Below are 57,671 nucleotides of genomic sequence, written 5' to 3'. Positions count from 1 at the left end.
ATTGAAATTAAGCTTGCTGATGTGAAATGGATGTTGCTAATTGAAGTACCCGCTGAACTTGCTTTTGAGGGGCCTATTCAATTAACTGCGGGCATGTCTGAGGCAGCAAAAGAACTCGGCGTGATTATTTTGATCACGGGTGCAGTGATTGCTGTATTAGCATTTGTAGTAATGAAGCTTGTTGTAGGCAGTGTTGTTGCGCCGCTTAAACAAATTCAGGAGCGGGTTGACAATTTAGCAAGCTCGGAAGGTGATTTAACTCAAACTCTGCATGTTGATACTCACGCTGAGCTTATAGCACTGGCTGGAGGATTTAATAAGTTTTTATCAAAACTTCGTGAATTGATCAGTGAGCTGAAAGCGGTCTCAGATCAAACTAAGCACCAAGGTGAAGTTACCTCTAATATTGCGGTAGAAACCAAGCATAATGTGCAAGCACAGTTTAAAGAAATTGAAAGTGTGGTTACTGCAATGAATGAAATGAGCGCGACAGCACTTGAAGTGGCAAAAGCTTCAGAGCAGTCAGCGCAACAAGCAGATGAAATTAACACCTTAGTGGTTAGTAGCGAATCGAGCTTATCATCGGCTATGACGCAAGTTAAAACCATGTCTGAAGAAATTAAAGAAGCTAATCAGGCGGTTGAAAAAGTAGCATCGCGTAGTAATGATATTACCCAAATACTTGATGTGATCCGAACAATCTCTGAACAAACTAACTTGCTGGCTTTAAATGCAGCTATTGAGGCTGCACGAGCAGGAGATCACGGACGTGGTTTTGCCGTTGTTGCTGATGAGGTTAGAGCTTTAGCATCTAAAACGCGCTCATCTACCGATGACATTAGTAGTTTAATCGATAGCTTACTTTCAGAAGTGGGTAATGCATCAACTGTTATTGAAAAAGGCGTAGTACGCGCCGAAACTGCAGTAGATGAAACCTCAACAGCGTTTGATGCACTGCACAGTGTGGTTGTGAAAGTAGATGAAATAACCAATCAAATTACCCATATTGCAACGGCTGCTGAAGAGCAAAGCTTAGTCACCGAAGAAATAAATCGCAACTTGACGATAATTTCTGATGCTGCTTCACAGCTTTCTGATTTATCAGCGCAAGCAGGTGATAGCAGCGAAGAGTTGAACAAACTGGTTGCACAGCAAGATTCTGAGCTTAATAAATTAAAAACTTAGACGTTGAACTTTGGTTTTAGATAAAAAAGGCAGCTAACTTCGATTAGCTGCCTTTTTATTTGTCATTAGTTTTCAGCTAAAGACTTTTCATCAGTGAAAACATATTTTCGATCATTGGTTTGGCTAATTTATCTACATTTGGTCGATTAAAATAGCTACGTAATCCAGTAAATTGTACTTGGAAAAAGCGAGCATACTCTACGGGTGAAATATTTCCACTTAACTCTTTATCAGCTACAGCGAGTGTAAATAGTTCAGTAAGGTAATGTTCAAAGTTTATCATCAGCTCTGCACTGATTTGGTAAAGGTAACTGTCTTTCTCAATAAATTCATTATTGGCCTTTACTAACATGCAGATAGCACTTGGAGTATGGCCTTTTGAGGAAATAACAACATATTCTACAAAGTCTTGAAGTGCCCCAAGAATACTGGTGCACGATGCTAAACGTTCCTCTATTAGGCTTTGCATCTGCTTGGCATAATTTTTTATCGCTTCACAATATAAACCTTCCTTTGAGCCAAATGCCGCATAAATGCTGCCTGGGCGCATATTAATAGCATCTTGCAAATCGCGAGTGGATGTAGCATGAAAGCCCTTCTCCCAGAATAATTGACTAGCGGCATAAACAACTTGCTCGCGTTCAAATTTTACTTTATTGGCCATAATCGTTTCTATTAAATTGAGCGACTGTTCAATTTTATCTTGAGCAGTCGCTCAAAATCAAATAGTATGTGTTTCGAAGTTAGTTAACTACATTAATTTATTGGAGCAGAACATGGCAGAATTTACGTTATACACTCAAGACAACGCACCTGAAGAATCAAAATCGCTTATGGCTGATTCAGTAGCGGCATTTGGTATGGTGCCAAACCTTCATGCAGTAATGGCAGAAGCACCTACGCTACTTAAAGGCTACCAAGTACTGCATGACTTATTCCAAAAAACATCGTTTAACGCAGAAGAGCTAACAGTGGTATGGCAGTCAATTAATGTTGAGCACGAATGCCATTACTGTGTACCAGCACACAGCGCAATTGCTGCTTCAATGAAAGTTGATCAAGGTATTGTTGATGCACTTGTTAATGAAACACCACTTGCAGATGCAAAACTTGAAACGCTGCGTGAAACTACGCTTGCAATGACACGCAATCGCGGCGTAATTAGCAATGAGCAAATTGAGAAATTTTTTGCAGTAGGTTACGGTAAACAGCAACTGCTAGAAATAATTGTTGGTTTATCGCAAAAAGTAATGAGCAATTACACCAATCACCTAGCTGATACACCAGTTGACGAACCATTTAAAAAATTCGCAAAATAATAGCGGTTTATAAATAACAAAGGCAGCCTAGGCTGCCTTTTGAGTTTTAAGTCCAAAGTTATTTAAATTTAACGGTTTTTGTACTGCGAGTGTAAATACGCTGTTCCGGTTTAGTCCATTCCCCTTTTTTTAAATAAGAGGTAGAAACAACAAACTGTTGATCTTTAAATTCACTGGTTGATTTAACTTTAGTGATCCCTTCTTTGCTACCAGTAACATCTTCATAGGCAACAAACTGAGTCGGGCTGAGTACCTTTATTGTTCCTTTGGTGTAAAAGCCTGCGGTAGTAAAGTAATAAAACACCAAAGACTGCTTTTTAATATCGTAAAAAATCATTGATTCCCCTCCATACTCACCCTCATTGATAGAGTGTGTAGTACGAATGGCTTTACCATTGAGTACGCGCTGCCATTTACTCACATCTTGAATGCTTGGCTTACCTTTTTCGGTATTAAAATCAGCTTGCCACGTACCTAAGTAAGGCGCGAATATCTCAAGTTCTGGCGCTAGTGAGTCTGTTTTGTTGTTTGCTTGAATACTAAATATAGATAGTGATAACAGCAGCATCACAGCCTTTAAATATGTCATAATTTAACCCGAGTGTTTATTTTTATTATTCTTATTATAGGCGATTATTTTTTGATAAAAAGTACCTTAATTATATTTTCGAGCGTGTTTATAGTCGCATTATGGCTTGCTTACTTAAATCATAAAATTGAGATGTTTATACCAATATATATTTCATTTCTCAGTGGTATCACATTTTTATACTACGCGTGGGATAAACGAAAAGCAGTGCAGTCAAACCGTAAACAAGTACATCGTATACCCGAACGGCATTTACATCTATTGGCTCTATTTGGAGGATGGCCTGGAGCACTTATCGCTCAGCAAACCTTACGACATAAGTCACAAAAACGTGTATTTATATTGGTATTGTGGCTGTGTATTGCTATTAATGTATCTGTATTAGGCAGCATTAATAGGCTATAGGAGAACTACTATGAAAAGACATAGCCATTAACTGAGGTCTCTTTCAAAGCTCTCTTGATATTTTTTGCTAATGTATTTAAATTTTTGCTACACAGCTTCGAATATCTTATGAATAATAACTGTATTTTAGGGCTTAAACCAAGGAGGGACCTTGATGTCAGTAGTCAAAGCTATTTTATTAGTAATTTTATTTATTATTACTACAACACAGGCTTATGCGATTATGTTTGGTTTTTTAAATAAACAGAATTTTGTTTTATCGCCTCAGGTAAAGGGACAATTACTAGATAAAGGGCAGCCGGTTGCAAATACTAAGGTTATACGTGCACTTACTTATGATGATGAATATAAAGATGAAACAATAACTGATGGCAATGGCTTTTTTAATTTCAAAGCAAAAACCATTAGAACAAGTAAACCGTCTAACATGTTTGATAACGAATCATTGCATCAGCATATCTATTTAGAAAATGGCACGCCTGAGGGGGTCGTTTTATGGTATTTAATTGTGTCGATTCATGGCGATAGTGAAACGCTAAAAAGGCTACTTTCAGATCTACAATGTGATATTGGCAAAGAGCTAAAAACATATGACATACCTATACAAGAAGCGCCAGAGCATTTTTTTACGATATATGGTGCATGTGAAATTTAACTAATCTCGCTCTAACAAAATGGCACCACTTTGGGTTTCACCTAAGTGGTCGTCTTTGTTACAGGTAGGACACTTGTTCATTGATAAACACCCACAGCTAATACACCCATCAATCCGTTCACGCAAATGTTGCATATAAGCAATGTGCTCATCAAGCTGTGCTTGCCATTGCTTGCCATTGCTTGAAAGTGCAGACCGGTCTTTTTGGGTAGGCGTGCGCTGCTCTGGTAAAGTTGCCAGAGTTTGTTTAATTTTTTCCAGCGTGCTCCCCCATCGCTTGTGCTGCTTTTATAACCGCGACTCGCCTTAGTACTGGTATAACACCACGCCACGAATGAAAGCATTTATGGATAGGATTACAGATTATATGGACGATGAGGCGTTAAAACCGAAGCTTAGAACTTTACGTCAAAAACAGTTTTCACTGTTGTCTAATGCCCCATCTCCCTCTGCGCCAGACGCATTTATCGATATGTTTAAACATACCTTTAATTATTTAGGAATGACTTTTAAAGCACATTCACATGTTCAGGCTAGTTAATAACGTTAAATAGCGTTAGGCTAAACAAAAAGTAAAAAGGAGGATGTATGAAAACGTTACTTATCGGCTCAAGCTTACTTTTAGCTAGCTTTAGCACTCTTGCTGCAGATCCTGCGCCTGTTATTAAAGACTATGGTTATTTTTATAATGTGCCTGAGCATGTGTCTGATTTAAGCCAAGCGCAATTTAAAATTGCCTTTGATGTAGGTGAAGGCGCTGAAAAAGGCGCGCAAAATAATCATATTAATTCGTTAGCGCGCTTTATCAATATGCATGTGGCTCACGGCGTAAAACCAGAAAACATTCAGCTTGCGCTAGTGGTACACGGTGGAGCCAGTGTTGATGTACTGCAAAACAGCGCTTATAAAGCTCGGTTTGAAAAAGATAACAAAACTGAATCTTTAATTAAACAGTTGCTTGCTAATCGCACACAGGTATATGTATGTGGCCAGTCAGCAATGCATATGAAGGTAGCAGCTGATCAGCTTATTCCTGGAGTGAAAATGGCGCTTTCAGCGATGACCGCTCACGCCCAGTTACAGCAACAAGGCTATACATTGAATCCGTTTTAATGAATATTCTGTGTTTTGGTGATTCTAATACCTTTGGGATTTCTCCTGTTGATGGGAAAAGGCTTGCTGAGTGTGAGCGATGGCCAGGTATGCTGGCAGAGCTATTGGGTTCAGATCAACTTGTGATTGAAGCGGGGCAACCGAATAGAACACTAGTCAACGATCCGCCTTTTGATGGTGATAAGTCAGGGATTAAATATTTAAAACCTTATCTTGAAGTGCACACCGTTGACGTTGTTATTATTCAGCTTGGCACCAATGATTTAAAAGCGCGCTTTGATTTAACACCAGAGCAAATTTCGCAGGGCTTAACTCAGTTACTAATTGATATTAAGGATTTTTATCAATCAGTGAATCCTGCTCCCAAAATTATTATTTTAAGTCCCGCTAGAGTCTATGAAGTTGGTAATTACAAAAACATATATTCAGGTGCCGCTAAAAAGTTAAAATACTTAGGCGCACTATTTTCTGACGTTGTAAGCAAATTTGATTGCAAACTAGTCGATTGCTACCCAAGAATAAGTCCGTGTGTTAAGGAAGGAATTCACTTTGATGCAATTGCCCATAAACGGCTCACAAATCAGATCTTCAATATAATAAAACAGCTAAAATAAATATTGTTTTCAGAAATTACAGCAGCTTGTTAGCGCTAATTATTAAGCCGTTTACATCAGCATATACCCAATCACCGGTATTAATTGTGGTGTTTAACATATTAACCGGGTGATCTTTAGCACCTAAACCGCGCTTAGTGGTGCAGCGTGGTGTTGCGCCTAGCGCCATTACAGGTAAATCAAGTGTGGCAAGAATTTCAATATCGCGACAGCAACCATTAATAACTATGCCGTGCCAGCCATTTTTTAGTGCGCGCTCTGCAATCATATCGCCAATAAAGGCAAAACGTTTACTGGCAAAACCATCAACAATCAATACTTTTCCCTCACCGTTTTCATGCAGTATGTTACCAGCAAACGAGTTATCGTCAGGGCAGGTGACGGTCACTACTTGACCATAAAAGTGAGTTTTATTACCAAAGTGTTGCAAGCCACTATCAGCAACTTGCACATTATCGCGATGTTCATCGTATAAATCGGGCGTAGTAAACGGTGTCATTGAGGGCATCCTTGTTTTTTGGCAAAGCCATGTACGGCAAAAGCTGTAAATTTAAAGTAGTAATAATGTTTATCGTAGGCTAATTAACAACTCAGGTGTAGCTAATGTTGTAGATTAGCGTATAGATTTTAGTCGCAATATAAGCATTTTTAGTGTTTTTTAATCCTGTTTTTATGAGTAACGAATGCTGTTACCTAGTTTTACCTTTTCGAATGAATTTGATTTGGCGAGCGCATTAGCCAAACGTCTCATTGTTGGCTACTTTTTCATATGCTACGTTCAATTGTTATTTTAAAAAGTGGGGCGGCAAAATAGCGCTCTATAAACACATACAAAAAGAGAAGCGTGCTTTATGATCATCTTTTTTATCTGCCTGACTATTTTAATATTAGGCTATAAGTTTTATAGCCCGTTTGTTGCAAAACAAGCGGGTTTAGATTCAACCGTAGACACACCGCAAAAGCGCTTTAGCGAAGGTGTTGACTACGTTGCTATTCACCCTGTTCGTGCATTTTTAATTCAGTTTTTGAATATTGCAGGAGTAGGCCCCATATTTGGCCCTATTTTGGGCGCATTGTATGGCCCCGTAGCATTAGTGTGGATTGTACTGGGTAACGTTTTAGGCGGTGCAGTACATGACTTCTTTTCTGGCGTTATGAGCATTAAAGAAGATGGTAAAAGTTTACCTGAAATTGCAGGCCATTATTACAACGTTGTATTTAAAGGCTTTATGCTTATATTTACCGCTATGTTGTTATTTTTTGTTGGCGTCGTATTTATTATGAGCCCTGCGGGCTTATTGAGTAACTTAGATGCATTTGAAGGCACCATTTTTGCTAGCAATACATTTTGGGTTCTGGCTATTTTAGCGTATTACTTTTTAGCCACGTTATTACCAATCGATAAAATCATCACTAAGTTTTACCCTATTTTTGGCTTGTTAATGATTGTAATGACAGTAGCTATTGCGATATCACTGTTAATTAATGCACCCCATTTACCTGTGGCTGGCGACTTTTTAGCATACTTTGAGGCCGATCATGCTCACGACTTTTTAGCACCAAATCCTGATGGACTGCCCACTTGGCCGTTGCTATTTATAACCATTACCTGTGGTGCTATTAGTGGTTTTCACTCTACGCAGGCACCTATTATTGCCCGTTGTTTAACTAATGAAAAATATGTACGCCCAGTTTATTACGGCGCGATGATGTGTGAAGGTATTGTAGGTTGTGTTTGGGCACTTGCTGGTATTGCAGCCTTCCCAGAAGGGTACGCGGGTTTAAAATCGATGCTTGATTTAGGCGGTCCTGGCTTAGTGGTTAACCATATCGCAAATAGCTACTTGGGTGTATTTGGCGGTATCATGGCTATTATTGCTGTTGCTGTTTTCCCTATCACGTCAGGTGATACGGCGTTCCGCTCTCTGCGCTTAACGGTGGTTGATGCGTTTAGTATTCCGCAAAGTTTACGCAATCGTTTGTTGTTAGCACTGCCAATTTTAACCATTGCTTACTTTATGACTAAGCTCGACTTCTCTGTTATTTGGCGTTATTTTGCGTTTTCAAATATGTTGCTTTCTACCAGTGTGTTGTGGCTTGCAACCAAGTACCTATTTGACCGTGGTACATTCCACTGGATCACGAGTATACCCGCCGTGATCGCAACCGCAGTGACCTTATCTTACATTATGACTGCGGCAATTGGGTTAAACTTATCAAGTGATTTAGGTAAGCCAATTGGAGTAGTAGTGGCGGTTATAGGCTTTATTGTATTAGCCTTTGTGCATTCAAAACATAAAGTGCGTCCAGCTTAAAACCACATAGCTACTAATGTAAAAAGCGAGCTTTATTTAAGCTCGCTTTTTTTATATAAGCATTTAAAAAGTGGCTTGTTCGAAGTAGCTAATATCATCTAGGGTTTTACTAATAATCATCGCACCCTCTAATAAGCTCACTGTTTGTATTGCCGCGCGAGCAGGGTTTTCTTCACCATTCGCAGCGTGTGCTTGGGTTAACCACGCTAGATTTTTATTAAAAAACCGCTGAACTTCAACCCGCACTTTATCAGGGAGACTGTCGCTTTCTGCGCCGAGCAAGCCACATAAGCACATTTTTTTGTCTATCACGAGTGCATTTCTAAATAACTGAGTATAAATATCAATAGGATTTTTACCATTGGCTTTTAGGGCGTCAGGATCGCCAAGTACCAACATAAAAGCGTTGGTGTATTGATGCGCAAGCTCTGCACCTAAATCAGCTTTGGTTGGAAAGTGATAATGTACACTGGCACTTTTTATACCTATTTCAGTAGCAAGTTCTCTAAAGCTAAAGTTGCTATATCCACCCAGTCGCACTTTATTTTCTGCGGCTTGTAGCAGGGCTGCTTTTTTACTCATTTTGATATTTCCTTGCTGTTATCTGAAAAAATTATCAACCAGTAGGTAGTTATTTTCAAGCTCTTTTATTTTTAGTTTGCAAACACTAAGCGCTTGCTATAAATTACCTACCAGTAGGTAGGTTTGGTTTGCTAATATTAATTAGGGTCTGTTGACCTTTCAAGGTTAAATTTGCAGCAGTCTGTTTGGCATTTAGGCAAGGCAGCGCCTATGTGGTGTGGTTGTTCCCCATAAATAGGCGATAACGCAGCATCAATACCAAACAGGCGCTGCCCTTCGGGTTCTGCCTAAGGGCGATTTACTCTTTGTTGCTCGGTTTTTACTTAGCCCACTAGGTTACAAATCTCGCGCCGCGATTAAACCGCCCTTAGTTTGAACAAATTATAATCCGCAAAGGTCAACAGACCCTAGGTTGTTGTTAAAAATATAAGAGATAATTATGAAAATTTATGACGTAGAAAATTTCCCTAACCCATTACGGGTTCGTATTGCACTTGCTGAAAAAAATGCGACTGATAAAGTAGAGTTTGTTGCTGTTGATTTATTAAATGGGGAGCACCGCAGTGAGGCTTTCTTGGCAAAGAATCCGTTGGCAGGTGTACCTGTACTAGAGCTTGATGATGGTACTTTTATTGCCGAGTGCACTGCAATTACACAATACATTGATACCGCTTTTGCAGGCCCTTCATTAACTGGTGTTGAGGCAAAAGAACGCGCGGTAATTAATATGATGCAAAAACGTGCTGAGTCGATGGTACTTGATGCAATTGCCACTTACTTTCATCATGCTACTGATGGATTAGGACCTGAACTTGAAACCTATCAAAATGTTGCATGGGGTGAAAAGCAAGCTGAAAAAGCACAGCAAGGCTTGGTTTATTTTAATAGCGTATTAGCAAATTCAACTTATGTGGCAGGTGAACAATTTAGTGTTGCAGATATTACCTTATACGCAGGACTTGTGTTTGCAGGCTTTGCACAAATTGCTATTCCTACTGAACTCACGCACTTAATTGCATGGCAACAAAAGGTCGCTCAGCGTCCAAGTATTGCTGCTAAAAATTAATAATTTGGAGCCAACTATGAAAATTGCTGCCGACTTTAGTCAACGTGTCGTAGTACATAGCGAGTCACTTGAATGGATAGCTTCGCCCATGCCAGGTGTTGATAGACGTCCACTTGACAGAGTGGGCGACGAAGTTGCTCGTGCCACTAGTATTGTACGCTATGCGCCAAACAGCCACTTTAGCCCACATACACATACCGGCGGTGAAGAGTTTTTAGTACTTGATGGGATATTTCAAGATGAGCATGGTGACTTTCCAAAAGGTACCTATATTCGTAATCCTCCACAATCAAAGCATACTCCTGGCTCAAAAGACGGTTGTATTATTTTTGTAAAACTATGGCAGTTTCAGCCAGAAGATCGCCAGCACGTGTGTATTCACACACAGCAGATGCAAGGGCAGAAAACCCCCGAGTTTAATGACCTAAATGTCATTTTGTTATATCAAGATACGTATGAAACAGTGAGTATTGTACAGTTTAATGCTAATCAATCTTTAACGCTCACGGTGAGTGGTGGCGCTGAGTTGTTGGTTTTGGATGGCACTTTACAAGAGCATAACGACACACTTGAAAAACACAGCTGGCTTAGAGTGCCTGTTAATAGCCAAATAAACGCCACCGCGGGTAACAATGGCGCAAGAGTATGGATAAAAACCGGCTATTTAAACGATGTAAAAAACCAAGTTAATCGGTTACAAAAACATAATTAGCTCAAAAAATAAATCTGCATTAAGTGACTTTTTTGATCTGCTTCAAGTAAAAGCTTTTAACTATTGCCTATAATTTAAGCTCTTTTCATTCAAGGGTTGAGTTATGGTTAATTTAACACATGGTTTGTCGATTGGTATTGAGCGCTCAGGCAATGAGTTTTTCTTAACACTTAAGGCAATTGGTACCTTAACTCACAAAGACTATGAAGTGATCACCCCGATGATCGATTCAGCGTTAGGCGAAGTTAAACATCCTATTGTTAATGTATTAATAGATGGCACCGAGTTAGATGGTTGGGAGCTTCGTGCTGCTTGGGACGATTTAAAACTTGGCTTAAAGCACAACAAAGAGTTTAAAAAAATAGCGATTTACGGCAATAAAGAGTGGCAATCAACCATAGCTAAGTTAGGCAGTTGGTTTATGTCGGGTGAAATACAATACTTTGAAAATGCCACTACCGCTCTAGAGTGGTTAAAAACCAATAATGTATGACGCTTAATAAAAAAGGCCAACAGTGGCCTTTTTTGTAAGTATCTTGGTTTATTGCGAAAGTGTTTGCTGCGTGGGAAGCGCAGGAAAAGCGCCTTTAGCTAAGCATGCTTTTGAGCCACAGCGAAGACCAAAGTGAAGCGCTTTTTTTACTATTGACTCATCATTTAGCTTATCAGTAAGTGGCACTGCATTATCGCTGTGGTTTAAGTAGTACAGTACGCCAGCAATAAAAGCATCACCGGCGCTGGTGGTATCTACAGCGGTAATTGTTGGGGCTGCTTCACTGAGGGTAAAAGCGTTATGGTAAACAGTCGCTGGTGCTGGACCATCGGTTAAAAACACCAGCGTGACGCCTAATTCAAGCAGTGATTGTAAGTAGGCATCAGCTGATTGTTGGCGTTGCGTTGCTAAAAAATTTAACTCATCACGTGAGAGCTTAACAATATCGCAATACGCGTAGCATGCCTGCACGTTTTGCTCAATGTCATTGCTATTTCGCCATAAACTGTAGCGTAAATTTACATCAAAGCTAACGATTTTTTGGTTGTTTTTAGCCTGCTTTAAAGCACACACAGTAGTTTTTGCTATAGCTGTATTGGTTAAGGTGTTTGAACAAAAGTGTAGGGTACTCAATTTATCCCAATTAATACGCTTTAAATGCTCATTCGTTAACAGTAAATCGGCTGTTTGATGACGATAAAAGTTAAAGCTGCGTTCGCCGCTTTCATCTAGGCTGACAATAACCATAGCTGTTTGCGCGCCTTCTATGGTAAATAAATACTCAGTATCTACGTTATATTGCTCAAGCGCATTAGTTAATTGTTTAGCAAAATAGTCATCTCCCATACCGCCACAAAACGCAGCTTTGCCGCCGAGCTTTGCGTAACCTACTGCCACATTAGCTGGAGCACCTCCTGGAATGGGCAAATAAGCACTGTTTTGAGAGTCTTGAGGCAGCATATCAATAAGCAGTTCACCAAGGCTAAGTAATTTGGTCATAGTGTAAATCCTAAAAAACCTAGCATGGCTAGGTCAAAATTCAAGGGAGAATTATTAAAACTAGTGTAACAATCGCTGAACAAACATAGCTTCAGCGATTGTTACACTAAAATTGGTTAGTTAAACGCGTATTTAAACGTCAATGACGTTGTACGGCCATTAATAGCACGTGCGCGTATAATGTTGTTATCAGGTATTGAGCCTTCTTCTGCTTCAGTAATACCTACCGTATCGAATAGGTTATTTACGTTTAACGCAATATTAAGGTTTTCTGATAAATCGTAGCTTACAAAGCCATTTACTTGAGTGTAACCATCAAACTTAAGATCGTTATTATCTTGAGCATAGGCATCGGTAGTACCAATAAAGCTTAGGCCTGCAGAGCCTTTTTCATAAGTGTAACGTGCCATTAATGAGTAAATTAAATCAGCTTGGCGACGAGGCGTATTACCAACCACTTCAGGGGTAAGTGCATCTTTTGAAATTTCAGCGTCTGTCCACGTTAAATTACCACGAAAATCCCATGCATCAATAAAGTAGGTTGATTCAACCTCAATCCCTTTTGCTTCATATTCGCGGTCGAAAAAGGTTTGTGATGTCGCTTCAAAGTTTTGCTCTTCAGTTTGTGCATAAAATGCCGTGGCAAAAACTGACAGTGAATCAAAGCGCTTTTTAATACCAAACTCATACTGGTTTACTTCATCAACGGCATCTTCATCGGCTACTGAGCCATCGGCGCGAACTTTACCAAATAAAAGTCGGTCAGCATTGGCGCGACCGCCTTTACTCAATCGTGCAAACGTTGCAAGGCTTGAGTCAATTTGGTAATTGGCACCAATTGAATATGATGCGTAATCCCAGTCGTAATTAACAGGGCTGGCATTTGCAAGGTCAATACCTGCAACATTTTGTTCAGGAACAGAAATCACACCGTCGCGATTCATATCAACGGTTGAGGTAACCGCGCCTGCATAGTTACCACGTGCTTCACCGCTGTCATAACGGGCACTAGCATCAATACTTACGTCACCCACCTTAGTTGAAAATGCAACATAGGGTGCACGAGTGTCGTATTCTGTGTCGTAATCACGTTGGCAACAGTTACCCCAAAAAGGCGTGCCATAAGCGTATAAGCCATTTTCAGAGAATTCAGTCCCATCGGCGGCTGTTACATTTAACAGCGCAGCGTTATCACCTTTGAGCTCCATTAGGTAGGAATTCCATAACCACGACATGGCAATATTTTGGGTTGACGCATAATAGCCAAAAGTAACGCTAGTATCATCGCTTAGCGATTTAGTCAGTTTGAAGTCGTTAACAATTGAGTCAAAGTCGTTCATGGTTACGTCAAACGTATGAATACGCATGGCTAAATCATCGTTAAATGCAGCACCTGTGGTCGCATTACGAAGCGTTGCACCCACACCACCAATACTTTGCGCTATAGCTGATGCATCACCAACTTCAGCTGGGATCAATGAATTAAAATTACCGCTTACAGATGATTTACGAAAACGATTTTCAATACGCCAATCGTTGTCTAAATCAAATACAGCCTCAAAACCAATTGAGTCAACTTGCGGATTCATACCATCGCGAATATCGCCGTTGCTTATTTGATTTTCGCCGTTTAAGCGCACTGTTTTAGTAAATAATGCCGAATGCGGGGTATCTGATTGTGCGTCAAACCCAGGAATTGAGTCACCATTTGCATACATTGGCATAGGTAAGTAGCCAACACTTTTATCATCTAAATGTTTGTAATAAAGACGCACGTATCCATTTTCAAAATCTTTGGTCAGGTTGGCTTTAATTTGCCCACCTTTATTTGATGTGTAACCTGTTTCACGTGGGCCTTCACCTTGACGTACAAAACCACCAACATGAAAGCGTACAGTGTCATTTAAATAGGTGCCATATTCAAAGTCAGTTCGAATAGTATCGTAATCTAGGCCAAGTGTAGTTGATACGCTGCCCGATTCGTTTTCGCCATTTTTAGAAATGAAATTAATTATGCCACCCGGTGCATTACTTGCTGCGGTAGAGGCGGAACCACCGCGAATAGATTCAATAGTTTGCACTGTGTTATCTAAGCGCATAAAAATGTCAGCGTTACCAAATGCAATATCGCCATATTGTAAAACAGGTAAGCCATCTTCTTGAAGCTGTAAAAATTTAGCACCACCAGAGGCAACCGGTAAACCACGTACTGCAATGTTGGCGTTACCTTCACCGCCGGTTGATTCTGAGCGAACCCCAGGAATAATTCTAAATGCCTCAGCAGTAGAGCGAGGCGTAGACACCTCAACTTGCTCAAGCGACACACTGCTTACAGAAGAACTTGACGCCATTATCGTTGTACGGCGGGGAACACCGGTAACAACAATTGTTTCTAGCCCTTTGTTAGCTTGCGCTTGTGTATTTTGCTCTTGTTGTTGTGCATTAACGCCTTGGCTAACGGCGAGCGCTAAAGCACTGATCAGATATAAAGGTGTGTTGTGTGTTGTCATGTGAACGCCTCGTTTTAAACCCAAAGGGAAGTTGTTATTTTTACTTAATCGATTAAGTAAAAATAACAAAGTTTTTACAATAAGCAAATTATTTTGTTAATTATTTGCTGTTTTTTTACTCAAACATTGATTTTTTATAATGTTTTTATAGCATTAAAAGTTGTTTGTTTACTCAGCGACTAAGTTACTTTGCTCTAATGCTGTTGCTGATGGGTCACGAATATAATTAAATAGCATAGCTAAAAATAATATGACTGCAAAACCCGTAGCTAAATAAAAACCGTAGCGCACGTGTCCAAAGTAATCGCTGATCATACCCATAAATAAAGGTGCCAAGGCGGCTGACAGTGCGGTAAAAAATAATATAACGCCGGCTACTGCGCCGTGTTGATGCACAGGAAAACACGATATTCCCTTAGAATTTAAAGTAGGGTAGACCATCGACATAAATAAACCTGAGAGAGGTAATAAAGCCACAGCCCAATCAACGCCGCCATAAAGAGTGCCAACGTAACACAACGCAATGCCAAAGCTTAAGTAAGCCATAACTCCTTGCCAACTAAACCTATTCAGTAACCATACCGCAATAAAACGCCCTGCAGCACGTAACACAAAAAAGATTGTAAGTGCGTAAGTGGCCAGCAGCGGCCATGAGCCAGTGTAATCTTTTAGTAGAGTAGGCATCCACACGTATATGGCGACTTCGGTGGCAACATATAAAGCAATTGCAAGTGAAAAACCCAGTGCATAAGGATTTTTAACCATTTTCATAGTCGTTTTTAGTGAGGCTGGCTTATCTGTACTTTTTACCACCGCAGGGTAATCGGCACGCCAAGCAAGCAATGCCAAAATCAAACACATAATGCCAGCAATAATGTAAAGGTAAGTCCAACTTACATTTTGAACCAGCAGCACGCCAACTAAAGCAGGGCCAACAATGGCACCAATGCCAAAAAAACCTTCTACTTTATTCATGGTTTTGGTGTGCTCTTCGTTGCTATTAGAAATATCACCTAAAAGCGCCAATGCACCGGTTTTAAATAAACCAATGGCGAGGCCAATACAGCACAGTAAAAAAACAAAAAATATAAAGCTGCTACTAATTGCAAACAAAAAACAACTTGCAGAGAATATTAATAATCCAAGCATAATCGTTTTTTTACGGCCAAGGCTATCGGCTAAAAAGCCTAGAAATAATCCACTTATTGCAATCATGGCCATAGGCGCATAATGAAACGCACTGGCTTGGGTCATACTTAATCCAAAATCACTTATGAGTTCGGGAATGATCATGCCAACGGCGTCAGAGGTCATGGCAAACATAAAAAACATCATGTATGTGAGCCAACGAATTTGTTGCAACGGATCGCTGCTTACGTGTGTGTGTGATTTTGTCATTTGCTTTTCCTCGTTAAATGCTTGGTAACACACATTAAGTTGTCAGTAACTTATTGTAGTATTAATCGAGCCACGATATTTGTATGTAAAATATTTAAAAATTACTTGTAAATTCTCACTTGCTAGTTAAAGATATATCTTAATCGATTAAGTTTCAACTTGGTAATCACACATGATGAAGAATAAAGTTCAATTGATCACATATGCTGATCGAATCACCGGTAAAGATATAAACGCATTAACAGCACTTCTAAAGGGTCCACTTAAAGACGTTTTTGCAGGGGTACACTTATTACCATTTTATAACCCAATAGATGGTAGCGATGCAGGTTTTGACCCAATTGATCACAGTGAAGTTGATGCCCGAATAGGAACTTGGTCAGATATTCAAGTACTTGGAAAAGACCATGATTTAATGGCCGACTTAATAGTGAACCATGTATCGGCGCAATCGTTTCAATTTCAGGATGTGCTGGCCAAAGGCAAAGCCTCTGAATTTTGGGATTTATTTTTAACTAAAGAAGACGTATTCCCTAATGGCATGAGCAACCAAGAACAACAAGCCATTTACCGTCCACGGCCTGGAAGCTGTTTTACACCAATGAAATGCGGTGATGGTCAAACGTATGATTTTTGGACCACCTTTACTGACAACCAAATTGATATAAATGTAAAAGTAGAAGCAGGCATTGCCTATTTAAATAACGTACTTACTAAATTTTCTGCTAACAACGTAAACATTATTCGTTTAGATGCAGCGGGTTATGCCATTAAGCAAGCAGGTACTAACTGTTTTATGCTGGATGAAACATTTGCCTATTTAGATAAACTCTCAAAGCAGGCAAATGATTTAGGCATGGAAACCATTGCTGAAATTCATAGCCATTATCAAACTCAAGTTGACGTGGCTAAGCGCGTAAACATGGTGTACGACTTTGCCCTACCACCGCTTATTTTACATAGCTTATTTAATAATGACGTAGACGCACTGCTTAAGTGGTTACAAATTTCACCGCGTAACTGTTTAACTGTACTAGACACCCATGATGGCATTGGCATTATTGACGCGGGTCCAATGGGCGATAAACCTGGGCTGTTGAACGCATCTCAAATAGATAATCTAGTAGAAACCATGCATGCCAACAGCAATAACCAGAGCCGTAAAGCAACAGGTGCAGCTGCAAGTAACGTCGACCTATATCAAGTTAACTGTACGTATTACGATGCATTGGGCGCAAATGATTTTGATTACTTATTATCTCGCGCCATTCAATTTTTTGCACCGGGTGTACCACAAGTATATTACGGTGGTTTATTTGCTTGCAAAAATGATATGGAGCTTCTGGCGAGCACGAACGTTGGTCGTGATATTAATCGCCCTTATTTAGATGCCGCTAAAATAGATGAAGCGCTAAATAAGCCGGTAGTAAAAGGATTAATAGCGTTAATTAAAATACGTAATGAACACCCTGCATTTGCTGGTGAATTTACTGCTCAAGGTGGCGCAAGTGTATGTTGTTTAATGTGGAAGCTTGAACAACAGTCAATTTCTTTGAGTATTGATTTTACAAGTCGTACCGCACTTATTACGCAGGTTAATGGTGCTCAAGAAAACACTTTAAACTTACAAAGTTTATTAGTTTAAATAGCTTTATTTGTTGAAAACCAAAAAGCCAAGCAACTTAAGCTTGGCTTTTTTATCTGAGCTACTAACAGCGCTCAGCTACTTGCACCAATATCGAGTGCGTAACCTACTTCGTGTTGTTTTTCTTCTTTAGAAATAAATAAGTTAGCAGCTATTACACCTTTTTCTTGGCTATTTTGATGAATAGTCGTAAGGCGAGGCACAAAACGGGCTGCTTCTTCTATGCCATCAAATCCAACAATACGTAGCTCATTCCCTATTTTTATCCCTTGTTTTATTGCTTCTCGCATGGTGGCGAGGGCGATTAAATCACTCATACATATAATCACATCAGGGCGTGGTGAGGCGTTTAATACTTCTTTTGCAGCTATGCTGGCAAAACGCTCGCTACTTTCAGGAATATTCCAAATGCGGTCGTCGGCTACCGTTACATTCGCTTCATTTAACGCACGCTGATAACCTCGTAAGCGTTGGTGAGAAATAGATTGACCCGTTTCAAACTCATGATGTTCGTAAACTCGGCACAATACATTTTCATCGAGTAATCTCAAGCCCAATATTGCCACGTTATCAGTTGCCCTGTGCAAAACATGTTTGGCTATTTCGTAACTGGCTTGTTCGTTGTTTATGTTAATTGATGCGTTGCGGGCAATATCAAAATCCACAGTAACCACATGTTTTTGTACTGTTTTTAGTTGCTCTACCAGTGCTTTATTTCGCGGGCGACCATAACAAATAAAGCCATCAACAAAATCAACAACGTTATTGAGATTGTCGCTATTGCCTGAAAACAATAAAACATTAATGCCGTTTTTTTCAAGCACTGAGGTTACACCACGCATAAAGCTACTGGCGACAGGGTCTGACACCATATATTCCACGCTATCTGGCAGCACTAAAGCAACAATATTAAACGTGCCACTTCGCAGAGATTGCGCCGCTTTGTTAGGGCCATAATAACCGAGCTCTTTGCAAGCTTTAAGTATGGCTTCGCGTCGTTTAGCCGAGAGTTGATCTGGGCGATTAAACGCATTTGATACCGTAGCATTAGACACACCTAACTCTTTGGCGATACTTTTTAATGTCCAGCGGGTGGGTTTACTCATCGGCGACTCTTAACTACTTAGCAGGGAATTAGTAAATTAACATATTAGGCTGTTTAATATAACAAAAACTGTTGTGTTGCGTTAATGTCGACACGCTTTAGGGGCAATACCAAAGGTTTGCTTAAACAAGCGGCTAAAATGGCTGGCGCTATTAAAACCAAGGTCATAGCACACTTTACTTATAGCTTGGCCTTCTAATAAAAGCGTACGGGCTTTTTTAAGCCTAAGTTGTTGCTGCCAAAGCGCAGGGCTTGTACCAAAAGCAAGTTTAAATTGCTGGTAAAACTTACTACGGCTCATACAGGTTATTTTGCACAAGGTGTCTATGTCGAGTGAGTCATTTAAATGCTCTTCGATATAATGCAGTGCATCACTCACGTTACTTTTTAGGCGCAGTTTATTGCAGTTTGCCAGTAATAAATCACGGCTTTGTTGTTGCAGTAAACGGGTGACCAACTCGTTTAACGATAAATCAATTAAGTAGTGCCGCTCAGCGCCTTGCTCACTAAATAAATGCACCATGCGCTCTAATAACTGCTGTGTTTGCGTATTATGTTGGGTGTGCACTAAATTAGGGCTGTATTCAAACAAGGTATCACTAGCAAAGCTTTGCTGCATATTAAGCGCACTAGCCACATTACTTATTTTATCGGTGCTAATTTCAATCGCTAAACAGGTGGTAGGTGAGTTGATAGTTGCCTGTGGAAAATCAATCAGCACCCCTTGCTCAGGCGCTAACACAAACGATTCGTGGGGCAAAAACGCTTTATGATACTGACTACTCTCAACATGCATAATTTTCTTGCCACTTAGCATGGCACAAAACAGTAATTCGTTTGAATGCAGCGCCACTTTTTGCGCACTTTTATAAGTATCGTAAATACTCAGTTCGCTGTTATCGGCAGCAAAGCTCACTTTGTTTTCAATAAGCACATCAAGTTGTTGGCGTTTTTTATTTAACTGCGACGAATACATAATCAGCCTTTTTAATGATTAAATCGTTTGGACTCACAGGCAATTTTTTTGGACTGCTAATCAAGTTTTTAAGCGCTTAATAGTCTAATGTCAATCAATACCGATTAAATATAAAGCAACTTGCTACATTACTCTAACAAGTTGCTGATATTTCGGCTTAGACTTTTAGCTAACAACAACAAGAGAACACACATATGATTTACGCAAATCCAGGCTCAGCAGATGCACTCATCACATTTAAACAGCAGTATGGTAACTATATTGGCGGCGAATGGGTTGAACCCGTTAATGGCCAATACTTTGAGAATATTAGCCCTGTAAATGGCAAAGTGTTTTGTAAAATTCCTCGCTCTGATAAAGACGATATTAATTTAGCACTTGATAAAGCGCATGCCGTAAAAACGCAGTGGGGCACCACCTCAGTTACCGAGCGCAGCAATATTTTATTAAAAATTGCCGATCGCATTGAACAAAACCTAGAGCTACTCGCAGTGGCCGAAACATGGGATAACGGTAAAGCAATTCGCGAAACCCTCGCGGCGGATATTCCACTTGCTGCGGATCACTTTCGTTACTTTGCCGGTTGCTTGCGTGCTCAAGAGGGCAGCATTGGTGAGATAGACGAAACCACGGTGGCGTATCATTTTCATGAGCCATTAGGGGTTGTAGGGCAAATCATTCCGTGGAACTTTCCAATTTTAATGGCTGCATGGAAACTAGCGCCTGCACTTGCAGCAGGTAACTGTGTGGTACTTAAACCTGCTGAGCAAACTCCCGCATCAATATTAGTGTTAATGGAAATTATTGGTGATTTACTGCCCGGCGGCGTGCTAAACGTAGTAAATGGCTTTGGTAAAGAAGCTGGTGAAGCACTGGCAACCAATACGCGTATAGCTAAAATTGCCTTTACAGGCTCAACCCCTGTGGGCTCACATATTTTAAAATGTGCAGCCGATAACATTATTCCTTCAACGGTAGAGCTTGGGGGGAAATCACCTAATATCTTCTTTAGCGATGTTATGGAAAAAGACGACTCGTACCTAGATAAAGCAATTGAGGGCGCTATTCTTGCCTACTTTAACCAAGGTGAAGTATGTACTTGTCCATCACGCTTGTTCATTCAAGAAGACATTTATGAGCAATTTATAGAACGTATTTTACAACGTACTAAGCAAATTAAACGCGGTAACCCGCTAGACAGCGAAACTATGGTAGGCGCGCAAGCCTCTAAAGCACAGTTTGATAAGATTTTAAGTTACATTGATATTGGCAAACAAGAGGGGGCTGAAGTACTTAGTGGTGGCCATGTTGAGCAACTTAGCGATGAGCTAAATGGTGGCTATTACATTCAACCTACTTTATTAAAAGGCACTAACGATATGCGCGTGTTCCAAGAAGAAATTTTTGGCCCCGTTATTTCAATGTCGACCTTTAAAGATGAAGCCGAAGCACTCGAATTGGCTAACAGCTCTGAATTTGGTTTAGGCGCAGGGGTATGGAGCCGTAATATGAACCGCGCTTATCACTTTGGTCGCAAAATAGAAGCCGGCCGTGTATGGACCAACTGTTACCATATGTACCCAGCACACGCTGCGTTTGGCGGTTATAAAAAGTCTGGTATAGGTCGCGAAACGCACAAACTCGCGCTCGATCATTACCAACAAACTAAAAACTTATTAGTAAGTTACAGTGAAGATCCGCTTGGCTTCTTTTAATAACGCGTTTTAGTTTAAACAAACAACCTATAAGTAATGAAAGCGCTGCGTTATTGCAGCGCTTTGTTTTTTAAAACCCTAAGCTACTCACAAAATAGCCGGGTGTGGTGGAGAGCGTCAAAAGACAATACCAACTATGTTAAATCGTTAATTGACGTGATAAAAGATCAACCTGAAGTCCATGAACTGATTAAAGAAATAGCAGCAGGTATGGGGCAGTCACTTGAAAATAATAAGCCATTTTACATTGAAGAGCTGCAAAATAAATCAAACCTAAGCGAAAGTACGCTACCAGTGAGTGACTTTAAAACACAGGTTTATGTTATTGTAACGCCACAGTGTGCAAGTGCCTGTCTTGACGCCATTGATGTATTTAAGCAGTTTTCAAACACTCAGTTATTTGGCGCGCCAAGTAGTGCTGATTCACTGTATATGGATGTTCGATTAGCCGATTTACCCTCAGGGTTAGGTAAAGTGATAGTTCCTAATAAAGTGTATGTTAATAGAGCAAGAGGAAAGGGCGATTACTACAAACCTGATATTGCCTATAACGATATTGATTGGACAACCGATAAGCTATTAGAAAAAATTAAACTGTTATAAAAAAAGCCGCTTGTTGTAACAGGCGGCTTAACTTTCTAACTAGGGGTTAGTTTAAAACGTATAACGGGCGCCAATTGCGTAGCGTGGACCATACTGGCGAGCAAATAAGAACTGCTCTTCGTAACGGCCATACCCTTGCTCGGTTTCATTATTAAGGTTAATACCTTCAAAGAATACCGTCACATTTTCATTAACGTCATAATTTACGCTCATATCCCATTGACCATATGATTTGGCGTATTGTGGTGGTGCATCAGCAGAGCCTTGCGCTTGGCCTACACCAATTAAATATGCATCACGCCAAGCGTAAGTTACTTTTACAGATAAACCTTCTTTTTCGTAAAACGCTTGGAAGTTAGCTGAATCACTTAATCCTGTTAATGGAGCTTGTTGGTCTAGGCTGTCTGTATCAAATTCAACATCGCCGTCAACAAACGTTGCATTTACACCGACCCCAAAGCCTGTCTCACCAATTAAGTGTTGTACTGCTACTTCAAAACCATCGACTGATTTACTATCGGTATTTTGTGGTTGGCTAATATTCCAAGTAATAAGTGGATCATTACTATTTGGTTCAATTTGGCCGTTTGCATTGCCATCACCATTAGCAAGCATTTGTGCAAAGATAGCATCGCTTGTTGCTTGATCACCACGAGCTTCAATATCACTAACCGCTTGTAAATAGCGTGGGCCATTTAAAATATCATGTAAGCCTTCAATGGTGGTTGGAGTAATGGTGGTTTGAATAAAGTTATCAACGTCCTTTTTAAAGTAACCTACTGATGCATAGCTGCCTTCTGAATAGTAATACTCTAATGATAGGTCAAGGTTTGTTGATTCAAATGGCAATAATCCTGTATTACCTTGGCTACCTACTCGTGACCCTGGTTTTGGGCTGCCTGTTAGGTTACGACCACCGGCTAAATCACCCAGTGGCGCGCGCGACATAGTTTTACCCCATGATACGCGAGCAACTAAGTCATCGGTTACGTCAACACTTAGGTCGATTGATGGTAGTAAAATATCGTAACTTCCTTCTTGAGCTAAGAAGTTGTCATCGCCGCCAGCTTCATATTGAGTGATCCACTCTGAAGCACTGATCCAATTTACTTGTTGCTCAACGCGTTGACGAACAGAGCTAGTTACATCGGTTTCTTCATAACGAAGACCAGCATTTACTTTTATGTAGTAATTGCTAACTTCAAATTCCCAACGTGATTGAACATAAATACTGTTGGTAATTTCTTCAACAGCGCTTTGACTGTCAATACCATCAAGATAGGCATTAGGCGCATAGGCATCGCCACCGGTTACATCAGCGGTAAGGTATGCCATTTGTCTTGCTACAGCTTCATCAAAATCAAAGCTGTAATAATAGTTAGGTTGTAAATCGCTACCACCACCGGCAAATTGGTCTAATAGTCCAGAAGTGTTGTTAAGGGTAAACATACCATCAGGGAATATCTCGGTGTAAGAAGGGTTAAAACCCGGGCCGCCAACTAAGCCACTCCATGCTTCATAACCACCAGTATTTTGCTCTGTACGCGAACCACCAAACTTCACTTCAATTAAACCAATGTCAAAGCTATCGTTTATCCATGTTGTATGTAATTGCAGCTGCTCAATACTCGATTCACCAGGTGAATGAATAAACTGGCTAAAGTTTGAATCAATTTCACCAGGACTTAATACGCTAGTACCGTTTTTCCAGTTAACTTGCGCATGTGGAATTTCGCCAGTGCGGTAATCATAAATTTTATTTACAAGTTGATCAGAGCCTAAAATAACTTGGCCATCACTACCCAGGCCTTTGTCTGCGCCGTTATCTGTTTCGTTTTTAGAGTCGTGGTAGTCAAGCTCAACTTGCCATGTTTCATTAATTTGCCAATCTAAATTTAAGCCAATAGAACGAGCTTTAACTTCTGTGGTGTTTTTACTCGAGGTAAATGATGCATCGTTACCACTTATATCTGCATAAATAGCTGTGCCATTTTCATCTAACTCGTAGCCGTTGATGTTACTACCAAAGTCGTTCCAAATACCCCAGCCGAGTGTTTCTGAGCCTGTTGTAGCCTCACTTGCTGTATAATCAAGGGTTGCTACAAAATTATCTGTGGGTGCAAATTGCAGTGTGACTTGCCCATTAGTGCGCTCGCGTTGTAAATCTTCAATTGAGTAGTTCATGTCTTTTGCAAAAAAGTGATTACCTACACGATTTCCTTGCGCATCTACTGCGCGTGGATCAATAAAATCACCTTCAGCAAGAGTTGGTAGGTCTACATTAGCTTGCCAACCTTGAATATTGGCGCTTTGCTTCTGAAAGTCACGTTCTTGATGCGAAAAAGAAAAACCAATCCCAAACATTTCATCGCTAAAGGTATTGCTATAAATAGCCGATACTTCTGGTGTTACATCGCTACCCGCTTCATTTGATGAATCATGAATAGCTTTAGCTGTTGCCGAAAAGTGCTGTCCAGGTCTTTGCAAAGGTCGAGTTGTTGAAATGTTAACCGTCGCACCTAAGCCACCACTGGGCACATCAGCACGGGCTGTTTTAAATACTTCTAAGGCACTAACACCTTCTGAGGCAATGTTTTCCAGATTATACGAACGTGAGTTACCCGTTCCAGGCATTTGGCGACCATTAAGTGTTACCAAATTAAATGAGGGGCCAAAACCACGTACGGTAATTTGGCTACCTTCGCCGTTTGCACGACTCACCGACACACCCGTAATACGTTGCAGTGACTCTGCTAAGTTAGTATCAGGAAATTTCCCCATTTCTTCAGCAGAAATAGCATCGACTACCCCTGATGCATCGCGTTTCATATCCATAGAGCGGATAAGTGAACCTCGAATACCTTTAACTTGTATTACTTCGATTTCAGGTTCAACAGTATTCTGTTCTGCTGCATGAGCGATATTAAGCGTACTTGCAGTGATGATAAGTGACACAGAAGCCGCTAATTGGCTTTTTTTAAAATTAAATGTGTTCATAATTGCTCTGCTTTTTAACTAAATTTTACGGTAAGTAGGTGCACATATACACCTACAATTAAGTGACTTTTAATTATGGAACGCCAATGAAAGCGTTATCTACACGATAAACAGCGCCTTCACCTGTGTCCCAAGCTGGGAAAATCATCACTACATCTAACGCACTAACATCTAAACCAGCACCTGCTAAATCAGCTAGGTTAAAGGTATATGTTTGCCATTCACCAACCGTAGGTTCTATACCTTCGTTGCTGTTAGTTAATGGAATTTCGACAGCTGAGCTGCCGTTATCAGACTCCACTTTGAAAGTCCAAACTGAATCAAGATTATTTGGTTTTGAAATCACCTTTAACTCAAACGCTATTACACCGTTTTCTAATATAGAGGTGGCATCGAATGCTTCACCGCTTCCGCCTGCAGATGTCCTATTATTAAAGCCCATTACTGTTGCTGTTGCACCAATAGAAAATTCAGCCGTTAAACCGTGCTCTTCATCATCTACTACTTCAACCGGCGTTGAACCACCACAGCAATCCCACATTGGCCAATTTAAGTTTTGTTCATCACTGAAAAGATCAACTTTTGGTAAGTCGCCTTCAATAACCACATTGGTAATTAAGTATTCTGCGCCTTCACCTGTTTGCCATGCCGGGAACACCATTAATACATCAATAGCACTTAAATCTAAGCCTCTTTCTTGTAGTAGAGAAAGCGGGAATGTATAGGTTTGCCATTGGCCTGTAACCGGTGTTACGCCTTCAACACTATCGCTAAGGGCTACGTCGCCTGTATTAGGGCCACCATCACCCGCTTCAGCTTTTAATAGCCAGGTTGTCGAAGATGTTGGCGGGGTTACCACTTTCATATCAAATGATACACGGCCATTTAAATCAAGAAGGAGTGAAGCGTCAAATGGAGATGAGGTGCCTGTAAAATCACCTGGGAAGTGACCACCACGAGTTGAAAAACCTAAAACAGTACCGTTATTATCGTTAATGTTAAACTTAATAGCGTTGCCTTTATCAGCATCGGTTATAGTTTCTGGTGTGGTTCCACCACAACAATCCCATGCGATCCAGTTGGCGTTTAATGTGCCATTGAATATATCAAGGTTTCTTGCAACGCCATCACTTGGTGGAGTAGGTACAGGGGCTTTACCTTCTACAAGTGCATCGTCTAGGCTATCGTAACCAGGACGAACTGTTTCACAACCTTTACCTGTGGCCGGATCTGAGGCACATTCGTACACGCGAACATAATCAATCTCAAAGCTTTGACCTTGTGCAAATGCAGCAGCATCAATACCTAAATTATTTACGTTCTCAGGCCAATCGCCACCAACAGCATGGTTTAAAATAAGATAAAAATCTTTATCAAATGGGGCATTATCCCAGTGAGTAGTAAGTTCGCCGTTACCTTGTTCAAAGTATTCAGCAAACCAGCCTTTATGTTTAAGGCCAACAGGCTCGTCTTTAGAGTTGTAACGAACTTCAGAGCGACGCTGTGTAGCGTATAAATAGCCGTCTACGTACCAGCGAATTTCGCCTTCTTGCCATTCGATTGCATAAGTATGAAAGTCATCTGCGGGGTTCATACCTTCAGGTAAGGCATAAGCTTTACCTGAACTTGAGTTATTTGGCCACTCACGACCATAGTGAAGTGTGCCATGAATATTTGCTTCAACGGTGCCATCTTCAGCAACTGTTTTTAAATTAACAGCTTCTAAAATATCAATTTCGCCAGAGCGCGGCCAAGTGCCATATACTTCATCGGTTGGCATCATCCAAAATGCGGGCCAGCTACCTTGACCAGAAGGCAACTTTGCACGCATTTCAAAACGGCCATAAGTAAAGTCGGCGTTGTAACGGGTGTTTAAACGGGCTGACGTGTATGGTTTTTCTGCACCTTCTTCTGCAGGTAAGGCGACTATATTTAGTACACCGTCTTTAATGAAGGCATTTTCTTCGCTGTCGGTGTAACATTGTTTTTCGTTGTTGCCACCGCCAGCGCAGTTTAATTCAAAGTTCCACTTGTTAGCATCAATGCTTGTGCCATCAAATTCATCACTCCAAACCATTTGCCAATCTGAAACTGGCTGGGCAGGATCTACTTTTTCAAAATTGGATGTTGTTGCAGCATCGCCGCCACAGCCCGCCAAAGATGCTAATGAAATAGCAGCCAAAAGACGAGTAATGCGTGTTGTTTCAATGTTCATAACTGAACCCCGTTCAACTGATTATTGTCAGAATATAGTGTATTTGTTGATTTTTACATTTTGTAAGCGCTTACATTTTCATGTGTGATAAATGTAAGCGCTTACAAATAATATGGGGGATTCTCAACTGGGTCAAGAATTTGTTTAAATAATTTACAATTGGTTTACTTTTAACGGTTTTTTTTTGTTAACAGGAACGGTTAAACGCCTAAGTAATGTTATAAATAAAGGGTTAAAAGGTATGCATGGGCGTTTTTACTCAGCCGTATTGCTATTTTTTAAATGGCATTATTAACAATTGCCACAAGGATGAATTTTGTTTTGGGTTTGGATATTGGCTCAAACCAAGTGCAATATTTTTATCAGGTTGACTTGCCTGTGATTTATAGCTGCCAAAAAGTCTATCCCACCAGGTTACACTAAAGCCAAAGTTACTGTTTGTTTCTTCGGGGTTTTGGCTGTGATGTATGCGGTGCAGCACTTGGGTGATGAGGATTAGGCGCAGTGGTTTTTCTATTGCGTTTGGCAAGCGAATATTTGCGTGGTTAAATAATGCTAACCCATTGAGTGCAATTTCAAATATGAGTACTGCAATAGCAGGTACACCCAAAGCAGTAACGGCAATCAATTTTATAAGTATGCTGAGTACAATTTCAATAGGGTGAAATCGCAGACCCGTACTGGTATCAATATGCGCATCAGCATGATGCACACGATGTAGTCGCCACAATAACGCAGTGGTATGAAACAGCCGATGCTGCCAGTAAATAATTAAATCAAGCAAAAGTAAGCTGAGTATCACTGCGATGAGTGATGAAACGTTAAGTTGATTAAATAGCCCAACTCCATGCTGCTGGTAATAAATAGCAACTGCGGTTAATCCAACCGGTACGGTTAGGCGTGAGAGCAGGGTAGAGGTAAGGGTTAATCCAAAATTAGCCAACCAACGTGACCTATTTTTAATTATTGATTGGCGTGCAGGTTTTCGCCATTCAAGCAGCATCATTATTGCCAGTACGCTGAAAAAAAAGCCGAGTCGCCAATACATTTCATGACTCATGGTTTACCTCGTGGAATGCGGTTTCTTGCTGTTTTAAGGTGTAGTAACCTCCATATATACGAGTAAAAATAGTTATCGCGCAGGCAATGGCAAATAAAACAGCAAGAATTGAAAAATACTGCGGCCAAATACAAAAGGCAATAAACAAGGCAATGGTTTCAGTGCCTTCAGTTAGGCCATTTAAGTAGTAAAAACTTTTGTATTTAAATTGCGGTTTATCGAGTTTAAATTTTTCGGCGGCAATCGCAAACGCTAAAAAACTCGACCCTGTGCCTATAAAAGTCACAAGTAATAATGACCCCGCCAATGCATTTTGCTCAGGGCTACTTAAAATAAACGCAAAAGGAATAAGCGCATAAAACAAAAAGTCGAGGGTAATGTCTAAATATCCCCCTGCGCTTGAACTGCTCTGAGCGTAACGCGCGAGTGCGCCATCAAGACCATCAAAAATGCGATTAATACAAATTACGATTAATGCGCCGTACCAATATTCAAAAATAATCAGTGGAACGGCTAGCAAACCAATTAAAAAACCTATTAAGGTTAATTGATCGGCACTCACTCCTTTTTTGTGCAGCTGTTTTACGCACGGAGTAAGCACCGGTTTTATAAGTGGGGTAATAAATTTATCTAACATTCATATCACTTTGTACGTTTAGATTGATGATTTTGCCATTTGTGGCTATTGCGTCACTTTCATCATGGGTGACCATAATGGCGGGTAACTGATATTCCCTAATTTGTGAAAACACCAGCTGACGGGTTTCAATACGTAATTGCTGATCAAGCTTACTAAAGGGTTCATCGAGTAAAATCGCTTTGGGTTTACTCAGCAATAACCGTAATAAAGCAACACGGGCTTGCTGTCCACCTGAGAGGGTATCTGGATGGCGTTTGGCCATACCTTTTAGCCCTATGTGTGTAAGTGCTTGATCTATTTGCTGCTGGCGTTGTGTTTTATCCATTTTTGGCATGGCAAAGCTAATATTACCGCCAACCGATAAATGCGAAAATAGTAATGGGTCTTGGTATAGCACAGCAACATGGCGTAAATGGCTGGGCAAGCAACTAATATTAGTATCATTTAGCCACACCTCGCCAGTCGCATTAAGACCCGTAGGTAATGTGCCAGTAAGCCAATTTAATAAGCTAGATTTACCGCTCCCTGATGGCCCCATAATGGTAAGAATTTCACCACCTTTTACCTGTTCATTTAAACTCAGTAATAATTCGTTTTGACGATAAAGCTGACAATTTTTAATTTGTAATGATGGCTGCATTAAACGCCCTTTAGTATATTGAAATTATAGCTGCTTGTTATTAAAAACATACCGAGGTAATCCCCACGCTAGTATAAAGCCGAGTAGGGGTAAGCCCATTTGTAGTATTGCATACACAGCACTGGTGCGCCTACTCGCACCATTTGCCAGCGTTACGGCTTCGGTGGTTATGGTGGCTATTCGGCCACCACCGGCTAACAGGGTTGATAAGTACTGGCCAAAGCTTATTGCTAGCCCCAGCGCCATTGCAATTAATATAGGCGCAAATAACTGTGGCAATTTAACCTGGAAAAACACCTTCCATGGGCTGGCACCTAGGCTTGCAGCAACACGCGCAAATCTTGGGTCTAAACGCCTGTAACTATCCGCAATAGATAAAAAAACATAGGGTAAAACAAACAGCAAATGTACAAATATCACATTAAAAAAAGCATGCTGACTATTTAGCAATTGCTGTAGCCACACAATACCAAATAAAAAAGCAATACTGGGCACCAGCAATGGCAGGTATATAATTATCTGTGCCCACTTCGACAAAGGTTTAGCTGTTATTTGTTCTGCTTCTAAGCATAACAGTACCAAAATAGTGGCGAAACCCGTGCTAACAAGCCCAATAACAAAAGTATTAAACAAAGGAGTGTGTATGTGTGTAAAAGCATTTTCAAAGTGCAGTAATACCAAACTGGAGGGTAAAGTATCCGGAAAACGCCAATAACCAGCCACTGACCATAGTACTAACCCAATTAACGCAGCTGCAATAAAGGCTAAAATTACGCAAGTAAAGACATGAGTAAAAGTACGAACAAGTTGGTGAGCATAATGGCGTCGGCCGTTGATGAGTGACTGACTAAAAACTATAGCAATGACTTTTTCAAGTAATAGCCAAATTAGCAGTAGCCCAACAGTGATCGCTAATTGTAACAGAGCACCCGCCGAGGCCTTTATTCGCAGGGTTAAATCAACATCATTAAACCAATGCATAATAGCAACGGCTAAAGTCGGGGGGGTATTTGGCCCAAGTATGAGTGGCATTTCAACGCTGGCACTGGCATAAGCAAGTACTGCAAAAATGGGTAAACGTAACAGTGGGTATAAATTGGGTAGCACCACCTTAAAAAAAGCCACCATAGGGTAATAACCTAAATTAACCGCAATTTGATGCTGCTTTCGTAGCTTTTTGCCAAGTTCAGGCTGCGCTAAAATACCCAATGCAATGAGCAATAAAAAAGGCAGCTCTTTAAGTACAAGCCCAATAATAATGCTCCAGCCAAAAGTATCATATGGTAATGAGCCCTCAGGTGCCAATTGCCAGCCCGTTAACCAAGGCGAAAACAAGCGAGTGAATAATCCCGATGGTGCGATTAAAAAACTTACTGCAATCGCCGCTGCAGCGTGGGGAATAACCAGTATGGGACTCAATAGGTGTTCAATTCGTTTTAGCCATACACTATTAAAAAATGCAGCCAGCATAATAATCATGAGTGCAAACGCTATTAATGTACTAATTAGTCCGGTACGTATACTCAAGCCTATCATTTGTGAAAGCCCCGGCGTATCCCATAAAGCATTAAACCCAGCCAAACTCATGTTGGTTTTATTCAAGACAGGCGCCCAGCCAAAGGCAGGCAACATTACTCCAATTAGGCCGCCCAATACAGGTATTGTTAACAGTGCCAGCAAACAGTAAGGGGTTATTTTGACTAGGCGTGAGAATAAATCAGCTGTATGGAGTACTTTACTCATTGGCTTGTTCCATAACGAGCTTCCCAGCCAGTGTTAATCGCCTCTACCCAGCTTGGGTGTGGCTCACTGAGTGTGCGTTTAATACTATTAAGAGGTAGTGCGCTAGGATGCGGCTTCACGGCCTTAAATAATGCCTGCTGCTCTGCGGTTAAGCTCGTTTGAATTAATACCGTTTTGTCACCCCATATAGCGGGTTTTTGTTTATGCGCTTGCGCTGCGGGGCTTAATAAAAAGTTAGCCACTAATTGCGCACTTTGTGCATGGCTTGCATTATAAGGAATAGCGACAAAGTGAGTATTACTTAAGCTGCCATCTTGCATTGCGTAGCTACGTATACTTTTTGGTAAATCATAACGCTTTACCGCAGCCGGTACTTCTGGTGCCGAAAACGTAAAGCCAATACTAAGCTCTGTATCGTCTATTAAACGGCGCATTTGTACGCCGCTTTGCATAAAGTACTCGCCATTACGCCAAAGATTAGGGTGCAATTTATTTAAAAATGCCCACAAAGAGTCAAGCACTTGGGCTGTGTTTTCATCGGTAGCGGGTTGATTTAATTTTGCTTGTAGCATTGCATCGCTATGTTGGTGTAATACCACTAATGCATACTTTAAAAAGCTCATTCCTAAAAAGTCAGGGGGTTTGGGGTAACTAAATCGTCCTGGGTTTGCTTTACTCCAGCTTAATAACTCATTAAGGGTTTGAGGTGGAGCGCTCGTTGCTAGCGTATCGTAATAAAAAGTCAGTGAGGCTTGCCCCCAGGGGGCTTCCATTCCCTGAGTGGGTAAACCAAAATCAAACAGCACGCTGGGATTGTTTTCTGGATTGGTGTAAATAAAATTAGGCAATTTATCAGCCCAGTCTTTTAGTAAAAGCCCGTGTTTACTCATAGCAGCAAAGTTAGCCCCATTGATCCAAATTAAATCGACACTGCCTTGGGTATGATTATTTGCTGATTTTTCAGCAAGCACGCGGCTTACTGCTTCACTGGTATCACTGAGTTTTACATGTACTAAGTTAATGTTATATTTAGCTTTTACTTGCTGCGCAGCCCACTGAATATAGGCATTTATTTGCGCATCGCCGCCCCACGCATAAAAATACACCGATTGGTTTTTGCCTTGGTTTTGGATTTTTTGCCAAACAGTATTACTCGCATCATTAGCAAATACACTAAAAGCGGTGAGTAGGCACATAAAAATGGCGATACTAAAAAAACACCTTTGCAAGCACACTGTAAAGGCCTTAACGACGCGCATTTAAATCCCAGTTATAGTCTAAAAAGTCTATTTTCATGTCGCCGCTTGTTAATTTTTGTTGTTGGGCAGGCCCTAAATTGAGCGCATCAACATATAGTAATAAAAACTGTGATAATGAATTAGCCCCTCCAAACCCTTTGGTAAAATCACCTTTATACCACTTGAATATAGAAGACAGCTTTAGGGTGTTGCCTTGTAGTTTATTGCGTGACGTATCAGATAAAAAACGCACTGTTTGTTGGTGTAATTGGGCCTCTAGTTTTTTTGCGGTGTAGGCTTCCTCTCGAAGAGCAGGGCAGCCAATGCTGGCGCAATTTACCGCAAAATGAATACGAGGATCGTTGTACTTACCGCTACCTCTGATTAAGTCATGCTCTATGTTATCTAAGCTACGAGTTTTACCCAGCAGAAAAATAAACTCTTTGCTCCACGGTGAGCTAAAAAAACTGCCTAAATCTTTAATTGATTTAAGATCTGGGTATTTTGTTAATATTAGCTCAACAGTAAAAGCGTTATACGCATTAATTAAAAACGCCAGCTGCTTAGGTTTTTCCCATGTATCAAACTCATTTTGCGTAACAGCCGATAACGAATCTAAATAGGTTTTAAGTTCTTTGCGCTTAGCTTTTATTGCTGTGTAATCAACCTCTGTGCTGTGGCCATGATTAATAGCTACAACATGATTGTTTAATAATGCATTCCAGCTGTCATGCATGTTTTGAGCTTTGCTTGCAAACGATGTTGCAAGCAAAGCAGAACCTAACAATAGCGCTTTTAAAGGTGTTTTAAACATATTAGCCTCTGCGCCAGGCGTGGTATTTTTCCAGCATGTTTAGTACTTTTTCAGGTGCGTGAGCGCGTTTCCACTCACCTGCTGCGTATTTATTACCTTCGGCCCATGTTGGGTAGCTATGAATGGTGCCTAATATTTTGTTAAGCCCTAAACCGTGTTTCATTGCTAGTACAAATTCAGCAGTTAAATCGCCAGCGTGCTCAGAAACCACAGTAACACCGAGTATTTTGTCTTTACCTTTAGGGGTGATCACTTTAATAAAACCATTGTTAGCGCTTTCGGTGATGGCGCGGTCTAGCTCTTCAAATTCAAAGCGGGTGATTTCATAGTCTATGCCTTTTTCAATCGCTTCTTGTTCATTTATGCCCACCCGTGCTACTTCTGGGTCAATAAATGTGGTCCAAGGAATAACACGGTAATCTACTTTAAACTTTTTAAACTGACCAAATAAGCCATTTACTGCAGCGTACCAGCCCTGATGAGCGGCTACATGAGTAAACTGATACGGACCTACAATATCGCCTGCGGCAAAAATATTGGGGTAGAGTGTTTCTAGGTATTCGTTTGTGACTACAGTGCGGCTCGTTTCTATGCCGAGCGTTTCAAGGCCATAACCTTCCAAGCGTGCGCTTCGCCCTACGGCGCAAAGTAGCTCATCGTATTCAATATCGATTTCATTGTCGTTGTGTTTTACCACAATGAATTTTTTACCGTTGCGTGCTTCACAGCGCAGTGCTTGGTGTGAGGTTAAAATGTTTACGCCGCTTTGTGTTAACGCTTCGTGAGCAAATTTAGACACCTCTAAGTCTTCTTTGATCATAATGCGTTTAGCCATTTCAATTTGTGTAACATTTGAACCTAAACGCGCAAAGCTTTGTGCCAATTCACTACCAATTGGCCCACCGCCAAGTACTACAAGCTTTTTAGGTGCATCGTCAAGCTTAGCAAATTTGCTCCATAACGTATCACTGGTTACATAGCCGGTTTCTTCAATCCCAGGTAGTGGCGGTACAAATGGGCGTGCGCCAGTGGCAATAACAATAGTACGGGCAGTGAGTGTTTGCGTGCCGCCATCATTTAATTTAATTTCCACCGTCCACGGGTCGATAAGTTTGGCGTAGCCTTTTATTACTTCTACGCCTAAGTTTGTGTAGCGCTCAACACTGTCGTGTGGGGCAATATCGGCAACCACTTGCTGCACTCGTGCCATTACTTTTTTAAACGAAAACTGCGGTGTCGTGTTTTGTAGCCCATATTTTTCAGCTTGGCGCATTTGCTGGGCTACTTTTGCACTTTTAATAATGGCTTTGCTAGGTACACAGCCAGTATTTAAGCAGTCGCCGCCCATTTCTCCGGCTTCAATTAAGGTAACTTTAGCTTTTACGGCAGCAGCAATATAGCTGGTGACTAAGCCGCCTGCGCCTGCACCAATAACAATCATGTTGCGGTCGAATGTTTTAGGTTTAGTGTAGTTTTTATAAACACGGCGCTTTTTTATTGCATTTATTAGGCTTTTTGCAATTAACGGGAATACCCCTAATAACGCAAACGACAAAATTAAATCCAGCGATAAAATACCCGATAAGCTATCTATTTGTGCTAATTGGGTACCAGCGTTCACAAATACAAAGGTACCCGCCAGCATCCCGATTTGGCTTACCCAGTAAAAAGTCCATGACTTAATAGCGGTTAAACCCATTAATAAATTAATTAAGAAGAACGGAAAAACAGGCACTAAGCGCAGCGTAAATAAGTAAAATGCGCCTTCCTTTTCAACCCCAGTATCTATAGCGGCTAAACGTTCAGGAAAGCGTTTTTTTATGGTATCGCGCAATAAATAACGTGACACTAAAAATGCCAACGTAGCACCAATGCTTGAGGCAAACGAGGCAACTAATAACCCTTGAGCCAAACCAAATAATGCACCAGCGGCTAGCGTTAAAATAGCTGCACCAGGCAGTGAAAGCGCGGTCACTAATATATAAAGTAAAAAGAACCCCCCGATCACCAAAAACGGTGATTGAGCTTTGTACTGATCAAATTGCGCCATTGATCCTTTTAACCCGTCAAGGGTAAGGAGCTGGTTTAGGTCATAAAAAAAGAATAAGCCGACACCTATCGCCGCCAGTAATAACAAACTTAGTTTTTTTAACATGTTATCTCTCAAACGGTTTAAAAGTTATGGGTAAGTGTGAGCTTAGCGTTAATTGGTAATTCTGGGAACGCAAGTGTCGCGCCAAAATAGCCACCTTCAAATACAGGACGCCAGTTTTGCTGATCGGTAATATTATTTACATCGAGTCTTAATTTAGTCGCTGAGGTAAACGCATAGCTGGTATTAACATTTAAGGTATGCTGATCGCGAATGTATACGGTAGCCAAAAAATCTAAAGGGTAGCTTTTAGTATACAGGGCAGAAAATCCAGCTTGCCACTGAGAGGTAATTGTATAGTTAGCGTTTAAACTTAATGATTGCTCTGGGATCCCTTGAACTTGACGGTTTGAGGGCGCAAAAGCAGTGTAACTTGGTGCACCTATGCTGTTACCCGCAATAATGTCGGGGCGCGAATTATCAAACGCATCGGCTATTTGCGCTGAATCTTGGCCTGTCGCAGAGTTGTCATAACGGGCATCAATGTAACTGTAGCCTGCGCTTACCCAGTAAGGGTAAGCATCATAAAATACTTGGCTTTCGAAACCGGTTGTACGAATGCCGGTATTGCTACCATCGCGATTACGTAAGCTGCGGCGTTGGCTAAATACAGCAGCATCTGCATACCAGTCGCTTTGTGTTGGCGCATATTTCACCCCTAACTCGACTAAAGTATTTTCCGTAGCAAAATTTTGTGCACTAATTGTATTATCACCACCTAACGTATTACCGCCAGCCATGCTGTTAGAGGTGGCTTCGTTATAGCTTGCTGCCGCATAAGTGGTTAAATCGTCATTTACTGAGTAATTAACGCTCAACTGCGCTGATTGCAGTGTATCGTTAATGCTATCACTAGCCGCTATTTGCCCTTGAGGCGCAATGGGGTCGTGTGCTTCTACATCATAATAATCAACACGATAACCAGCACTAGTACGTAAGCTGTCAGTCCATTGTGAGTCTTGTTGAATGGCAATGCCGGTTTGCCATGAGCGTGAATCTGTAGTGTCTGATAAGTTAAAATCACCACTGCCATCATTGTTGATATCGTACTGACCACCAGGGGATACATATACACCTGGGCGCAGCTCTACCAAACGTGCCTTTTGTGCATCAGTTAATGGAATGCGGCGGTTTGAAAGTGGGCCGGTTAAATCAATAGGTGTGTCGGCTTCAGTAGTAAATTGGCTGTAACCCAATACTTTATTGTAGCGAACATCAACGGCGAATAAGGTTTGCTGCTCATTGCTCCATTGATACGTAAGTTCAGTGCGGTTTTGTGCGGTATCGGCGCCATCAATTATTTCAACAAAACTATTTTGTGCTATTTCTTCGCGCTGCAAATGCTGAAAGTAACTAATGTTTTTAATCGACATCACATCAGACAGTGCGCGCTTATAAATACTATGAACTAAATAAGTGGTCGCTTGATTGAGATTATCAGGGTCGGTAAGCACACGGCTGGTATCTATTTTGACTTGTCCTGTAGGCGATATAATAGACCCTGCGCTAGGAACTGTGCTGCCATTCGCTTGTAACCCTTGACCAGTAATATAAAGATTATGATCGATAAGCGCTTGGGTAGGGCGGTTTATACCAGCGTTATCGGTAAATTCTGTTTGGTACAGTTCAAAGTTAATGTCCCAACTGCTTTTGTCATCCGGTAAAATTTTTAATGCCGCAAACAAGCTATCACTTTGTGTGGCTGAGTAGTCATAATAACTGCCCTGATCAATATGCTCATAGCTAACACGTAAGCCAATTTTATCCTCAACAATCGGTGCGTTGTAATCTACTTGGGCGCTATACTTATCCCAACTTCCTGCAGACACTTTCACATTGCCTTTACGCTGATCAGTTGAGGCTGTTTTAGAGTGTAAGTTTACAAAGCCACCGTTACGTTGGCTTGAACCAAACAATACAGGTGGTGCACCTTTAACTACGTCTATCTGTTCTATCGCATTAAACGACAACGGCACACCAAAACCATTATTACCTGCTTGACGTCGAGTACCATCTTGAAATAACTCACCTAACTGGCCGCGGATAGTCGGTAAGCTTGGTGCACCAAAACCACTGGCCGCGTATGTATTAGGACTTACAGCGAGCACATCGTGCAATGTTGTTATATTTAATTGCTCAATTAAGTCTTTAGAAATAGGGGTCACAGAGCGAGCTATGTCTTGTAAAGCCAGGTTGTCGCCAAAAGGGCCATTTACTGTGGTGTTTTTAATAGAGAGGTTTTTATATTTAAGCGCTTGCCCTGCCACCTCAATTCGCTCAATGGGGTCTGGGCTTTTTGTCTCTGTAGCCTGAGCTGCTAAAGCTACATTTAATAGTGGGGCGAGGGTTAAAGCTAAATACGTGTATTTCAAATCGTGTTTCTCTATTGTTTTATGTTGATGTACACAAAAGACCAAGACAGGTACAAATATCTTTCAATCAATTGCTAATGTTTTTATTTTTTTATCTTAGCGGTTAAATAATAGTGCTTTTATTGTAAAGAGTTTAATTTATTTGAAAATAAAAAACGATTATACGGTCTTACTTGCCAATTAGTTTATTTATATCTTTTTTAAGGAAATTTTATGACAGATTCAATCAATACAGATGTACAAACTCGTTTGCAATGGTCGCTTTTATCGCTGCGATTAGGGGTCTTTATTGTGATGGTAATGTGGACACTGGATAAATTTGTAAATCCGGGGCATAGCGCCCGTATTTTTGAACATTTTTATGGGATCAGTGGCTCTACCGATACGATTGCTTATATTTTAGGTACATTGCAATTATCGCTAGTGATAGCGTTTTTAGTCGGTTTTAAAAAACGTATTACTTACGGTGCTATTTTTATAATGCATGGACTATCAACGCTGTCTTCTTACAACCAGTACATTGATGGCTTTAATAATTTACTGTTTTTTGCAGCATGGCCGATGTGGGCTGCGTGTTTTGCGCTTTATTTATTACGCGATCAAGACGTAAAATTTACTGTTAAATAATAAGCAAAAAAAATGGTTATAAGCGTTAGCCTATAACCAATAAAGTACACAGGGAGTGTAGGAAGTTCTGTTGCACACAGTAAGCGCTTAGCAAGCCATTTACTGTGTGTGACTAAAAGCACTTATTGGTGCTTTAAGTTGCTGTAACAAATACGTACAATAATAAAAGCAAAGCTAATGCCAATTTTTAAATACTTGAATTTCATTGGTATTTATATTTTTTGGATTGTGGCTTTGCATAATGCAGGTAAATTTTTCTATATTGCAACGGTAAAAGTTACCTACTTTGCAATATGAAAAAATGGCACTGTTTTAGAATCCGATTCGACTAAAAGCAGCGCTGATTTAAAAATCAGCGGCTACTTCAAATTCTAATCGTTCATGACTAATAGGATGGGTAAAAGCTAAATACTCGGCATGCAAATGCAGTCGTTCTGCCTTTTTACCGTAGTGAGTGTCGCCCACAATGGGTGTATTTAACCCTAAGTGGTGGGCACAGTGAACACGCAACTGATGAGTACGTCCTGTTTTTGGGTAGAGTTGTAAGCGGGTGGTATTATTTTTACGTTCCAGTACCTGCCATGTTGTTAATGACGGCTTCCCTGTTTTGTCACACACCATTTGCCGTGGCTTATCATCAAAATCAAGCACTAAAGGTAACTCTATGCTGCCACTTTCAGCAGCAATATTACCCGCCACTAAAGCAACATAACGTTTTTCTACACTACGCTCTATAAACTGTTTTTGCAGTGCTTTATGCACCCGTTTATTTAACGCAATCATTAACAGCCCTGAAGTCGACATGTCTAATCGGTGCACAATAAGTGGCCCCGAAGCGTGTGGGAACTGAGTTTTGATTCGCATATATACCGAATCGTCAATATTAATGCCTGGCACAGATAAAAATTCAGCAGGTTTATTTACCACCAACAAATCATCGTCTTGATAAACAATCGTTAGGTCTTTTCCCTGTGCAGGGTTGACCAAGAGCGGGTTGTTTTCAACATTTAATCCCTCTAGCATATGCCCTAAAATAGGCTGGCATTTGCTGTAGCACGAAGGGTAATAATGTAAATGATGTCTGATTGCCGATTTAGGCGGTGCGCCCCACCAAAATTCGGCCATAGCCAGCGGCTTTAAATTATGTTTATAGGCATATTGTAATAATTTTGGCGCTGCACAATCTCCCGCACCTGAAGGCGGTGTGTGCTCGGGCAGTTTGGCAAAAATGGCGTTTAAATCGGTCACTTCGCCGTTTGCATTTAAAAACTGGTACTGAGCGAATAGCTTTTTTTGTAAGTTTTTAGAGAGCACTTTACGGCGTTTTTTTAATCCGTTAATTTCATCATTTATTGTTAGTTGGGCTTGTTCAAGTGCAGTAATACGTGTTTGCCACTGTTGCTTTAATGCTTGTAGTTGTTTTTTCTCAACAATGCTCTGCCCAGCTAATTGGTTCTTCAGTTTTTCAAACTCATCATTATTGAGTTGTTCGCCGGCGGCTTGCCGTTGCTGTTTTCGCTGTTTTCGAGTTACTTGCATCGCTTGCTGCTTGGCGATAAGTTGTTGCTCATAGTGTTGGCGAGCAGTCACTAACTGTTGCTCAATTTGTTGATAATTATCACTGTTTTGCAAGGCTGTAATTTGCGCATTAATATCGTTAATCACTTGGCTCTGCTGACTAAATTCTGCATCGTCTATATGTTTAAGTGCCACATTTGGCGCAAAATGCAGTTGCTCATCTATCCCCGCTATTTGCCCCGAATAGGCGCTAATAAAGCCTAGCTGTTGCGACTTATCTTGAACGACCAATACGCCAAACATTTTACCGGCATCAATATCATCTGTATCTAAAATAGCCTTATCTAGCTTGTTTAACTGTAGTTGTAATTGTTTTGCAGCGGCAATGGCCAGCGGATGGGGTTTATAATAAAAGGGAAATGTAAACTGATCAGGCAGTGCAAGATTATCTATATTTTCATTAAAAGTGGTAAAGCAGCTAGCAGGGTTTGACATGGCAATGGTGTGATTAGCAGTTAACAGAATAATGAGTCAGAGTGTAACATAAGCTTTGCTGTGCCACTAAGCATGCCCGGTAATACAAACAAAAAGGCCAACATATTTATGTTGGCCTTTGGTATTAAGCTAATACTTATTTATTGGCGTCTTTCACTGCTTTTAACTTAGCGGCATGGTCAATTTCAAATGCAGGCATGTCTTTTTTGCCTTCCATTAAGTAGTTGTCCATCCAGCGCATTAAACGCAAGCTGTAATCGTATTGTGCTGCTACTTTACGGTTACCATGGCCTTCGCCTGGGTAGTAAACAAGGCGTACATCTTTACCTTGCACTTTCATGTAACGGTAAAGTTCCATAGATTGTGCAGGGTGAACGCGAGGATCGTCTTTACCATGCATAATAAGCAGTGGCGTTTCAGATTGACCTGCCCAGTAAATAGGGCTGCGCTCTAAGTACCATTGCCATTTGTCCCATGGGTATGAACGCGCATGAACTAGGTTCATTTCGTTTGAAATATCAGTAGTACCAAATTTAGATAGCTGATTAGTTACACCCACAAACATAACGCTGGCAGCAAAGTGCTCGGTTAGCTTTGTTGCGCCCCACGCTGATGCATAACCGCCGTATGAGCCACCGGTAATACCAACACGTTTAGTATCAACTAATCCCATATCAACAAGGTGATTTTTAAAATCAACTAAGTCGTCAAACTCTTTACCTGCGTAATCGTTTTGACCTAGTTTAGAGTAATCTACGCCTTTACCCGTTGAACCACGGTAGTTAGGGTAAAATACCGCGTAACCACGGGCAGCACCCATTTGACCAGGGCGCGAGTAGTTAGTTACCCAGCCGTTTTTATCATGGCTTTCAGGACCACCGTGTACCGACATAATTAGTGGGTAGCGTGTGCCTTTTTCATAATCGAGTGGGTAAACTAGTACACCATCAAGTTCTACACCGTCACGCGCTTTAAGGGTAATTGTTTCTTGTTTAGCAAAGCGTTTGTCGTTTAACCAGCTGTTTGAATCTGTTAAACGCTTTGCCTTGTTACTGCGCACAATAAAGACTTCGTTAGGGTGTTTTGCCGTGTTACCACGAAGTGCTAGGGTTTTATCTGAATCAGAAACACTTAGCTGTGAGGCAATAAATTTGCCTTCTTTTACGAGCTTCTTGTATTTGTTAGAGCCAGTTTTAATGCTCGCAACAAAACTTTCAGTGCCTACATTGGCAATAAAGTTAAGGGTGTTACGTTTGTGCGACCATTCAAAGTCGACAACGTGGCCCATAAAGTTAGGTAACCATTCTGTGATTTCTGCAGTTTTAGTATCGGCAATAAATAAACGACCAGTTGCAGGGTCGTGCTTATCTTCTGCACCTAAAATAGCAATGTATTTACCATCATGCGACAGCTCAGCATCGCCTAATTTACCTTCAGTTTTAAATGACAAGGTAACTTTATTGCTAGCAATATCAAATAAATGCCACATTGATTTTGTGTATCTGTCGTCAATTAAAGCTGTAGGTTGAGTCTTAACCAGTAGCTTTTCACCATCAGCAGCCCAATTAACGTCACTTACGTAGTTATCAACATTGAGTGCAGTTGGAGTAAGTGGCTTGTCGGCTTTAGCTAAATCTACAATAAAAAGCTGCTTGTTTTTAAGGCCTTGCTCGTACACTTCTGCTTTAAAGCCAAGCTTTTTTAGTTCTTTTTCTGACTTATCAGCAGCTGGCATTGCTAAAATAGCAACTTGCTTGTTATCAGGGCTTAACTGATAGCTTGAAATAGATGTGCCTTTTAATGACATAACCGCTTGTGCTTGGCCGCCATCAACAGGTATTTGGTAAAGCGAAGTATATTTGTCGTCTTTTAATTTCGCTAAAAAGTAAATTGTTTTGCTGTCGTTTGACCATTGTAGGCTTTTAATATTAACCGAGCCGGTAATAAAAGGACGTTCAACACCTTCATCATCAACAACGTAAAGCTCACTGTAATTACTGCCATTTTCGTCAACGTAAAGCGTGCGAGGTAACGAACGAGTAAATGCAACAGTGTCGCCATCGGGGCTAACGCTTGTTTGTATTACCGATTTTACTTTTGGAATGTCTTCAACAGTGATTGCTGATTGCGCAAATGCAAGTGAGCTTGAAAGCCCAATTGCTATCGCTAAGCTAGTTTTTAGCATTGTTATTTCCTTTGCTTTATTAGATTTCAGCCATTATAGCAAGGTGTTCCCAATATACTAAAAAATGCGATTAATCCTCAAAAGAGGGCGTTTAATGAAGGCAATAATGCTATGGCGCGGTGTGAAACCGCGCTTAATGTTATAGACTTTTTTTAGGAGGAAGTGCTACGTTAGCAAAAATGAGTCCGGCCACCAGCGACATAAAGATTAAAAACGTTTGTTGACCAATGTGCTCTGCATAAACAAAATCTTGCCCTTCAATCAGTGAGTTCAAACCAATATACGTTTTGCTACCAGGTACTAATACAATTAGGCCTTGCATAGCCACAATAGAGGCCGGGGCATTGGCAACACGATTAAATAAGTTACTAAACACACCTACAGAGAATGCGCCCACAAAGGTACCCAGTGTGTAATCTAAGTACATGGCAGAGCCAATACTAGTGCCATAGGCAATAAAGCCAGAGGCTATAGACCAGGCTGCGTGTTTAAACTTGGTTCTAAATATCACAATTAAGCTGCTACAGAGTAAGAATATGGCTAACCATGCAGTCCACTTTGGTAACGGCTCAGGTTGTACGAAATCGGTTTGACCAAATAAGGCAAAGCCAATAGCAATACCAATAAAAGCCCCAAAATAGAGCTTAAACAGCAACATAAACGAGTCCATCACGCGTGCTGTGCCCGAGACTAAATGCCGGGCTGCCAGTTCAGCTAAGCCAAGTGCAAGGGCTAAACCGGGTATAAACACAATAATGGCAGAAAGCACAATTAACCGAATATTAATGTGTGCATCTAAATGAACGCTAATAGCACAAGCAAGAATGGCCGACACTATCGCCACTAGTGGCTCAAGCATGTGAGCCACACGTTTCGAACGGGCCGACCACAATACAAATAAGTAAACAATAAAGGTTAATAAACCAGACCAAATAACATCATTCCAACTGGTGCCCATTAGCATTGCAAATGCACCGCCAGAGGTGGCAAAAGCGATACCGGTTATGATTTTGTTATAAGGGTTTGGCGCCTCAAAAATGATATCAAGTTGCTGATCAACCTCTTGCAACGTGAGTTCACCATTGAGCATTTTATTAACTAGGTCATCGGTATCCGCAAGTGAACCTAAATCGTGATCGCCTGGGTCAACCCGGGCAACATGGGTATATTCATCTTCATGACCATCCGTCCAAATAACAAAGGTAACCGACGTTGGAGACATAACAAACGAGGATTTAAGACCTAAATAAGTCGCCACTTCCATTAAGTGGGCTTCTAAGCGATAGGCAGGTGTACCGTATTTATGGAGCATCTTGCCCAATTTAACGATAAATTTGCGTTTTTCAGTAAACGTTGCGGTTTTCAAATTTGTTTTGAACCAACTATTAAATAACTAAGCTAAAAATATAGGCAATAATGCTAAAATTGCCCAAGTTTATTTGCGGCGATTTTAAACACAAATCGCCGCCTGTCTAGTGATTTTTAATGTTATTTTTTATTTTTTTCTGCTATCCACTGCGACATATATTGTGTGCTGCGCATGGTATGGTGTTTGAGCATTTGGCCTGTGAAATTTTTCATCCGGTGAGCATCTAAATTACTGCTTATTGAGTCGATTTTTTCAATTAATTGAGCACTTAACTGCACTTTGTCATACAGGGTATTAAGTAGAAGGTTGCCAGCGGCTTGCGCTTCGCTAAATTTAGCCTCGTTGTTGTATAAAGAGACGGCGGCATCTGCAAAAGCTTGCGCATCTGCTGTTACCACACCTGGCCACGGTAATGTGTTGTGCATACCTTCGCTGCCAATAGGCGTGGTGATGCTTGGGGTTTGCATGATCATGGCTTCTAATAGTTTACCTTTAATACCCGCCCCAAAACGTAAAGGGGCTAAGCAAATACGTGCGCTTTGCATTACTTCATATGCGTCATCGGCCCAGCCTTTAATTAAAAAGCCGGTTTTAGGATTATTAAGTGCGGTGGCTTTTGGTGGCGGGTATGAACCATAAATATGCAGTTCTGCCTGTGGCAGTTGTTTACGGATAAGCGGCCAAATTTTTTGTAAATAAAGCACCGCATCCCAGTTTGGGGCATGTCTGAAATTACCAATGGTCATAAAGTGTTGGCGTTGTTGATACGATTTAGTTTGCTCAGGTAAGGCGCTTAAATCAACCATAAATGGTAAATGATGCAACACACTAGGCTCAACATTAAACACTTCATTGAGTAGCTCCATCTCATAGCTTGAGATAATTAAGCTGAGATCGCAGCGTAAAATAGCGGCTATTTCACGTTTAGCTATGTCTGATAGTAAATCGCTGTGGTTAAATTCACGCTCACCTTTATGCGCTTCATGGCGAGCATTGCGAAGGCATTGTAGATCTTCGGTATCTAAAATTTTAAGCGCATTAGGGCAATGCTTATCTACGCGCCAGCCAAACTGCTCTTCCATCATAAAACGGTCAAACATCACTAAATCGGGATTGTAAGCTTTTATATAGTCATCAAAGCTATCACAGTTTAGGGCAATACTTTGGCTAGTGATACCAAAGTCGGTAAGGTTAACCATGTGATCGGTAGGTTGTGCAGGCGTGGCAAATTCAACATCCCAGTTTTGCGCTTTAAATGCATTAAGTAACGACATCATATGCGTACCTGCAGCAGACGAATTGGGCTCTGGCCATACATAGCCAATTACCAGCACTTTTTTCATTGGCTAGATTCTCTAATTATTTGATGGAAAAACAGACTCAAACACAGTGGTATATTTTTAAAAGCTGTAACGGTATTTAAAAAGCAGAGTATGATTTCGAAAAACTAAAATGCTGCAAATTAATGGACATAAACAACCAATTTTAGCGTTGAGTAAATAGGCGTGTATTTTAGCGTATTCAGGCTACTTAAGTCATTACTTAGCTTAACACTTTATGAATGGTGCAAAACGTGTTTATATATCCGGTAATATTCAAAAATAAAAAGGATAAAACATGAATGCTTTTAGGCTGTTAATTGCCTTTGTTGGCTGTATTGTTTTGCTACCTGCAAGCTATGCAGAGCAAGGATATCAAACTCCTTCCCCAGAACTGGCTGCATTAGTCGATGCTAAGTTAGCCCCTACTAGCTCTTTATCAAACGATGGCCAGTGGTTGGCTTTGTTTGAACGTAAAAGAGTGGTCTCGTTAGATGAGCTTGCAAAAGAAGAACTTAAATTAGCGGGTATTAAGTTAAACCCTGCTAACTTTTCTCGCTCACGGGTAAGTGCAAAGTACAGTGCTTTAGAGCTTAAGCATGTACAAAGTGGTACGGTGGTTAACGTAAATAACTTGCCGCAGGGTATTATTCGTTCCCCTCGTTGGTCTGCAACTAGCGAGTACTTAGCGTTTATTGTGGAACAGCCAGAAAATGCACGACTTTGGATTTACAATGTTAAAAGTAAACAAGCAAAGCAGTTAAGTGAGTATCCACTTAATTCTACTTTAACAAGTACCCCTTATGAGTGGTTACCCGATAGCACAGCGATTGTGGCTAATTTAGCGGTTAACTTAGACAAACCAAGATTAACCAATGATACTCAAAGCACAGTACCGGTTATTCAACAAAGTACCGGTGAAAAAGCCCCAGCGCGCACTTATCAAAACTTATTAACTAGTCCGTTTGATGAAGCGCAATTTAAGTTTTACGGACAAGGGCAGCTAGCCTATATCACCTTAGATGGTAAAGCGCAGAAGATTGGCGACGCCGGTTTATTTAAATCGTTTTCAATCTCTCCTGATTCTACTAATTTATTGGTTGCTACAATAGACGAGCCATTTTCGTATCAAGTACCTTACAGCCGCTTTGCAACCACATGGGAAATATGGGGGATGCGTGGTTTTGCATTATTAGAGCTTGCTAAGCAACCCCTTGCCGACAACATTCCACAAGGGTATGACAGTGTTCGCACTGGACGGCGTAATTTTGAGTGGCGTGCCGATCAGGGCGCAGAGGTTATTTGGGCCGAAGCGCAAGATGGCGGCGATATGAAAACTGAGGTTGAGCACCATGACTACCTTTATAGTTTACGTGCACCGTTTAAACGCGAACCTAAATTATTTGCAAAGGTAGAGCGCCGTTTTGCGGGTATAGAGTGGGGTAATGACAACATTGCCATGCTAAGTGATTGGCGCTTTAGTGACAGACAAGTACGTACTTATGTTATTCAACCCCGTAATGCCGATAGCAACCGTGTGCTGTTTTCAGAGCGTAGTTACAATGATGCTTACAAAGATCCTGGCAGTACCATATATGAGCGTAATGATTTAGGTTCGCGTGTTATAAAAGTGGTAGGCGGACGTTACATTTACCTTCGTGGTGATGGTGCATCTGAGCAAGGGAATATTCCATTTTTAGATCAATACGATGTAAAAACAAACAGCACTAAACGACTATGGCAATCGGCTGCACCTTACTATGAGCGGGTGCGTGCTTTATTAGACGATGAAGGTAAGCGCATTATTACTATTCGCGAGTCTAAAACGCAGCAGCCCAACTTTTTTATTCGTGATTTAGATAGAGATACGTTAACGCAACTGACTCAGTTTGAGCATCCGTATCCAGCATTTAAAGGGGTGACTAAAGAGCAATTACGTTACACCCGCGATGACGGTGTTGAACTATCGGGTACGCTTTATTTACCGCCAGGGTATGATAAAACACAAGGGCCTTTACCTGTATTGATGTGGGCATACCCACTTGAATATAAAGATAAAGCGGTTGCCTCACAGGTGCGCGAATCAGAATACGAATTTACCTACATTGGTTATTGGGGTCCAATGCCTTATTTAGCTAAAGGAATTGCAGTATTCGACGATCCTAAAATGCCGATTGTAGGTGTTGATGGCAGTGAGCCAAATGATCACTTTAGAAAACAGCTGGTTTCTAGCGCCAAAGCAGCGGTTGATGTACTCGTTGAAAAGGGCATTGCAGATAAAAACAATATTGCCATTGCAGGGCACTCTTACGGTGCATTCATGGTGGCTAACTTATTAGCGCATAGCGATTTATTTAAGGCAGGTATTGCCCGCAGTGGTGCGTATAACCGCACATTGACGCCGTTTGGTTTTCAGGGTGAAGAACGTGATTTTTGGCAAGCACAAAGTGTGTACGCTAACATGTCGCCGTTTTTCCATGCTGAAAAAATTGACGAGCCTATGTTAATGATCCACGGTCAAGAGGACCCTAATTCTGGAACTTTCCCAATGCAAAGTGAGCGTATGTACGCAGCACTTAAAGGCTTGGGTAAAGAAGCGCGTTTAGTGATGCTTCCTTACGAAGCCCACGGCTACCGTGCCCGTAAAAGCTTATTACATGTACTGTGGGAGCAAGAGCAGTGGCTTGATAAGTACTTGTTAAGTGATAACGAAGTAGACACTGAAACAACAGTAAATTAATTTGCTAAGAGTTTCGAGCTCAGGGCTTCGAGGTTTGGCGGCGCGAAATACTGCGCTGCTAACTCGGGCTAAGCTCGTTGCCCATTGCCCGTAGCCCGACTCTCGATGCTGTTATTTCTAATTTACCGATAGCTATTTTTCCTTTACCCTTTTATTCAAAATTAACACTACTTTTTTAACCTATTGCGAGCTTTAAATGATTGATGTAGCTGCACTTGCGGTATTTATTCCTACCTTCTTTTTTGTGTCTATTACTCCGGGTATGTGCATGACACTGGCCATGACTTTAGGCATGAGTATAGGCGTGCGCCGAACTTTATGGATGATGATTGGCGAGCTATTAGGTGTCGCCAGTGTTGCGGTAGCCGCGGTGCTAGGTGTAGCCAGTGTTATGCTTAATTACCCCAGTGCATTTGATATTTTAAAATGGCTAGGTGGTGCTTATTTAATCTACATTGGCATTAATATGTGGCGTGCGAAAGGAAAAATGTCGGTTGATACGCATAATACAACAGCCGTGAGCCGATATTCATTATTTTCACAGGGGTTTGTAACCGCCATTGCCAATCCAAAAGGATGGGCGTTTATGATTTCCTTATTACCTCCTTTTATTAGCGTACAATACAGTGTTGCGCCCCAATTAGCGGTGCTGGTGGCCATTATTTTACTCTCAGAGTTTATCTGTATGATGATTTACGCAACAGGTGGTAAAAGCCTGCGGTTATTTTTAACCAAAGGCAATAACATTCAGTGGATGAATCGTATTGCGGGAAGTTTAATGGTGCTAGTGGGGGTTTGGTTAGCTATAGATTGATAATTAAATCAACCATACTAAATTTGCTGTAATTAGAAAATGAACCTCTTTAGATTTAAAATTACTTTGTAGTCATCATTTCTAAAATAATGCCTAGCTGTAGTTACATTTGTTATTATTTTGCGAAAACTGCGTATAAATTTTGAAATTTCGTGTTGCAATTCATCTTAAATTCAGCAACTATATAAGGGCAATTCAAGGAAGAATGAATTAAGTCAATAGCTTAGCTACATGCTTTCTTGCCTTTTAAACTTATAGGAAATTTCCACATGAAGAAAACCATTCTTTCCGCGCTGATTTTTGCTCCTCTTTTCGCAGGCTGTGTGTCTACTGCAGATAATTCTGGTGACTTAGACCGCAACGCAGTTGTTGCTGAATTAACTACCCGTATGGATACTCTTGGCTATCAATACCCGGTAGATGTTGTGCCTGGTATTAACGAATTTTTAAATGCATCGGCCATGGTGCTAGAGCGCCAATATAAAGTTATGTCGCAGTACCGCACATCGACTGATCATCTTGATGCACGAAAATTCTTATACGCCAATAAAGATGCTTCACCTGAAGAGCTAGAGGCAGCCATTGTAAAGTTTGATGCGGGCGCTAAAAATGAAGACGAAAAGATAGGTCATAAACTTGCTACTTACAACGAAGCTAATGAAGCGATTTATCAACAAAACGTTGAGCTTGCCACACAGCTAACTATTGAAGCCGCTAAATCTGCACTGTTACTAACAGAGTATCGAAACGAAGTTGCTGCGGCTTTAACACTAAGTGCAGGCAGTAGTGTAATGAGTATGTTCGCAGATGATGAAAATGAAGCTGAGAACCCAAAGGATATTGGTGTCGCATTATTAAAAGCAAAAGATCAACTTGCGTTAGCACTTGAAGCGAATGAAATTATTGAACTTGAACAAGCAACCATAGCATCAATTAACGAGCGGCAGCTTACGCTAGAAGCGAAAAATTAATGAAAACAAGCCTATTTGTCTTGTTACTGGCATTTGCTTGTATTACTTCAGCACAAAGTTGGCCTGCTTGGGTACTTCAGTCTCAACAAAGTGATGAATATATTACAGCTGTAGGTATTGGTGAAAGTCGCTTAACTGCAAAGCAAGCGGCTCTAGCTGACATAGTAACGCAACTGAGTGTTGATGTAAGTACCGAGCAAGTACAGCTATCAAGCAAGCAAAATACTCAATCAACAGGTTATTTTCAGCAAACTACGTCCCTTAGTAGCTTGCCGTTTACCCTTACGGGCACAGAGGAGCTTAATAGCGCTGAGCAGGCAAATTTGTTTGCCCTACAACTCGGTGTGAAAAAATCAGTCATTGTTAACACGGTAAAAGCTGATTTGTCAGTGTTATTCCGCGTGTCACCGAGCGACAAAAATAGTGAACAACGCTTTATTTGGGCATTGCAGTATAGTGGTTTACTCAGTGATGCAACAAAAAAGCTCGCGGTACTTGAGTACTTGTCAGGGGCTCAACCTTTAATTAGAACTCGCTTAAATACCTTATTAACGGATCAGTCAAGCGCGCTAAATGACGTTGCATGCGATGTGGTTGGTGCACTGAGCGCCCATGAAATCAAGTCGGCTTTAAACGATGCCCTACCCCACAGTGGTAATACTCAATTGTGGATGCGCCCGCAATTACGCTGGTACTATGCTAACAGTAAAAATAGCCACAGCGCAAAAGCGATTTTATCTTTAGCACTTACCCGCAGTAGTAGCCCATTCAAGGTGTTATTACAACACGATTTACACGCCCAAGAAACGGGGGCAACAACGAATGCTGCGAAACAAAAAGTGATTCAAAATTTAGTTCAACAACTTAAAGCGCCACCTAGTACATGGCTGTTCGATATTTAGGAATAATAATGAAACTCATAAAAAAAATTACCCTTTCAGCAATCACTGTCGCTTTATTAGCGGGTTGTCAGACAAAGCCGGGTAGTAGCACACAAGTGGCCAAAGTAAGTAATCGTGCCTCTAACGCGCAAGTGGCTAAAAGCGCCTACGACTTTAAAGACCACGATATTACTATTCCTGCTTATTTTGATACTCAAGGGCTAGAGCGCTGTACGTTTGATGTTAATAACGAAACCGATAGCTGCCCGTTAAAAAAGCCTATCGTACGTATGTATTTTGACCTAGCTCAAGTAACTGGAAGTGGCATTGGCGTAGATGCCATGCGAGAGTTCGATAATAATAACTTACTATTGATGGTTGAAAATCAATTTGCCGGCATTAATCGCTTTAGAATTATTACCCGTGATGACGACACTATTTCAAAAGAGCAGCAAATATTTTTACAGCAACAAGGTGCTAAAGCAGCAGCTAAACGCGCCGAAGTAAAAGCGTTAATGCCGGATTTTATTGTAAAAATAGATTCCCTGAGAACCATTAAAACAGAAGGAGCTTATAGCGATTGGGCAGATTATACCTTAGAGCTCACCACCGGGGTGATTAACCCACAAACTCGCGAAAAGCTTTCACACCCAAATTTGGGTAAAATACGGGTTAAGTCAGAAGACGTACGTGAGCGTTCTGAGCTTCAATTTACCAGATTAAGTGGTCGTTATTATACGGGTTTTCATTATGATGATAGCGCGCATGTAAACGCGGTATTTAATGATATGGGTTCGCGGGGTATTGATATTTTATTAACCCGTATGCTCAGTGAAATGCCTGCCACAGCGCAAGTGTTAGGCATTAAAGGCAACAAAATTAGCCTTGACCGTGGCCAAAATGCTGGCGTATTACCCAATGAAACCATGATTATATTTAGTTATGAAGCTGGTTTTGTGGAACCTCTAGGTGTTGCAAATGTTAACCCGTCACGTAATAGCGCTAATGGTGAGATTATTCGCTGGAAAGATTCGAACATGGCTGATAACGTAAAAAATAAAGCCGAGAATGGCATATATCGCCCCGCCAGTGGCGCCAAAATTTTTGCTGTATCGGTAGGCACGCCAGCTAACTTTTTGGAGAGCCGTACATGATAAAAAAGCTTGGTGTTTTAGCACTATGTTCGTTAAGTGCACAAGCACAAGTAGAAGTGCTTGCAGATGGTACATTACAAACCCAGGCGTGTGCTTATGGGCGCGGGAGTACCGCTATTACTGGTGCTAAAGCACAAGCCAGTGCAGAGCTGATACGCTTTTTACAAGGGAACAAAAGCCTCACAATGCAAAGTGCGCAGCAGCAGTTAACCACAGATTTAACCGATGACGCGACAAGCCTTTATGAGCAGCAACGTAGTGTAATGCTAGAGGGCTTAAATGCGGGGGCGGTACCATTAAATTACAGCGTGCCAAGACTCAATGGCAACGATACCTGCATGACGGTGAGCCTAAATCCATCAAACTTAGGTGAGCCGGTAGAGCAAAATTGGCAGCAAGCAACGCAAAATATTAGCGTTACGGTGATAGGACAAGGCTGGCAAAAGCAAGGTAAGACTGCGCTCAGCAATGCTGAGCAAGATGCATTACAGCGTGCGGTATCGCAGGTGGTTGGGGTTTGGCTTACACAACAGCATACCCAGTCATCAAGCACCAGCTTAAGTATTAGTGATGATAATGAATCAACTACTATGCAAGAGTTAATTGGCCAGCAACTATCAAGTCATAGCGAAGGGTTGATTAAAGAGTGGCAAACGCTCCAAAGTAAGCAGTTAGAAAATGGCGGGGTGGAAATTACTATTATGGCGGTGGTTGAAAAAGCCCCTTTAATTCAACAAGCTTCGCAATTATTGAGCATGATAGGTTCGCCTCGCGTGCATGTGATTGCACCTGAGCCTTTAAAAACAGAACTTAAAACATGGCTAAATGAGCAAGGTATTGAGGTGGGCGCTGCAGCCAGTTTAGAACTGTATGCTAGGTCTGAGCTAGTTAAGCGAGACAATAACCGACAGCTTCGTTTAATTGTTGATGTGCGTGATTTAGCTGGCAATATTTATGGGAAGTGGCAAAACGACCCTTCGTTAATGGCATTACCTAACGACGAAAATGTTAAGACTGATTTAATGGCTGTGCATTTAGCCAGTGAGTCACAATCGGCAGCATTGCATCGGGCATTAACTGGGGCGTTTACAAAAGTCGTTGCACGAGGCGGTTTAGTCAGAGAGGTATTATTACCGAGTAAAAAGCTTACGCAGCCAGAAAAATTATATGATGTACTTAGCACCTTAGGCGGTGTGAGCGATGTATCGATTCATAAACGTAGTGATTATACCGTAGCAAGTCTCAGGTACAAAGGTGATACTGGTGAGTTCGCTCATGCAGTAGAACAAGCAATGGCAACCATTACTGCAAATACACTATCAAAAATTATCGTAGAAGATGATTTTACACTCAGGTACCAATAAGGAAGTATGATGAAATTAAAAATATTAACATTAGCAATGGCTTTAGCTATGCCTGTAGCTGCTGAAGAATTTAGCTTAACCGATATGATCCCTGCACGCCCTGGTGCGCAAGTTGCGGGTGCTGAACAAGCAACAGTATCTGGCGATGTTGTAGTAGCAAAAGATACTAATGTTGCTGTTGCTGTTGCGCATCAGTCGCTGATTGATGACGACGAAGATGGCATTAAGATGATTCAAGTAGGCAGTGGCACCGGTATTTTATCTATTGGTACTGCCAGCTATAACACCTATGACAATATGAATGCGACCTTGCTTTCAAAGCGTGGTGCATATAATCAAGCTTATTTGATTGCTAAAAAACAACTAATAGAAAACATGAAAGGCGTGGAACAGCGTTGTGGCAATGTAGTTACGGCTTCCATGGATGTAATAGACACGGGTGTTGAAGGTGTTGCTAATGAGCAAACGAATATGATGGAAGCGTGTAAAGAGTCAGTATCAGGCTCGTTAGCCGGCTTTGTCACCTATGATGTGTATGACAATAATGATGAGAAATTAGTACGCGTAAGCCTAATTTCTACACCTAAAACACGCTCTCAAATTCAAGGTAATCGCGGTGCCGTCGCGGTTACTAGTGAGCCCAATGCTATTTTTAAACAAGTAATTAGTGATGTTAAATCAGGGGTATTACCCCCGGTTGGTGCTAAGGTGCTTACCCATGCCGATAGTGGTGAAGTTATTGTATTAGGGTATGGTTCAGCGATTATTCGTGGTAATAAAAACAATAAAATAGCACGAAAACTAAAAGGTGTGGCTAAGTCTCAATCGCAAACCCGCGCTCGTTCAGCTTTACTTGCCACGATGCAAGGTGAAGAGGTTTATTGGCAAGGTAGCTTTGATGAAAATCAAATGGAAGGCACTCAACAATTTGAGTACGACGATCCTAACCTGAATGATCCGCAGCAAGTTCAAGTGCTTGAAGAAGATCGCAATACATTTTTAAATCAATTAAAAACTTCTGATGAATACGCCACAATTACTAAAGGTAAATTACCACCGGGTGTGAGTGTTAAGAGCTTTGCAAGTGATGATGGAATGTGGCAATACAGTGTGGCTGTTTATGCGCCAAGCTTAGAAGCGACGGCACGCCAAGCGGCAAAAGAAATGGCGGGTAATAACGGCAATACGGTTAATGGTATGAGCCGTTCGGGCAAAAAAATAAAAGCAGTGGGTGGTTTAAACGAGAAAGCGGCTAATCCTCAAGGTGCGTCAGGCAAAGTAGCGAGTGAAGAGGAACTTTAATGCTAGCACCTATTATAGGGCTTTCGATGGTGGCTTCGGCCACCTTTGATTCTGAGCAAACAATCGAACAACAAACTGCTTTTTTTAAAAGCCAGGCGATTGGACAATATGCCCGTGTAATGGCATTAAAGCCCAGTGCCACTAGTGCACTTGAACAAGCGTGTCGTAATGCTCTCACCTTGCCTGAACGTCATAAAATAAAGCAGGCACTTGCGAATAAGCTAAATATTAGCTTGCCTGAGTCGGTAAGCTTTATTGAAGCGCAAGTTAGTGAGTTTAAGCAGCAAAAACAACAAGGCTGGCTCACCTGTAGCGGCATTGTTACCCCCGCAGCGGATGATATTAACGAAGCTGGGCTAGCAATAAGAGCTGCTTGGCAAGTTGGTAATCAAAAAGATAAATCTAATTTGCGTTCTTTGCTTAGTGTGGCGATGAATCACCCTACCACAATGTCTGATGCGGTGGCACTCGCTGCAGCACAGTCACCCAAAGAACAGCGTTTAAGCTATCTTGATAAATACTTAGAACCTAACGAATTAAAACTTGATGCGGCTAAAGCAGCAGTTGCACAAATATGGTTTGTTAATCAACGCTATAAACAAGTGCTCACGCTAACTCAGCAGTGTGAAAGTATTAACTGCAAGCGGTTAAACTTTGCAGCAAAGGCTGAGTATGAGCAGCAAACTGCCGATGATTTAAGCAGTTATTTTTAATTTTTATAGGGATATAAACTGTGTGGGTAAAAAGTAAATGCTTATTAAGGTTAACAGCAATAACGTGCCTGTTGTTAAGTTTAACTAGCCAAGCAGATAACAGTGATGAGCGTGATTTTGCGGCGTTTTTGAAGCAGCGGCATAGCGAATTTAGCCAGTATGAGCAGCAGCAACAGCAAGAGTTTGCTGCATTTGTGAGTGCTTGGCGAGATGCTCAAGCGGCGTATTTAAAGCAAGTAACTGAAAAGTGGAAAGATCCAAATTTACCTAGCGCAAAAGTGTGGGTGCAATATAGCGACGATTTAAATAATCGCACCACTGTAGACTTCGAACGTGGTGAAGTAACGGTCGAGTTACTTAATAATCAAGACGACACACAAGCCATTGCCTATGCACAGCAGCAGTTAACGGAGCTGTCGCAGGTGAGTGTTGATGAAACCTTAGCAAAAGACCCTGTTTATATTGCCGCCAATTATAGCTTGAACAAAAATAAAGTGACGGCGCACACCAGTGGACAGCCGCAGGCAGCTAGAGCGAAAGTTATCAAAAAAGCACCGCAAGTCACTAGTCAACTAGCACAACAAAGTGTACTGACTAAAGCAATGGTTAAACAAACACTTGCCAGCAAACCACCTAAAGTGACAAAGCAACAAGAAAGAGTAACTATTAGCTACACATTGCCTACAAACACTTTATCTAGCCAAGCTAAGCGTTACTTACCTGAAGTGAAGCAGCAAGCTGTTCGCTATAACCTAGAGCCTGCCTTACTGTTAGCAATAATTCATACCGAGTCGAGCTTTAATCCGCTGGCACGCTCGCCAATCCCAGCGTTTGGTTTAATGCAAATAGTGCCAACATCGGCAGGCAAAGATGTTAGTCAGTTTTTACAAGGTAAACCGTTATTACTTAGCCCTGAATATTTGTTTCAGGCAGATAACAATGTAGAAGCCGGTAGCACCTATATACACTTGCTAACTAATCGCTACTTTAAACATGTACGTAACGCGCAATCTCGGCTTTATATGAGTATTGCAGCTTATAATACCGGCCCAGGCAACGTAGCTAAAACCCTTAGTGGTTCTAATTCACTTAACCAAGCCAGCATAGCAGCGAACACTATGTCGCCAGATAAAATTTATGATTTCATGGTGAATAATTTACCAGCACAAGAAACCCGTAACTATCTACAAAAAGTGGTTAAACGCACCGCTTATTATCAACAGCAATTGAAGGGAATTTAAAGATGAAAAAGTTATTACCAGTATTCGCCGCTTTGGCGCTAGGTGCGTGTTCAAGCACTGAAAACACACAATCACAGCCGCTTGCTAAAAATGACTCGGTACCTAGCTGGGTATTACTACCAGTTTCAGAAAAAGGCTTAGCTTCATCATCATGTGTGCCATGGTCTGGAAGTATGGCTGTAGATAGAGCGCAAGCAATTGCAGCAGCACGCGCTGATTTATCACAACAAATACAAATAAAAGCTAGCGTAATGGATAAACTATACCTTCGCAAAGCACAAAGTAATGATGAGCTAAACGCGGGCGGGACATTTGAACAAGTCAGCAAGCAAGTTGCTCAGCAGAGCTTGGTGGGTGCAGTACCGCAAGAAGTTGCTTTTGCAAAGCTAGATGGCGTAAAACAATTATGTACCTTTGTAGTTATGAACAACACGCAAGAGACTTTCAGCAATCTTGTTGATCAATCAGGTAAGCGTTTAGATCCGAACTCGCGTGAAGCGCTTTATGAAGAGTTTAAAACGCAAAAAGCGATGAAAGAGCTTGAAAAAGAGCTCGAAAATTTAAATAAGTAAAACAAATCAATTAAAAACAAAAATAGCTATAAAGGAAGTTTAATTATGAAAGATATATTTTTCTTTGACTCGATGCTGACACCTAAAATTATTACCTTTGTGTATTGGTTAATGTTATTGGGTGCACTAGTTTCAGGTATTACTACGATGTTTGCTAATTATGGTGGTGGTTTTTGGGCTGGATTAGGTATTGTTATTGGTGGTGCTATTGGCGCTAGAATTTGGTGTGAGCTACTTATCGTACTGTTTAAAATTCACGAAAACCTGCAAAAAATAGTGAATAAAGCGGAGTAAATAGTGTTCAGCGTGCAACTCAACCTGCTTTGCTATACAAGTTTGCACGCTGGTTAACTCTTACCGTAGTTGTAATATTACCGCGCGCTTAAAGTAAAAATAGTGCGCAGCCTTAGCTAATAATTGTTTATAAAATAGAAAATGCGTTTGGCTTTTACGCTAGAGTCGCTTATTCTAGCGGCATACAGGTAGTTGGTTAAAATTACAGTTAAATTTAACTATTAACGCACTGCTACTCACGG

47 protein-coding genes and 3 pseudogenes (1 of these 50 running past the window's edge) are annotated in these 57,671 nt (G+C 41.0%); 26 read left to right on the top strand and 24 right to left on the bottom strand.

The window, feature by feature from the left end; all coding sequences use genetic code 11:
- Positions 1–1,185 carry the 3' portion of a methyl-accepting chemotaxis protein gene (locus P20311_RS01635; RefSeq protein WP_008108936.1) on the top strand. The gene continues 933 nt to the left of window position 1, outside the view, so 1,185 of the gene's 2,118 nt are visible here — the last part of the coding sequence; its start codon lies beyond the left edge, outside the window; it ends in the stop codon at positions 1,183–1,185.
- A 76-nt stretch (positions 1,186–1,261) separates the two neighbouring features.
- Here the strand turns inward: P20311_RS01635 and P20311_RS01630 are convergent, their stop codons facing one another.
- Positions 1,262–1,849, bottom strand: coding sequence for a TetR/AcrR family transcriptional regulator (locus tag P20311_RS01630; protein ID WP_008108934.1), 588 nt, complete (start codon positions 1,847–1,849; stop codon positions 1,262–1,264).
- Between the two features lie 112 nt (positions 1,850–1,961).
- Between P20311_RS01630 and P20311_RS01625 the strand changes: the two genes are divergently transcribed.
- Positions 1,962–2,504 carry a carboxymuconolactone decarboxylase family protein gene (locus tag P20311_RS01625; RefSeq protein WP_008108932.1) on the top strand — a complete coding sequence of 181 codons (543 nt, stop codon included), beginning with the start codon at positions 1,962–1,964 and terminating at the stop codon, positions 2,502–2,504.
- A gap of 58 nt (positions 2,505–2,562) precedes the next feature.
- On the opposite strand, the gene P20311_RS01620 is transcribed toward P20311_RS01625, so the two are convergent.
- Positions 2,563–3,093 (bottom strand): hypothetical protein, encoded by a 531-nt coding sequence (locus P20311_RS01620; RefSeq protein ID WP_036934595.1) that lies wholly within the window; start codon positions 3,091–3,093, stop codon positions 2,563–2,565.
- Between the two features lie 51 nt (positions 3,094–3,144).
- On the opposite strand from P20311_RS01620, the gene P20311_RS01615 reads away from it, so the two are divergent.
- Positions 3,145–3,498 carry a DUF1294 domain-containing protein gene (locus P20311_RS01615; protein WP_008108927.1) on the top strand — a complete coding sequence of 118 codons (354 nt, stop codon included), beginning with the start codon at positions 3,145–3,147 and terminating at the stop codon, positions 3,496–3,498.
- 154 nt (positions 3,499–3,652) lie between these two features.
- Entirely contained in the window at positions 3,653–4,153 is a 501-nt protein-coding gene (locus P20311_RS01610; RefSeq protein ID WP_008108925.1) for a DUF6795 domain-containing protein, read from the top strand.
- Here the strand turns inward: P20311_RS01610 and P20311_RS19510 are convergent.
- Positions 4,154–4,466, bottom strand: a pseudogene (locus tag P20311_RS19510) (MerR family DNA-binding protein); the annotation flags it as partial.
- Between P20311_RS19510 and P20311_RS18580 the strand changes: the two are divergent.
- The 3 genes and pseudogenes from P20311_RS18580 to P20311_RS01595 all read left to right on the top strand — a co-directional run.
- Positions 4,464–4,694 (top strand): annotated as a pseudogene (locus tag P20311_RS18580) (FMN reductase); the annotation flags it as partial. The pseudogenes P20311_RS19510 and P20311_RS18580 overlap by 3 nt on opposite strands.
- 47 nt (positions 4,695–4,741) lie before the next feature.
- Positions 4,742–5,266: a DsrE family protein gene (locus P20311_RS01600; RefSeq protein ID WP_008108922.1), complete on the top strand. Its 525-nt coding sequence runs from the start codon at positions 4,742–4,744 to the stop codon at positions 5,264–5,266.
- Positions 5,266–5,880, top strand: coding sequence for an SGNH/GDSL hydrolase family protein (locus P20311_RS01595; protein ID WP_008108921.1), 615 nt, complete (start codon positions 5,266–5,268; stop codon positions 5,878–5,880). The genes P20311_RS01600 and P20311_RS01595 overlap by 1 nt, the downstream gene beginning before the upstream one ends.
- 16 nt (positions 5,881–5,896) lie before the next feature.
- Here the strand turns inward: P20311_RS01595 and P20311_RS01590 are convergent, their stop codons facing one another.
- Positions 5,897–6,379 (bottom strand): putative 4-hydroxy-4-methyl-2-oxoglutarate aldolase, encoded by a 483-nt coding sequence (locus P20311_RS01590; protein ID WP_008108920.1) that lies wholly within the window; start codon positions 6,377–6,379, stop codon positions 5,897–5,899.
- A 352-nt stretch (positions 6,380–6,731) separates the two neighbouring features.
- Here P20311_RS01590 and P20311_RS01585 point away from each other — a divergent pair, with 352 nt between their 5' ends.
- Positions 6,732–8,195 carry a carbon starvation protein A gene (locus P20311_RS01585; protein ID WP_008108919.1) on the top strand — a complete coding sequence of 488 codons (1,464 nt, stop codon included), beginning with the start codon at positions 6,732–6,734 and terminating at the stop codon, positions 8,193–8,195.
- A gap of 63 nt (positions 8,196–8,258) precedes the next feature.
- Here the strand turns inward: P20311_RS01585 and P20311_RS01580 are convergent, their stop codons facing one another.
- Positions 8,259–8,777, bottom strand: coding sequence for a TetR/AcrR family transcriptional regulator (locus P20311_RS01580; RefSeq protein ID WP_008108918.1), 519 nt, complete (start codon positions 8,775–8,777; stop codon positions 8,259–8,261).
- Between the two features lie 439 nt (positions 8,778–9,216).
- Between P20311_RS01580 and P20311_RS01575 the strand changes: the two genes are divergently transcribed.
- The 3 genes from P20311_RS01575 (at position 9,217) to P20311_RS01565 (ending at position 11,048) form a co-directional block, all read left to right on the top strand.
- Positions 9,217–9,843, top strand: a complete 627-nt coding sequence (locus P20311_RS01575) for a glutathione S-transferase family protein (RefSeq protein ID WP_008108917.1) — start codon at positions 9,217–9,219, stop codon at positions 9,841–9,843.
- Between the two features lie 16 nt (positions 9,844–9,859).
- Positions 9,860–10,555 carry a cupin domain-containing protein gene (locus P20311_RS01570; RefSeq protein ID WP_008108916.1) on the top strand — a complete coding sequence of 232 codons (696 nt, stop codon included), beginning with the start codon at positions 9,860–9,862 and terminating at the stop codon, positions 10,553–10,555.
- Between the two features lie 103 nt (positions 10,556–10,658).
- Positions 10,659–11,048 (top strand): STAS/SEC14 domain-containing protein, encoded by a 390-nt coding sequence (locus tag P20311_RS01565; protein WP_008108913.1) that lies wholly within the window; start codon positions 10,659–10,661, stop codon positions 11,046–11,048.
- 48 nt (positions 11,049–11,096) lie between these two features.
- Here P20311_RS01565 and P20311_RS01560 read toward each other — a convergent pair whose 3' ends face one another.
- From P20311_RS01560 to P20311_RS01550, 3 genes are all read right to left on the bottom strand, one after another.
- Positions 11,097–12,047 (bottom strand): carbohydrate kinase, encoded by a 951-nt coding sequence (locus P20311_RS01560; protein ID WP_008108912.1) that lies wholly within the window; start codon positions 12,045–12,047, stop codon positions 11,097–11,099.
- Positions 12,048–12,163: 116 nt separating this feature from the next.
- The gene (locus tag P20311_RS01555; protein ID WP_008108910.1) at positions 12,164–14,557 is read right to left on the bottom strand and encodes a TonB-dependent receptor; all 2,394 of its coding nucleotides are present in this window, start codon (positions 14,555–14,557) and stop codon (positions 12,164–12,166) included.
- Between the two features lie 168 nt (positions 14,558–14,725).
- A complete protein-coding gene (locus P20311_RS01550) occupies positions 14,726–15,955 on the bottom strand; it encodes a sugar MFS transporter (protein WP_008108908.1) in 1,230 nt (409 codons plus the stop codon).
- A gap of 172 nt (positions 15,956–16,127) precedes the next feature.
- On the opposite strand from P20311_RS01550, the gene gtfA reads away from it, so the two are divergent.
- Positions 16,128–17,600, top strand: a complete 1,473-nt coding sequence (gtfA, locus tag P20311_RS01545) for a sucrose phosphorylase (protein ID WP_008108906.1) — start codon at positions 16,128–16,130, stop codon at positions 17,598–17,600.
- Between the two features lie 74 nt (positions 17,601–17,674).
- Here the strand turns inward: gtfA and P20311_RS01540 are convergent, their stop codons facing one another.
- Together P20311_RS01540 and P20311_RS01535 are read right to left on the bottom strand one after the other, a co-directional pair.
- Positions 17,675–18,706 carry a LacI family DNA-binding transcriptional regulator gene (locus P20311_RS01540; protein WP_008108904.1) on the bottom strand — a complete coding sequence of 344 codons (1,032 nt, stop codon included), beginning with the start codon at positions 18,704–18,706 and terminating at the stop codon, positions 17,675–17,677.
- An 81-nt stretch (positions 18,707–18,787) separates the two neighbouring features.
- Complete coding sequence (locus P20311_RS01535; RefSeq protein ID WP_008108903.1) at positions 18,788–19,681, bottom strand: AraC family transcriptional regulator; 894 nt, start codon at positions 19,679–19,681, stop codon at positions 18,788–18,790.
- 194 nt (positions 19,682–19,875) lie between these two features.
- Here P20311_RS01535 and P20311_RS01530 point away from each other — a divergent pair, with 194 nt between their 5' ends.
- Entirely contained in the window at positions 19,876–21,396 is a 1,521-nt protein-coding gene (locus P20311_RS01530; RefSeq protein ID WP_008108901.1) for an aldehyde dehydrogenase family protein, read from the top strand.
- Between the two features lie 81 nt (positions 21,397–21,477).
- A pseudogene (locus P20311_RS01525) lies at positions 21,478–21,999 on the top strand (hypothetical protein); the annotation flags it as partial.
- Between the two features lie 51 nt (positions 22,000–22,050).
- Here P20311_RS01525 and P20311_RS01520 read toward each other — a convergent pair.
- The 10 genes from P20311_RS01520 to P20311_RS01475 form a co-directional block, all read right to left on the bottom strand.
- Complete coding sequence (locus tag P20311_RS01520) at positions 22,051–24,996, bottom strand: TonB-dependent receptor (protein ID WP_008108898.1); 2,946 nt, start codon at positions 24,994–24,996, stop codon at positions 22,051–22,053.
- A 73-nt stretch (positions 24,997–25,069) separates the two neighbouring features.
- Positions 25,070–27,211, bottom strand: a complete 2,142-nt coding sequence (locus P20311_RS01515; protein WP_008108895.1) for a glycoside hydrolase family 16 protein — start codon at positions 27,209–27,211, stop codon at positions 25,070–25,072.
- 271 nt (positions 27,212–27,482) lie between these two features.
- A complete protein-coding gene (locus P20311_RS01510; protein ID WP_008108893.1) occupies positions 27,483–28,271 on the bottom strand; it encodes a sterol desaturase family protein in 789 nt (262 codons plus the stop codon).
- Positions 28,261–28,908 (bottom strand): CDP-alcohol phosphatidyltransferase family protein, encoded by a 648-nt coding sequence (locus tag P20311_RS01505; protein ID WP_008108891.1) that lies wholly within the window; start codon positions 28,906–28,908, stop codon positions 28,261–28,263. The genes P20311_RS01510 and P20311_RS01505 overlap by 11 nt, the downstream gene beginning before the upstream one ends.
- On the bottom strand, positions 28,898–29,551 hold the full coding sequence (locus tag P20311_RS01500; protein ID WP_008108889.1) for an ATP-binding cassette domain-containing protein: 654 nt from the start codon (positions 29,549–29,551) through the stop codon (positions 28,898–28,900). Before P20311_RS01500 ends, P20311_RS01505 begins: the two co-directional genes overlap by 11 nt.
- 24 nt (positions 29,552–29,575) lie before the next feature.
- A complete protein-coding gene (locus P20311_RS01495; protein ID WP_008108888.1) occupies positions 29,576–31,294 on the bottom strand; it encodes an ABC transporter permease in 1,719 nt (572 codons plus the stop codon).
- A complete protein-coding gene (locus P20311_RS01490) occupies positions 31,291–32,490 on the bottom strand; it encodes an ABC transporter substrate-binding protein (protein ID WP_008108887.1) in 1,200 nt (399 codons plus the stop codon). Before P20311_RS01490 ends, P20311_RS01495 begins: the two co-directional genes overlap by 4 nt.
- Before the next feature lie 49 nt (positions 32,491–32,539).
- Positions 32,540–33,346 (bottom strand): DUF547 domain-containing protein, encoded by an 807-nt coding sequence (locus tag P20311_RS01485; RefSeq protein ID WP_008108885.1) that lies wholly within the window; start codon positions 33,344–33,346, stop codon positions 32,540–32,542.
- Position 33,347: 1 nt separating this feature from the next.
- Positions 33,348–35,501 carry an FAD-dependent oxidoreductase gene (locus tag P20311_RS01480; RefSeq protein WP_008108883.1) on the bottom strand — a complete coding sequence of 718 codons (2,154 nt, stop codon included), beginning with the start codon at positions 35,499–35,501 and terminating at the stop codon, positions 33,348–33,350.
- Positions 35,502–35,518: 17 nt separating this feature from the next.
- Positions 35,519–37,870, bottom strand: coding sequence for a TonB-dependent siderophore receptor (locus tag P20311_RS01475; protein WP_008108881.1), 2,352 nt, complete (start codon positions 37,868–37,870; stop codon positions 35,519–35,521).
- A gap of 213 nt (positions 37,871–38,083) precedes the next feature.
- Between P20311_RS01475 and P20311_RS01470 the strand changes: the two genes are divergently transcribed.
- A complete protein-coding gene (locus P20311_RS01470) occupies positions 38,084–38,497 on the top strand; it encodes a hypothetical protein (RefSeq protein ID WP_008108879.1) in 414 nt (137 codons plus the stop codon).
- Positions 38,498–38,842: 345 nt separating this feature from the next.
- Here the strand turns inward: P20311_RS01470 and P20311_RS01465 are convergent, their stop codons facing one another.
- The 4 genes from P20311_RS01465 to P20311_RS01450 form a co-directional block, all read right to left on the bottom strand.
- The gene (locus P20311_RS01465) at positions 38,843–40,510 is read right to left on the bottom strand and encodes an RluA family pseudouridine synthase (protein WP_008108877.1); all 1,668 of its coding nucleotides are present in this window, start codon (positions 40,508–40,510) and stop codon (positions 38,843–38,845) included.
- Positions 40,511–40,646: 136 nt separating this feature from the next.
- Entirely contained in the window at positions 40,647–42,695 is a 2,049-nt protein-coding gene (locus tag P20311_RS01460) for a S9 family peptidase (RefSeq protein ID WP_008108875.1), read from the bottom strand.
- Positions 42,696–42,834: 139 nt separating this feature from the next.
- Entirely contained in the window at positions 42,835–44,061 is a 1,227-nt protein-coding gene (locus P20311_RS01455) for a threonine/serine exporter ThrE family protein (protein ID WP_008108872.1), read from the bottom strand.
- A gap of 122 nt (positions 44,062–44,183) precedes the next feature.
- Positions 44,184–45,407 (bottom strand): glycosyltransferase family 4 protein, encoded by a 1,224-nt coding sequence (locus P20311_RS01450; protein WP_008108871.1) that lies wholly within the window; start codon positions 45,405–45,407, stop codon positions 44,184–44,186.
- A 274-nt stretch (positions 45,408–45,681) separates the two neighbouring features.
- On the opposite strand from P20311_RS01450, the gene P20311_RS01445 reads away from it, so the two are divergent.
- From P20311_RS01445 to P20311_RS01395, 11 genes are all read left to right on the top strand, one after another.
- Positions 45,682–48,123: a prolyl oligopeptidase family serine peptidase gene (locus tag P20311_RS01445; protein WP_008108869.1), complete on the top strand. Its 2,442-nt coding sequence runs from the start codon at positions 45,682–45,684 to the stop codon at positions 48,121–48,123.
- Between the two features lie 196 nt (positions 48,124–48,319).
- On the top strand, positions 48,320–48,937 hold the full coding sequence (locus P20311_RS01440) for a LysE family translocator (protein ID WP_008108867.1): 618 nt from the start codon (positions 48,320–48,322) through the stop codon (positions 48,935–48,937).
- A gap of 269 nt (positions 48,938–49,206) precedes the next feature.
- Positions 49,207–49,908, top strand: a complete 702-nt coding sequence (locus tag P20311_RS01435; RefSeq protein WP_008108865.1) for a hypothetical protein — start codon at positions 49,207–49,209, stop codon at positions 49,906–49,908.
- Positions 49,908–50,810, top strand: a complete 903-nt coding sequence (locus P20311_RS01430) for an LPP20 family lipoprotein (RefSeq protein ID WP_008108863.1) — start codon at positions 49,908–49,910, stop codon at positions 50,808–50,810. Before P20311_RS01435 ends, P20311_RS01430 begins: the two co-directional genes overlap by 1 nt.
- Positions 50,811–50,818: 8 nt before the next feature.
- A complete protein-coding gene (locus P20311_RS01425) occupies positions 50,819–51,943 on the top strand; it encodes a hypothetical protein (RefSeq protein ID WP_008108861.1) in 1,125 nt (374 codons plus the stop codon).
- On the top strand, positions 51,940–53,307 hold the full coding sequence (locus tag P20311_RS01420) for a hypothetical protein (protein ID WP_008108860.1): 1,368 nt from the start codon (positions 51,940–51,942) through the stop codon (positions 53,305–53,307). Before P20311_RS01425 ends, P20311_RS01420 begins: the two co-directional genes overlap by 4 nt.
- Before the next feature lie 9 nt (positions 53,308–53,316).
- Positions 53,317–54,609 carry a hypothetical protein gene (locus tag P20311_RS01415; protein ID WP_008108857.1) on the top strand — a complete coding sequence of 431 codons (1,293 nt, stop codon included), beginning with the start codon at positions 53,317–53,319 and terminating at the stop codon, positions 54,607–54,609.
- A complete protein-coding gene (locus P20311_RS01410) occupies positions 54,609–55,322 on the top strand; it encodes a hypothetical protein (protein ID WP_008108855.1) in 714 nt (237 codons plus the stop codon). Before P20311_RS01415 ends, P20311_RS01410 begins: the two co-directional genes overlap by 1 nt.
- Before the next feature lie 71 nt (positions 55,323–55,393).
- Positions 55,394–56,563 (top strand): murein transglycosylase domain-containing protein, encoded by a 1,170-nt coding sequence (locus P20311_RS01405; RefSeq protein WP_008468687.1) that lies wholly within the window; start codon positions 55,394–55,396, stop codon positions 56,561–56,563.
- Positions 56,564–56,565: 2 nt separating this feature from the next.
- A complete protein-coding gene (locus P20311_RS01400) occupies positions 56,566–57,135 on the top strand; it encodes a hypothetical protein (RefSeq protein ID WP_008108850.1) in 570 nt (189 codons plus the stop codon).
- Between the two features lie 45 nt (positions 57,136–57,180).
- Positions 57,181–57,429, top strand: a complete 249-nt coding sequence (locus P20311_RS01395) for a DUF4282 domain-containing protein (RefSeq protein WP_008108849.1) — start codon at positions 57,181–57,183, stop codon at positions 57,427–57,429.
- The last annotated feature ends 242 nt before the right edge of the window (positions 57,430–57,671 follow it).

Origin of the sequence: Pseudoalteromonas sp. BSi20311 (genome assembly GCF_000239875.1) — a bacterium.
In the GTDB taxonomy this organism is placed as follows: Bacteria; Pseudomonadota; Gammaproteobacteria; order Enterobacterales; family Alteromonadaceae; genus Pseudoalteromonas.
The sequence above is the reverse complement of the archived record's forward strand: the minus strand, read 5'-3'. Positions and strand labels throughout refer to the sequence as shown.

What these genes read in the sequence shown, in the direction of transcription:
- P20311_RS01630 (WP_008108934.1), bottom strand. Translation starts at nt 1,849, where the DNA reads ATGGCCAATAAAGTAAAATTTGAACGCGAGCAAGTTGTTTATGCCGCT.
- P20311_RS01625 (WP_008108932.1), top strand. Translation starts at nt 1,962, where the DNA reads ATGGCAGAATTTACGTTATACACTCAAGACAACGCACCTGAAGAATCA.
- P20311_RS01620 (WP_036934595.1), bottom strand. Translation starts at nt 3,093, where the DNA reads ATGACATATTTAAAGGCTGTGATGCTGCTGTTATCACTATCTATATTT.
- P20311_RS01610 (WP_008108925.1), top strand. Translation starts at nt 3,653, where the DNA reads ATGTCAGTAGTCAAAGCTATTTTATTAGTAATTTTATTTATTATTACT.
- P20311_RS01600 (WP_008108922.1), top strand. Translation starts at nt 4,742, where the DNA reads ATGAAAACGTTACTTATCGGCTCAAGCTTACTTTTAGCTAGCTTTAGC.
- P20311_RS01595 (WP_008108921.1), top strand. Translation starts at nt 5,266, where the DNA reads ATGAATATTCTGTGTTTTGGTGATTCTAATACCTTTGGGATTTCTCCT.
- P20311_RS01590 (WP_008108920.1), bottom strand. Translation starts at nt 6,379, where the DNA reads ATGACACCGTTTACTACGCCCGATTTATACGATGAACATCGCGATAAT.
- P20311_RS01585 (WP_008108919.1), top strand. Translation starts at nt 6,732, where the DNA reads ATGATCATCTTTTTTATCTGCCTGACTATTTTAATATTAGGCTATAAG.
- P20311_RS01580 (WP_008108918.1), bottom strand. Translation starts at nt 8,777, where the DNA reads ATGAGTAAAAAAGCAGCCCTGCTACAAGCCGCAGAAAATAAAGTGCGA.
- P20311_RS01575 (WP_008108917.1), top strand. Translation starts at nt 9,217, where the DNA reads ATGAAAATTTATGACGTAGAAAATTTCCCTAACCCATTACGGGTTCGT.
- P20311_RS01570 (WP_008108916.1), top strand. Translation starts at nt 9,860, where the DNA reads ATGAAAATTGCTGCCGACTTTAGTCAACGTGTCGTAGTACATAGCGAG.
- P20311_RS01565 (WP_008108913.1), top strand. Translation starts at nt 10,659, where the DNA reads ATGGTTAATTTAACACATGGTTTGTCGATTGGTATTGAGCGCTCAGGC.
- P20311_RS01560 (WP_008108912.1), bottom strand. Translation starts at nt 12,047, where the DNA reads ATGACCAAATTACTTAGCCTTGGTGAACTGCTTATTGATATGCTGCCT.
- P20311_RS01555 (WP_008108910.1), bottom strand. Translation starts at nt 14,557, where the DNA reads ATGACAACACACAACACACCTTTATATCTGATCAGTGCTTTAGCGCTC.
- P20311_RS01550 (WP_008108908.1), bottom strand. Translation starts at nt 15,955, where the DNA reads ATGACAAAATCACACACACACGTAAGCAGCGATCCGTTGCAACAAATT.
- gtfA (WP_008108906.1), top strand. Translation starts at nt 16,128, where the DNA reads ATGATGAAGAATAAAGTTCAATTGATCACATATGCTGATCGAATCACC.
- P20311_RS01540 (WP_008108904.1), bottom strand. Translation starts at nt 18,706, where the DNA reads ATGAGTAAACCCACCCGCTGGACATTAAAAAGTATCGCCAAAGAGTTA.
- P20311_RS01535 (WP_008108903.1), bottom strand. Translation starts at nt 19,681, where the DNA reads ATGTATTCGTCGCAGTTAAATAAAAAACGCCAACAACTTGATGTGCTT.
- P20311_RS01530 (WP_008108901.1), top strand. Translation starts at nt 19,876, where the DNA reads ATGATTTACGCAAATCCAGGCTCAGCAGATGCACTCATCACATTTAAA.
- P20311_RS01520 (WP_008108898.1), bottom strand. Translation starts at nt 24,996, where the DNA reads ATGAACACATTTAATTTTAAAAAAAGCCAATTAGCGGCTTCTGTGTCA.
- P20311_RS01515 (WP_008108895.1), bottom strand. Translation starts at nt 27,211, where the DNA reads ATGAACATTGAAACAACACGCATTACTCGTCTTTTGGCTGCTATTTCA.
- P20311_RS01510 (WP_008108893.1), bottom strand. Translation starts at nt 28,271, where the DNA reads ATGAGTCATGAAATGTATTGGCGACTCGGCTTTTTTTTCAGCGTACTG.
- P20311_RS01505 (WP_008108891.1), bottom strand. Translation starts at nt 28,908, where the DNA reads ATGTTAGATAAATTTATTACCCCACTTATAAAACCGGTGCTTACTCCG.
- P20311_RS01500 (WP_008108889.1), bottom strand. Translation starts at nt 29,551, where the DNA reads ATGCAGCCATCATTACAAATTAAAAATTGTCAGCTTTATCGTCAAAAC.
- P20311_RS01495 (WP_008108888.1), bottom strand. Translation starts at nt 31,294, where the DNA reads ATGAGTAAAGTACTCCATACAGCTGATTTATTCTCACGCCTAGTCAAA.
- P20311_RS01490 (WP_008108887.1), bottom strand. Translation starts at nt 32,490, where the DNA reads ATGTGCCTACTCACCGCTTTTAGTGTATTTGCTAATGATGCGAGTAAT.
- P20311_RS01485 (WP_008108885.1), bottom strand. Translation starts at nt 33,346, where the DNA reads ATGTTTAAAACACCTTTAAAAGCGCTATTGTTAGGTTCTGCTTTGCTT.
- P20311_RS01480 (WP_008108883.1), bottom strand. Translation starts at nt 35,501, where the DNA reads ATGTTAAAAAAACTAAGTTTGTTATTACTGGCGGCGATAGGTGTCGGC.
- P20311_RS01470 (WP_008108879.1), top strand. Translation starts at nt 38,084, where the DNA reads ATGACAGATTCAATCAATACAGATGTACAAACTCGTTTGCAATGGTCG.
- P20311_RS01465 (WP_008108877.1), bottom strand. Translation starts at nt 40,510, where the DNA reads ATGTCAAACCCTGCTAGCTGCTTTACCACTTTTAATGAAAATATAGAT.
- P20311_RS01460 (WP_008108875.1), bottom strand. Translation starts at nt 42,695, where the DNA reads ATGCTAAAAACTAGCTTAGCGATAGCAATTGGGCTTTCAAGCTCACTT.
- P20311_RS01450 (WP_008108871.1), bottom strand. Translation starts at nt 45,407, where the DNA reads ATGAAAAAAGTGCTGGTAATTGGCTATGTATGGCCAGAGCCCAATTCG.
- P20311_RS01445 (WP_008108869.1), top strand. Translation starts at nt 45,682, where the DNA reads ATGAATGCTTTTAGGCTGTTAATTGCCTTTGTTGGCTGTATTGTTTTG.
- P20311_RS01440 (WP_008108867.1), top strand. Translation starts at nt 48,320, where the DNA reads ATGATTGATGTAGCTGCACTTGCGGTATTTATTCCTACCTTCTTTTTT.
- P20311_RS01435 (WP_008108865.1), top strand. Translation starts at nt 49,207, where the DNA reads ATGAAGAAAACCATTCTTTCCGCGCTGATTTTTGCTCCTCTTTTCGCA.
- P20311_RS01430 (WP_008108863.1), top strand. Translation starts at nt 49,908, where the DNA reads ATGAAAACAAGCCTATTTGTCTTGTTACTGGCATTTGCTTGTATTACT.
- P20311_RS01425 (WP_008108861.1), top strand. Translation starts at nt 50,819, where the DNA reads ATGAAACTCATAAAAAAAATTACCCTTTCAGCAATCACTGTCGCTTTA.
- P20311_RS01420 (WP_008108860.1), top strand. Translation starts at nt 51,940, where the DNA reads ATGATAAAAAAGCTTGGTGTTTTAGCACTATGTTCGTTAAGTGCACAA.
- P20311_RS01415 (WP_008108857.1), top strand. Translation starts at nt 53,317, where the DNA reads ATGAAATTAAAAATATTAACATTAGCAATGGCTTTAGCTATGCCTGTA.
- P20311_RS01410 (WP_008108855.1), top strand. Translation starts at nt 54,609, where the DNA reads ATGCTAGCACCTATTATAGGGCTTTCGATGGTGGCTTCGGCCACCTTT.
- P20311_RS01400 (WP_008108850.1), top strand. Translation starts at nt 56,566, where the DNA reads ATGAAAAAGTTATTACCAGTATTCGCCGCTTTGGCGCTAGGTGCGTGT.
- P20311_RS01395 (WP_008108849.1), top strand. Translation starts at nt 57,181, where the DNA reads ATGAAAGATATATTTTTCTTTGACTCGATGCTGACACCTAAAATTATT.